This window comes from Levilactobacillus mulengensis (assembly GCF_003946045.1).
In the GTDB taxonomy this organism is placed as follows: Bacteria; Bacillota; Bacilli; order Lactobacillales; family Lactobacillaceae; genus Levilactobacillus; species Levilactobacillus mulengensis.
The window spans coordinates 1-56,599 of record NZ_RHNW01000016.1; the positions used below are offsets into that span (position 1 = coordinate 1).

Annotated in this window: 54 protein-coding genes and 1 other annotated feature; of the genes, 7 read left to right on the top strand and 47 right to left on the bottom strand. The window is 51.0% G+C overall.

Annotated features, from left to right (window positions below; genetic code table 11):
- Positions 1-100: 100 nt before the first annotated feature.
- The 4 genes from priA to gmk all read right to left on the bottom strand — a co-directional run bounded on the left by priA (position 101) and on the right by gmk (position 5,073).
- Positions 101-2,518 (bottom strand): primosomal protein N', encoded by a 2,418-nt coding sequence (priA, locus tag EKM84_RS11735; protein ID WP_125765945.1) that lies wholly within the window; start codon positions 2,516-2,518, stop codon positions 101-103.
- A gap of 19 nt (positions 2,519-2,537) precedes the next feature.
- Complete coding sequence (gene coaBC / locus EKM84_RS11740; protein WP_125765946.1) at positions 2,538-3,749, bottom strand: bifunctional phosphopantothenoylcysteine decarboxylase/phosphopantothenate--cysteine ligase CoaBC; 1,212 nt, start codon at positions 3,747-3,749, stop codon at positions 2,538-2,540.
- 491 nt (positions 3,750-4,240) lie between these two features.
- Positions 4,241-4,456 carry a DNA-directed RNA polymerase subunit omega gene (gene rpoZ / locus EKM84_RS11745; RefSeq protein WP_061776946.1) on the bottom strand — a complete coding sequence of 72 codons (216 nt, stop codon included), beginning with the start codon at positions 4,454-4,456 and terminating at the stop codon, positions 4,241-4,243.
- A 2-nt stretch (positions 4,457-4,458) separates the two neighbouring features.
- A complete protein-coding gene (gene gmk / locus EKM84_RS11750) occupies positions 4,459-5,073 on the bottom strand; it encodes a guanylate kinase (RefSeq protein ID WP_125765947.1) in 615 nt (204 codons plus the stop codon).
- 410 nt (positions 5,074-5,483) lie between these two features.
- Here gmk and EKM84_RS11755 point away from each other — a divergent pair, with 410 nt between their 5' ends.
- Positions 5,484-5,810, top strand: coding sequence for a hypothetical protein (locus tag EKM84_RS11755; protein WP_125765948.1), 327 nt, complete (start codon positions 5,484-5,486; stop codon positions 5,808-5,810).
- Positions 5,811-5,864: 54 nt separating this feature from the next.
- Here the strand turns inward: EKM84_RS11755 and EKM84_RS11760 are convergent, their stop codons facing one another.
- From EKM84_RS11760 to EKM84_RS11875, 24 genes are all read right to left on the bottom strand, one after another.
- Positions 5,865-7,952, bottom strand: coding sequence for an MSCRAMM family protein (locus EKM84_RS11760; protein ID WP_125765949.1), 2,088 nt, complete (start codon positions 7,950-7,952; stop codon positions 5,865-5,867).
- A gap of 202 nt (positions 7,953-8,154) precedes the next feature.
- Entirely contained in the window at positions 8,155-10,398 is a 2,244-nt protein-coding gene (locus EKM84_RS11765) for an MSCRAMM family protein (RefSeq protein ID WP_125765950.1), read from the bottom strand.
- A gap of 197 nt (positions 10,399-10,595) precedes the next feature.
- Positions 10,596-12,308 (bottom strand): DNA repair protein RecN, encoded by a 1,713-nt coding sequence (recN, locus tag EKM84_RS11770; RefSeq protein WP_125765951.1) that lies wholly within the window; start codon positions 12,306-12,308, stop codon positions 10,596-10,598.
- A gap of 74 nt (positions 12,309-12,382) precedes the next feature.
- The gene (locus tag EKM84_RS11775) at positions 12,383-12,838 is read right to left on the bottom strand and encodes an arginine repressor (RefSeq protein WP_125765952.1); all 456 of its coding nucleotides are present in this window, start codon (positions 12,836-12,838) and stop codon (positions 12,383-12,385) included.
- A gap of 95 nt (positions 12,839-12,933) precedes the next feature.
- The gene (locus EKM84_RS11780) at positions 12,934-13,746 is read right to left on the bottom strand and encodes a TlyA family RNA methyltransferase (protein WP_125765953.1); all 813 of its coding nucleotides are present in this window, start codon (positions 13,744-13,746) and stop codon (positions 12,934-12,936) included.
- Positions 13,743-14,648, bottom strand: coding sequence for a polyprenyl synthetase family protein (locus EKM84_RS11785; RefSeq protein ID WP_125765954.1), 906 nt, complete (start codon positions 14,646-14,648; stop codon positions 13,743-13,745). The genes EKM84_RS11780 and EKM84_RS11785 overlap by 4 nt, the downstream gene beginning before the upstream one ends.
- Positions 14,638-14,886 (bottom strand): exodeoxyribonuclease VII small subunit, encoded by a 249-nt coding sequence (locus tag EKM84_RS11790; protein ID WP_125765955.1) that lies wholly within the window; start codon positions 14,884-14,886, stop codon positions 14,638-14,640. Before EKM84_RS11790 ends, EKM84_RS11785 begins: the two co-directional genes overlap by 11 nt.
- Positions 14,879-16,231: an exodeoxyribonuclease VII large subunit gene (gene xseA / locus EKM84_RS11795; protein WP_125765956.1), complete on the bottom strand. Its 1,353-nt coding sequence runs from the start codon at positions 16,229-16,231 to the stop codon at positions 14,879-14,881. Before xseA ends, EKM84_RS11790 begins: the two co-directional genes overlap by 8 nt.
- Positions 16,218-17,084 (bottom strand): bifunctional methylenetetrahydrofolate dehydrogenase/methenyltetrahydrofolate cyclohydrolase FolD, encoded by an 867-nt coding sequence (folD, locus tag EKM84_RS11800; RefSeq protein WP_125765957.1) that lies wholly within the window; start codon positions 17,082-17,084, stop codon positions 16,218-16,220. Before folD ends, xseA begins: the two co-directional genes overlap by 14 nt.
- Positions 17,085-17,389: 305 nt before the next feature.
- A complete protein-coding gene (gene nusB / locus EKM84_RS11805; protein WP_125765958.1) occupies positions 17,390-17,821 on the bottom strand; it encodes a transcription antitermination factor NusB in 432 nt (143 codons plus the stop codon).
- Positions 17,821-18,261 (bottom strand): Asp23/Gls24 family envelope stress response protein, encoded by a 441-nt coding sequence (locus tag EKM84_RS11810; protein WP_125582857.1) that lies wholly within the window; start codon positions 18,259-18,261, stop codon positions 17,821-17,823. Before EKM84_RS11810 ends, nusB begins: the two co-directional genes overlap by 1 nt.
- A gap of 39 nt (positions 18,262-18,300) precedes the next feature.
- Entirely contained in the window at positions 18,301-18,861 is a 561-nt protein-coding gene (gene efp / locus EKM84_RS11815; protein WP_125765959.1) for an elongation factor P, read from the bottom strand.
- A 76-nt stretch (positions 18,862-18,937) separates the two neighbouring features.
- Positions 18,938-20,002, bottom strand: a complete 1,065-nt coding sequence (locus EKM84_RS11820) for a M24 family metallopeptidase (RefSeq protein WP_125765960.1) — start codon at positions 20,000-20,002, stop codon at positions 18,938-18,940.
- A 96-nt stretch (positions 20,003-20,098) separates the two neighbouring features.
- The gene (rpmA, locus tag EKM84_RS11825) at positions 20,099-20,392 is read right to left on the bottom strand and encodes a 50S ribosomal protein L27 (protein ID WP_269801535.1); all 294 of its coding nucleotides are present in this window, start codon (positions 20,390-20,392) and stop codon (positions 20,099-20,101) included.
- Positions 20,393-20,416: 24 nt separating this feature from the next.
- Entirely contained in the window at positions 20,417-20,755 is a 339-nt protein-coding gene (locus EKM84_RS11830; RefSeq protein WP_125582851.1) for a ribosomal-processing cysteine protease Prp, read from the bottom strand.
- A gap of 28 nt (positions 20,756-20,783) precedes the next feature.
- Positions 20,784-21,092 (bottom strand): 50S ribosomal protein L21, encoded by a 309-nt coding sequence (gene rplU / locus EKM84_RS11835; protein ID WP_048736202.1) that lies wholly within the window; start codon positions 21,090-21,092, stop codon positions 20,784-20,786.
- A 20-nt stretch (positions 21,093-21,112) separates the two neighbouring features.
- Positions 21,113-21,193 (bottom strand) — a sequence feature (ribosomal protein L21 leader region).
- Between the two features lie 48 nt (positions 21,194-21,241).
- Positions 21,242-21,808, bottom strand: a complete 567-nt coding sequence (locus EKM84_RS11840) for a TetR/AcrR family transcriptional regulator (protein ID WP_125765961.1) — start codon at positions 21,806-21,808, stop codon at positions 21,242-21,244.
- 711 nt (positions 21,809-22,519) lie between these two features.
- Positions 22,520-23,062 (bottom strand): dUTPase, encoded by a 543-nt coding sequence (locus EKM84_RS11845; protein ID WP_125765962.1) that lies wholly within the window; start codon positions 23,060-23,062, stop codon positions 22,520-22,522.
- 13 nt (positions 23,063-23,075) lie between these two features.
- Entirely contained in the window at positions 23,076-24,017 is a 942-nt protein-coding gene (locus EKM84_RS11850) for a hypothetical protein (protein WP_125765963.1), read from the bottom strand.
- Entirely contained in the window at positions 24,010-24,888 is an 879-nt protein-coding gene (locus EKM84_RS11855) for an exonuclease SbcC (protein ID WP_125765964.1), read from the bottom strand. Before EKM84_RS11855 ends, EKM84_RS11850 begins: the two co-directional genes overlap by 8 nt.
- Before the next feature lie 433 nt (positions 24,889-25,321).
- Entirely contained in the window at positions 25,322-26,662 is a 1,341-nt protein-coding gene (glnA, locus tag EKM84_RS11860) for a type I glutamate--ammonia ligase (RefSeq protein WP_125765965.1), read from the bottom strand.
- A gap of 43 nt (positions 26,663-26,705) precedes the next feature.
- On the bottom strand, positions 26,706-27,092 hold the full coding sequence (locus EKM84_RS11865) for a MerR family transcriptional regulator (RefSeq protein WP_125765966.1): 387 nt from the start codon (positions 27,090-27,092) through the stop codon (positions 26,706-26,708).
- A 122-nt stretch (positions 27,093-27,214) separates the two neighbouring features.
- Entirely contained in the window at positions 27,215-28,132 is a 918-nt protein-coding gene (gene miaA / locus EKM84_RS11870) for a tRNA (adenosine(37)-N6)-dimethylallyltransferase MiaA (RefSeq protein ID WP_125765967.1), read from the bottom strand.
- Complete coding sequence (locus tag EKM84_RS11875) at positions 28,125-28,883, bottom strand: glycerophosphodiester phosphodiesterase (RefSeq protein ID WP_125765968.1); 759 nt, start codon at positions 28,881-28,883, stop codon at positions 28,125-28,127. Before EKM84_RS11875 ends, miaA begins: the two co-directional genes overlap by 8 nt.
- 560 nt (positions 28,884-29,443) lie before the next feature.
- Here EKM84_RS11875 and EKM84_RS11880 point away from each other — a divergent pair.
- Positions 29,444-29,620 carry a DUF3042 family protein gene (locus tag EKM84_RS11880; RefSeq protein ID WP_125765969.1) on the top strand — a complete coding sequence of 59 codons (177 nt, stop codon included), beginning with the start codon at positions 29,444-29,446 and terminating at the stop codon, positions 29,618-29,620.
- Positions 29,621-29,712: 92 nt separating this feature from the next.
- Here the strand turns inward: EKM84_RS11880 and EKM84_RS11885 are convergent, their stop codons facing one another.
- The 7 genes from EKM84_RS11885 to EKM84_RS11915 form a co-directional block, all read right to left on the bottom strand.
- Entirely contained in the window at positions 29,713-30,123 is a 411-nt protein-coding gene (locus EKM84_RS11885) for a rhodanese-like domain-containing protein (protein WP_125765970.1), read from the bottom strand.
- Positions 30,124-30,152: 29 nt separating this feature from the next.
- Complete coding sequence (locus tag EKM84_RS11890) at positions 30,153-31,124, bottom strand: ROK family glucokinase (RefSeq protein ID WP_125765971.1); 972 nt, start codon at positions 31,122-31,124, stop codon at positions 30,153-30,155.
- A gap of 4 nt (positions 31,125-31,128) precedes the next feature.
- Positions 31,129-31,359: a YqgQ family protein gene (locus EKM84_RS11895; protein WP_125765972.1), complete on the bottom strand. Its 231-nt coding sequence runs from the start codon at positions 31,357-31,359 to the stop codon at positions 31,129-31,131.
- A 42-nt stretch (positions 31,360-31,401) separates the two neighbouring features.
- Positions 31,402-32,082: a rhomboid family intramembrane serine protease gene (locus tag EKM84_RS11900; protein WP_125765973.1), complete on the bottom strand. Its 681-nt coding sequence runs from the start codon at positions 32,080-32,082 to the stop codon at positions 31,402-31,404.
- Between the two features lie 15 nt (positions 32,083-32,097).
- The gene (locus EKM84_RS11905) at positions 32,098-32,649 is read right to left on the bottom strand and encodes a 5-formyltetrahydrofolate cyclo-ligase (RefSeq protein WP_125765974.1); all 552 of its coding nucleotides are present in this window, start codon (positions 32,647-32,649) and stop codon (positions 32,098-32,100) included.
- Positions 32,650-32,708: 59 nt separating this feature from the next.
- The gene (gene rpmG / locus EKM84_RS11910; protein ID WP_011667723.1) at positions 32,709-32,858 is read right to left on the bottom strand and encodes a 50S ribosomal protein L33; all 150 of its coding nucleotides are present in this window, start codon (positions 32,856-32,858) and stop codon (positions 32,709-32,711) included.
- Between the two features lie 195 nt (positions 32,859-33,053).
- Positions 33,054-35,120, bottom strand: a complete 2,067-nt coding sequence (locus EKM84_RS11915) for a peptidoglycan D,D-transpeptidase FtsI family protein (protein ID WP_125765975.1) — start codon at positions 35,118-35,120, stop codon at positions 33,054-33,056.
- A 1,319-nt stretch (positions 35,121-36,439) separates the two neighbouring features.
- On the opposite strand from EKM84_RS11915, the gene EKM84_RS11920 reads away from it, so the two are divergent.
- Positions 36,440-39,073 (top strand): YfhO family protein, encoded by a 2,634-nt coding sequence (locus EKM84_RS11920; RefSeq protein WP_125765976.1) that lies wholly within the window; start codon positions 36,440-36,442, stop codon positions 39,071-39,073.
- Positions 39,074-39,611: 538 nt separating this feature from the next.
- On the opposite strand, the gene EKM84_RS11925 is transcribed toward EKM84_RS11920, so the two are convergent.
- The 4 genes from EKM84_RS11925 to mltG all read right to left on the bottom strand — a co-directional run bounded on the left by EKM84_RS11925 (position 39,612) and on the right by mltG (position 42,549).
- Complete coding sequence (locus tag EKM84_RS11925) at positions 39,612-39,920, bottom strand: HesB/YadR/YfhF family protein (RefSeq protein ID WP_125765977.1); 309 nt, start codon at positions 39,918-39,920, stop codon at positions 39,612-39,614.
- A 221-nt stretch (positions 39,921-40,141) separates the two neighbouring features.
- On the bottom strand, positions 40,142-40,618 hold the full coding sequence (gene greA, locus EKM84_RS11930) for a transcription elongation factor GreA (protein ID WP_125765978.1): 477 nt from the start codon (positions 40,616-40,618) through the stop codon (positions 40,142-40,144).
- Positions 40,619-40,727: 109 nt separating this feature from the next.
- Positions 40,728-41,411 carry a uridine kinase gene (gene udk, locus EKM84_RS11935; protein WP_373300822.1) on the bottom strand — a complete coding sequence of 228 codons (684 nt, stop codon included), beginning with the start codon at positions 41,409-41,411 and terminating at the stop codon, positions 40,728-40,730.
- 4 nt (positions 41,412-41,415) lie between these two features.
- On the bottom strand, positions 41,416-42,549 hold the full coding sequence (mltG, locus tag EKM84_RS11940) for an endolytic transglycosylase MltG (protein ID WP_125765979.1): 1,134 nt from the start codon (positions 42,547-42,549) through the stop codon (positions 41,416-41,418).
- A gap of 667 nt (positions 42,550-43,216) precedes the next feature.
- Between mltG and EKM84_RS11945 the strand changes: the two genes are divergently transcribed.
- Entirely contained in the window at positions 43,217-43,585 is a 369-nt protein-coding gene (locus tag EKM84_RS11945; RefSeq protein WP_125765980.1) for a hypothetical protein, read from the top strand.
- Between the two features lie 282 nt (positions 43,586-43,867).
- Here EKM84_RS11945 and pheT read toward each other — a convergent pair whose 3' ends face one another.
- From pheT to EKM84_RS11970, 5 genes are all read right to left on the bottom strand, one after another.
- Complete coding sequence (gene pheT / locus EKM84_RS11950) at positions 43,868-46,276, bottom strand: phenylalanine--tRNA ligase subunit beta (protein ID WP_125765981.1); 2,409 nt, start codon at positions 46,274-46,276, stop codon at positions 43,868-43,870.
- Between the two features lie 9 nt (positions 46,277-46,285).
- Positions 46,286-47,332 carry a phenylalanine--tRNA ligase subunit alpha gene (gene pheS, locus EKM84_RS11955; protein ID WP_125765982.1) on the bottom strand — a complete coding sequence of 349 codons (1,047 nt, stop codon included), beginning with the start codon at positions 47,330-47,332 and terminating at the stop codon, positions 46,286-46,288.
- A gap of 345 nt (positions 47,333-47,677) precedes the next feature.
- A complete protein-coding gene (locus EKM84_RS11960; RefSeq protein ID WP_125765983.1) occupies positions 47,678-48,046 on the bottom strand; it encodes a winged helix-turn-helix transcriptional regulator in 369 nt (122 codons plus the stop codon).
- Positions 48,047-48,079: 33 nt separating this feature from the next.
- Complete coding sequence (locus EKM84_RS11965) at positions 48,080-48,577, bottom strand: HD domain-containing protein (RefSeq protein WP_125765984.1); 498 nt, start codon at positions 48,575-48,577, stop codon at positions 48,080-48,082.
- Positions 48,578-49,683: 1,106 nt separating this feature from the next.
- A complete protein-coding gene (locus EKM84_RS11970) occupies positions 49,684-50,454 on the bottom strand; it encodes a TrmH family RNA methyltransferase (RefSeq protein WP_125765985.1) in 771 nt (256 codons plus the stop codon).
- Positions 50,455-50,632: 178 nt separating this feature from the next.
- Between EKM84_RS11970 and EKM84_RS11975 the strand changes: the two genes are divergently transcribed.
- Together EKM84_RS11975 and yidC are read left to right on the top strand one after the other, a co-directional pair.
- A complete protein-coding gene (locus EKM84_RS11975) occupies positions 50,633-50,905 on the top strand; it encodes an acylphosphatase (RefSeq protein WP_125765986.1) in 273 nt (90 codons plus the stop codon).
- A gap of 102 nt (positions 50,906-51,007) precedes the next feature.
- Entirely contained in the window at positions 51,008-51,925 is a 918-nt protein-coding gene (gene yidC / locus EKM84_RS11980) for a membrane protein insertase YidC (RefSeq protein ID WP_125765987.1), read from the top strand.
- A gap of 222 nt (positions 51,926-52,147) precedes the next feature.
- On the opposite strand, the gene EKM84_RS11985 is transcribed toward yidC, so the two are convergent.
- From EKM84_RS11985 to EKM84_RS11995, 3 genes are all read right to left on the bottom strand, one after another.
- The gene (locus EKM84_RS11985; RefSeq protein WP_125765988.1) at positions 52,148-52,552 is read right to left on the bottom strand and encodes a YxeA family protein; all 405 of its coding nucleotides are present in this window, start codon (positions 52,550-52,552) and stop codon (positions 52,148-52,150) included.
- A 164-nt stretch (positions 52,553-52,716) separates the two neighbouring features.
- Entirely contained in the window at positions 52,717-54,360 is a 1,644-nt protein-coding gene (locus tag EKM84_RS11990; protein WP_125765989.1) for a HAMP domain-containing sensor histidine kinase, read from the bottom strand.
- On the bottom strand, positions 54,357-55,043 hold the full coding sequence (locus EKM84_RS11995; RefSeq protein WP_020090053.1) for a response regulator transcription factor: 687 nt from the start codon (positions 55,041-55,043) through the stop codon (positions 54,357-54,359). The genes EKM84_RS11990 and EKM84_RS11995 overlap by 4 nt, the downstream gene beginning before the upstream one ends.
- Positions 55,044-55,457: 414 nt before the next feature.
- Here EKM84_RS11995 and adhP point away from each other — a divergent pair, with 414 nt between their 5' ends.
- Positions 55,458-56,474: an alcohol dehydrogenase AdhP gene (gene adhP / locus EKM84_RS12000; RefSeq protein ID WP_125765990.1), complete on the top strand. Its 1,017-nt coding sequence runs from the start codon at positions 55,458-55,460 to the stop codon at positions 56,472-56,474.
- Positions 56,475-56,599 lie beyond the last annotated feature (125 nt).

The window sequence follows — 56,599 nt, forward strand, 5'->3', positions numbered from 1 at the left end:
GGCTCAAAGTAAGTCTGGAGACCGCCCTTCGGCTCCAGACGTGCGCCCACAGCGTCACGGCCCATTTTCACCAGCCCGGAGGCGCGGACAACGACTTATCCTACATAAAGTTCATTGGTTCTGAGTCGATGGTGATGGTTAAGCCGTGACGGGCCGGAATCTGGGCCGCCTGCCGAATCTTCTCCAGCAACGGCCGCAACTGCGGCTCCCGCTTATATTTAATCACAACTTGATAATAATACTTCCGCTTGACCCGCGCAATCGCCTTGGGCGTGGGACCCAGAACAATGGCGTCCTTGCTCAAGCCCTTTTGCAGGGTGCCGACGATTTGGTACATGGCTTTGGCGGCCGTGGCCTCGTCCTCGTGACTGGCGGTCAGCTGCACGGCAAAGTAATACGGTGGGTAATTTCCCTGGTGCCGCATATGCATTTCCGTGACGAAGAAGCGTTCATAATCCTGTTGTTGCGCCAATTCAATGGCGTAATGGTCCGGGTTAAATGTCTGAATGAAGACCTCGCCAGGTTTTTCCGCCCGGCCGGCCCGACCACTGACCTGGGTCAGCAGTTGGAAGGTCCGCTCGCTGGCCCGGAAATCCGGTAGACCCAGCGCGGTGTCCGCGTTCAAGACCCCAACCAACGTGACGTTGGGGAAGTCGAGTCCTTTGGCAATCATTTGGGTCCCCAGCAAGATATCTGCCTGGTGATCGCCAAACTGCCGCAGAATTTTTTCGTGAGCGCCCTTACGCCGCGTGGAGTCCACGTCCATCCGTAAGATACGCGCCGTTGGAAATTCCTTTTGCAAGGCCGTTTCCACCTTCTGTGTCCCGGTCCCATAGTAGCGAATCTTGCGGCTATGGCAGTTGGGGCAGATGTGGGGAATGGCTTCCTCGTGCCCACAGTAGTGGCATTTCATGGTGTGGGTATCCATGTGGAGTGTGAGTGAAATATCACAGTTGGGACATTTCAGCACGAACCCGCAGTCCCGGCACATCACAAATGACGAGTACCCCCGCCGATTCAGCATCAAGACCATCTGTTCGTGGCGGTCGAGGCGTTCCTGAATCGCCGTTAACAGTGGCTGGGAGAAGTCCCCGTCCGCGCGCTGCTTCACTTCTTCACGCATGTCAACGATGTGGACCGTTGGCAGCGGATGGTCGTTGACCCGTTTCGCCAGAAGCAGCCGGGTGTACAGCCCCTTGGCAGCGCGGGCACGGGTCTCTAAGGACGGCGTGGCGCTCCCCAGGACCACGGGGCAATGATTGTACTTCCCCCGCCACAACGCCACGTCACGGGCGTGGTACCGGGGATTTTCATCCTGTTTATAACTACTTTCATGTTCCTCGTCCATGATAATAATGCCGAGGTTTCTCACCGGGGCAAAGATGGCGGAACGCGCACCCACAACCACGGTGGCCTCACCCTGGTCGATACGCCGCCATTCATCGTACTGCTCACCCTTGGACAAGCCACTGTGCAAGACCGCCACGCGTTGGCCAAACCGGGCCTTCACCCGGTTGACCATCTGGGGCGTCAGCGCAATTTCGGGGACCATCATCAGGGCCGTGCGGTGTTGCTGGAGGGCAACGGCAATACTTTGTAAATAGACTTCGGTCTTGCCACTCCCGGTCACGCCTTCGACCAAGAAGTTTTCGGTACGCTGCTCATCAACGGCCTTGGTAATCGCGGTCACGGCCACCTGCTGCTCAGCGTTTAACTTTAGCGGCTTCGTGGGGGTTACCGGTTGGTGAAACGGATCACGATAGACTTCCAGCGGTTGTTTCGTCAGCCAGCCCTTGTCGGCGGCGGTCGCCATGACGGCAGTGCTGACCCCCGCGGCGTGACTGACTTGGCTTTGGGCCACTAATTTATCCGGGTCCATGGTTTGTAAATAGGCTAACAGTTCTGCCTGCTTCGGCGCCCGTTTGGCCACCTCCGCTTGAATCTCCTGGAGCTTGGCAACGGGAAGCGCCGGCTTAACACCGGTCGTGGTCTTGGCCGCGGCCTTACTGGTGACCTGATACGTCACCTCGACCTTCCCCGCACGTTGTAGCCGCAGGAGCCCGGCCAGCGTGGTATCGGCTAATTTGCTGGTATCAAAGGCTCGTGGTGCCCCGTCCGGAAAGTATTCGGCCATTTCTTGATCCGTCAGTGGCATGGTCGGTTGAATCTGCCGCTCAGTCTGGGCCTTTAACAGGCTGGGCAACATGGTCTGGATACACGTGATGCGAAAGGCATAGGTCGTGTCGGCTAGCCATGCGGCCAGCTGTTGCAGCTCAGTGGTTAAAATGGGCGCGAGATCCAGAACGGACTGAATCGGCTTCAGTTGCCCGTCAAAGTTCGTTGCATCACTAAGGCCGACCACCACGCCGGAAACGACTCGGTGACCGCGACCAAAGGGGACTGTGACCCGCATCCCGACCTGAACCTGATTTTCCAGGTCGGCGGGAATTGCGTAGGAATAAGGTTCGTTCGTCTGCATCGTTGGCACGTCAACAATAATTTGGCCAATCTGGGCCATGGTCTGTCACCTCGCTTACTTACTTGTTTGCTAATAATTGGGCGACCCGGTCGACTAAAGCCCGGGCAATCACCGTTTTACTGGTCTTGGGCGTCTGATCCGTCACGCCATCTGGCAGAATGAAAGTGACCTGATTGTCATCCCCATTGAACCCAATGTCGCTCCGGGAGACGTCGTTAGCGGCCAACAGGTCTAAGGACTTGCTGGCCAGTTTCTTTTGGCCGTTAGCCAGTAAATTCTGCGTCTCCGCAGCAAAACCGACCGTGACCTGGTGCGGCTGCTTAATGGCCGCAACTTGTTTCAAAATATCGGGTGTCTTTTTAAGTTTTAAAATAAATTCATCATTATCGGCCGTTTTTTTGATTTTCTGATCAGCCGTCACTTCCGGTTGAAAATCGGCAACTGCGGCGGCCATCACTAAGGCATCGGCCTGGGGAAAATGGGCCAACACGGCCTGTGACAAATCGGTCGTACTTTGGATGGGCACGACTGTCACCCCGGCTGGGGCCGCCAGTTTCGTGGGCGCGGTGATCAACGTGACCTCGGCCCCGGCTTCGCGAGCGGCGGTAGCGACCGCATAGCCCATTTTGCCAGATGAGTCGTTGGTCAGGAAACGGACGGGGTCTAACCGTTCGCGGGTCCCACCAGCGGTTACGAGGACACGCCGACCGGCCAGCGTCTGGGGCGTAAACACACCCAGCTGTTCCACCTGGGCAACGATGTCGGCAGGCTCGGGGAAGCGGCCCTGGCCGGAATAGCCCTCCGCTAGTTTGCCAGTGGCCGGCGCCAGAACGTGGACCCCATCGGCAATCAGTTGTTGGCGATTCCGCTGCGTCGCGGGGGCCTGCCACATGTGGGTGTTCATCGCCGGCACAACGACCTTGGGCGCGGCGGTTGCCAGCCAGGTTGCGCTGGCAACGTCGTCAGCCTGGCCGTTGGCAAATTGGGCCATGAGGTTCGCGGATGCGGGCGCAGCAATCGCCAGGTCGGTCCAGTCGGCTAGCTCAACGTGGGCAATCTGCCCGTTGGCCTGCCACCAGGTCTCGTCCGTAAGCACGGGCTCCTTGGTCAGGGCCGCAAAGGTCGCCGCCGTGACAAACTTGGCGGCCCCCGCTGTCAGAACAACGCGAACCACGGCGCCGGCCCGCTGTAGGTCACGGGCTAAGAGTGCGGCCTTGTAGGCGGCGACACTGCCACCGACCGTTAACGTAATGTGTTTGTCTTCTAGCATTGCTTTCCCTCCAATTATATCATCTGGATTAAACCATCGTCAGTGCCACAGGGATGGCAAAATTGAGACTAGTCGCTGGCTATCGTTCCCGGCGGTGGGCTCAAGGTGCCCTGCTGTGGGGCCGGTTCCAGATTGAGAACCGGTCTTCCACCTCGTCTTTGAGCCAAAACCCGGTCTCAAAGGACGTCCCGTGGTCTAAACTGAGAAAATCACTCAGTTAAGGCCACCGACACAGCTGGTCACCTTGGCCCACCTCTGGTCACTGACATCAACTATCCATTTTACCAGACCGCTGTGTTTGACACTGGATTTAACCCTTGATCATTCGGTTTCGTTATGACACCCGGCAATCGGACCTGATGGCGCGTTAGGTTTCACTAAAGTAAACCATTAATCTCGGCTAACCGAGCACGTCTGCGCAAAATTTCTCTTGGCTGATAAAAAAGGCCAGATTACCCAACGGCAACCTGGTCTTTCCTGAACCGCCAAAGTTAGGCGTCCAGATCCTTTTCGTCCGGATCAATCATTAAGGCACCGGCAGCGATTTCTTCCAGTGCGCGACCAATCGTCTTGGGCGACTTGTAATCGGTCAAGAGTGGCTTAGCGCCGGCGTCCAACTCGTGGGCCCGCTTGCTAGCCAGCATAATCAAAGAGTAACGTGAATCAACTTGTGCTAATAAATCATCAACTGAGGGATAGAGTAACATTTTTATTCGTCTCCAATCATTTGTTCGTAATCCGGCATAACCCGGGTTACCCGTAAACGTTCACTGCGGATGATCATTTGAATCCGGTCGACGGCTTGGCTGACTTCGTCGTTTACCACGGCGTAATCATAGTTGCGCATCATCCGAATTTCACCCACGGCCTTCTTGATTCGTTTGTTAATGACGTCCATAGCGTCAGTGCCCCGACCAATCAGGCGGTGCTTTAATTCCATCAAATCAGGTGGCGTTAGGAAGACGAAGACAGCGTCGGGACAATTGGCGCGAACCTGCATGGCCCCGTTGACTTCGATTTCCAAGAAGACGTCCTTACCCTCATCAAGGGTCTCATTAACATATTTTAACGGGGTACCGTAGTAGTTGTCAACATACTTGGCGTACTCCAGCATCTCACCGTTACGGATGTTTTCCTCAAATTCTTCCTTTGAGACGAAGTAATAGTCAACCCCGTTCACTTCGCCTTCCCGCGGTTTCCGGGTGGTCATTGAAATGGAGTACGAAAAATCGGTCGCTCCCGTTTCAAATAGCGCCTTACGAACCGTTCCCTTACCAACTCCGGAAGGACCCGAGAGCACAATGAGCATTCCACGTTTAGCCATCGTTTAAAAATCCCTTCATCATAAAAAATTTAATTATGGGTTGGTTCCCCTAGTCAATGACTCAGTGGGAAACCAACCGCTTATCGCCAGAATTGATTGGCTTGAACTATACAATCTATAGGATACTATATTACCACTATTCAGCAACAAATACTGCATATCCGGGCTATTTCTGAAAAAAAACTGGATCCAGTGGCGGTGAGCCGCATTTAACTGAAAACCAACAGCGTGTGCTATACTAGAAAATCCGTCATCGAGGAGCAAATAAAAATCTTACCGTTAAACCAAGACAACTCGGCACTTCAACCTGGTTAACCACCTTGACGAAAAAAGTTACGAACAAAAAGACTTGCAATTCCAAACAAGTGTTCGTATAATAAAAATACAAACAAACGTTCGAGGTGATCAGCATGCAAAATTCAATCGCAAAACGCGTTACCCTGTCTGATCGGGTAACCACCCTATCACAAACCCTGTTCAGTCCTTTACCCGTCATTAATGGTCAAGCCGTTTACGCCCAAATGCCTGCCTTTCAATTAACCTTATTCCTGCAACAGGCATTGGACCGCCATTACTTAGTCCGCCTCCAATTTAAGGCAGCGCCCGAAACGGCACCCGCCACTGTGATCGGTCAGTTAAAACAGGACTTGGCTGGTCACCTCATTTTAAAACAGAACAAACAGCTTACCACCATTGTGACTCCGGAACTTTTACGTTCGGTCCAACGCGTCAAGTAAGCCAAACGGTCATGATAGTCACTCGCCTATCATGGCCGTTTTTTTTACAATTTTTTAGTTTTTCCGCGTCCGGCGATACTGCCAAACGCTAAGGCTACCGCCAATTAATAGTAAACCACCTAGGGCTGCGAAGATTGACTTGGCTTCGTTGGTCTTAGGTAAGAGGCCATTAGCCTGACTATGGTGTTTAGCAGACGAAGCCTGGTTGCCCGTGATGGTCCCGGCGCCACCGCCATGCGTCGATGACGAGACACGTGGAACGGGCGTAGACCCCACTCTGTCGCCGTGCCGACTGCTTGAGTCTACAGAATTAGAGCTGGACGTTGAAGTCGATGTTGACGTCCGGGTCGATGAGCTCGTTGAAGTGCTGGAGCTGGACGATGATGAACTGGTAGAGCTGGAGCTTGATGAATCGCTGGAGTTCGAGGAGTTACTGGAACTCGAGCCACTACTCCCGGTGTCTGTGCCTGGTGTAGGGATGCTACTCTCATCTGCCTGTGAAACCACTGCATTCGGCCCATCATTAGACGGTGTCGATTGTTTATCATCACTAATCGTGAACGGAATCGGTGTTTGATCCAGCTTATAACCAGCGGGTGGTGTTTGCTCAATGAAATCGTAGCTGCCCTTGGCGATGGGACTGATGGTCAGTTGACCATTGGTATCCGTTGTGTAGGTGAGTTTATTGACTGGATTGGCTAGGTCATCTGCTTTATAGAGCTTATAAACAGCCCCGGCTAACGGCTTTTTTGTTGACTTCGCGGTCTTCGTCAGTGTCACTGTGTATGGAACATCTGACTGCGAGACATCATGCACAAATGTGGTGCCATCATCAATCTTAATCGTAAAGTACGAGTATGCCGTATCCCCTGTATTCAACTGATAGCCATCCGGTGCTTTTGTTTCTTTAAATCGATAATTTCCTACTTGAATACTTGGAATGGAAATTTGACCATTATCATTGGTCGTATAATGTGTTACCTCATCCGTCCACGTTAAACCATCCGCATTTTGCCGTTGTAACGTATAAACCGCTCCGGCTAAAACATTTGACTTATTTGTTTCATCCGTTTTAGTAAAGAGCACCTGGCCTAAGAATGCACTGCCATTCAAGTATCCGATTCCAGCAGCTCCCCAATGGGCATCCTTATGATCATTACCCAATACAGAACCTACATCAGGATTACTACCCGCTCCAGGAACCGTGCTTGCTTCACCCGATTCGCCGTCTTTGGCAGCCAACTCGATATAGTTACTCAAATAACCACCGGATAATCCATCCGCAAGTATTTGCGATGTATCAACATCCGTAACATAAGAGTAATTGACTTTTTTAGTTATATTCTGAAAAACGATTTCAATTTCTGATCCTTTATACGAAATCGTATAGTCTTGACCTTCTTGTAACTTGACCTCAGGCTCTGTATCGGTTGCAGCTATGCTTGCCGAAAATGTTGTAGGATCAAACATTAAATACTTACCAAGATGATCAGTTAGTGTTACTTTACCCATATTTTTATTCTTGGAATTAAAATAGCCATTCCAATTTGCAGTTGTAGGATAGGCAACGTCATCATGCTCAACTGTTTCGCCAACCCCACCACCTTTAGCAATTACAGATGTTCCACCACCATCTCCTGATCCACTTGAAACGGAAGTACCTGTTACACCGATGACTAATTTTCCAGCTGTAAAAGTATTTACACCTTCAAGTGCGTTTGAAAAAAACATTGTTCCATTCTCTTCTCCCGCTTCACGACTAAAGGTACCAATTTTATCCAAAACAGCAGCGGTTGGATCTTTAAACATGGGGAAACTATCTATTGCAGCTGGAATATTTTTGGGTAGTGGGACGCTGACCGTGTCCCCATCATGAATAGTTGTTCCATCGTCGACAGTATAATCATAAACAATATTATAATTATCCCCTGATTTAAACTCATAATTCATTGGATCATCAGTTGTAATTTTCTGTCCCAAAGTTCCGTCATTAAGATCCAGATAAATTGCTGATGGACTTGTCAGGTTATGAAAATGATTTGTAAGATCATCAGCCTTCGCCACTTTCGTTCCATTCCAGCCAAATAACGTTAAGCAAACGACTAACAACCCTAAACCCCAGAGTCCAATCTTTTTCCACATTAGAAACACACCCCATACCTTCGATTACTTGTTTTAAATCAAGTATAACGCAATTTAACGAATAAACTCGTATTAAATATATGAAGCGTGTAAATAAGTTGCCGTAACAAATGACACTCACACAGTTAGTTACCTTTGCGCACAAAAAATCCAGCGGTTACTGCTACGACCGCTGGATTCTAAAATTTACGCTATTTTTCGTTTAATGCGTTCGCCGCCACCGCCAAACACTCGTGCCAACGCCTAACAGGACTAGCCCAACCATCAAGGCCAAGACCCCTTTACCTTCATTGGTCTGTGGCAAAATATGATTTTGGGGTGCCACCGTTGCTGGCGAGCTGGAACTGGTCGTTGGGGTTGAAGAGGAATGGCTCGATGTTGTCACGACGGTTGTTCCCCGACTAATCGATGAGCTGGAGCTGGAGATGCTGGACGAGGTTACCCGGTCGGCACTCCCACCACTACTCATACTATCGGAAGAACTGGAAACAGACGTCGATTCCGAACTGGTACTCGTGTCACTAGATGGCTCCGAACCCGGTTGTGACTGAGACGAACTCGAACTTGGCACCGTGTAAGTATTCGACGAGACACTGCTGGAACTCGAGCTCCCCGTACTTGAATCACTTAATCCGGAACTACTTGTATTAGACGTAGCCGATGTGGCCGATCCTTGGCTGGAGTCCGTCGCACTGGAAACAGTCGTCTCACTGCTCTGGCTAGAACCGCCCGACACGGAAGAACTTGCGCTACTGGTGCTCTCCGTCTCACTCGTCACTGACGAATTCTGACTGGAGGTACTTGAACTGACGCTAGAGGTGTTCGAACTAACACTAGTACTTGAACTTGGACTACTGCTAGACTCCGTGGCAAAGACATCGTCCTGCTTAACATTGACCACGTTATCTTTCTGCTCAGTCCCACTAATGGTAAATAACATTGGCGTGGCATCTGTCAGATAACCGGTCGGTGCCTGTTCTTCGATAAATTCGTAGTTTCCTGGGGCCAGCCCCGTCACCGTCAACGTTCCGTCATCGCCAGTGGTGTATTCGCCAGTGGAGACTGGTGCGCCAGCCTCGTGATCCTGCCAACCACTACCGTAGGCCAATGCATAAATCGCACCGGCTAACTTGTCCTGCGAGCTTTTATCGAATTTGGTTAATTTGACCGCACCCTGACTGTCCACCTGGGTCACCGTCTGATGGGCATCCTTATTGGTCGCGCTGATCACAAATGGGACCGGTGTGGTGTTTAACTGGTAACCACTTGGCGCCTGTGTTTCCACAAATTGATACGTACCGGCGGCTAACCCGTAGTCGTTGATCACCCCATGGGAATCGGTGGTCATTTTCGTTTGCAAGTCTTCGTACATCCCCGTCGTTGGATTCAACTTTTGCAGGGTATATTCGGCGCCACCCAGGACCGTGGTCTGATCAGCGGCCGTTTTAGTCAGTGTGACACTGCCAATATAGTCGCCGCCAATCGTGGCACTCCCGCCCCATTGCACGTTCTTGTGGGAATCGGCCGTCAACTCCGGATTGCCTGGATTCGACCCAGCGCCCGAGCCGGTACCGGCACTGCCCGATTCACCATCGGCCGCAGACAAGTCAACGTTGTTGCTGAGGTAGCCACTCGTTTGCCCGGTAAAGGCCGTCGTGTCCACCTTGGCATAGTAGGACAGCGAGATTTTTCCGGTCACGTTCGCAAAGGTCATGGTCAGCTTCGAGCCGTCACTCACGACGGTCGGGGTGACCTTGTCACCGGTCGTTTCGTCCGTCGCCGACACGGAACCAGCCACGTAAGTTTGGTAGGCCCCCAATGTATCCGTCAGCGTGACGGTCCCCATGTTTTTGGCCGTCGGATTAAACACGATTTGCCAAACGGCTTGTTTGGGAATACCGGCATCATTGTAATCACTATCTTGAACCCAACCGTTCTTCGCCACGACATAATCATCGCCACCACCAATTGCAGCACCGCTAGTCCCGGTGACATTAAAGGTCAGCGTTCCTTGGTGATAGGTGTTGGCATTGGCCAAAGCGTTGTTAAACGTAATCGTTGCCGTATGTCCCTTGTCAGCGGGAAGTAAAAAGTCCCCGACTTTGGTCGCCGTTTGATCCCCGGTCGTCACGTCAAATTTAACGTAACCATGACTGGCGGAATCCGGCAATTTGACCGTCGCCGTATCGCCATCACTAATCGCCGTGTTGTCGGCAACCTTCCACGTATACGACAGCCGGTAATTTTGTCCCGATTTGAGCGGCGCGGTCGGATCAGTCACCGGGGTATACGTGTTATCCCCGGTCTCTTCTTCCACCTTGCTGGGCGCACTCAGTCCCTGAACATTGTTATCAATGCTGCTGGCCTGAGCGCTACTCTGAAATCCTAGTAAAATCAGTAGCGTCACCATCAAGCTTAACCCAATCAATCCAATACGCTTGCCCACATTTCACACCTCATTCAATTTGTTACTTCATTGACTTCAGTATACCGCAAAGTCGGCAATAGATTAAGAGCAGAGTCATATACACCTGAAACTAATGACCAAAAAAGCGCCAGTTCACTAATCAAACTAGTGAACTGACGCTCATTTATTTTTACTCGATTATCTCAGTATTACCAACACCAGGCGCAACTCAAAACCTACGACTTCTTTGACCGTTTCGCCTTCACCTCATCAGCCAAGCCTAGTAACTCGTTGGCATGCTCCATCGCCAGCTTCGTGACCTGAGTCCCGGCAGACATCCGCGCAATTTCGCTGATTCGGTCGTGTTCACTCAACCGCGTCAATTGGGTTTCGGTCCGGTTGCCTTTGATTTCCTTAGCAATAAAGTAATGGTGATCCGCCATAGCTGCCACTTGCGGGAGATGCGTAATACATAAGACCTGAGAGGCCCGGGCAATGCCACTAATTTTCTCGGCAATGGCTTGGGCTACCCGGCCACTGACCCCGGTATCCACTTCATCGAAAATAATCGAGGTAATTCCCTGTGACTCAGAGAAGATTGTCTTCAAGGCCAGCATGATTCGTGAGAGTTCCCCACCGGAAGCAATTTTTGCTAATGGCCGCATGGCTTCGCCGGGATTGGTCCGCAAATAAAACTCCACGTGATCCAGTCCACTGCTGAGAATCGGCTGGGTTTTGGAGCGCGTAAAATGCACGGCAAAGACCGTCTTGTCCATATACAAATCGGCCAGTTCACCATGAATGGCTTTTTCCAGCTTATCGGCAGACTGCTTACGGGCCTTACTAAGTTGTTCTCCCAGCTTCAGCAGCGTCGTCCGTTGGGTCGCAACCTGTGATTCGAGGTCGTCAGCCGTCTCGTCGGTGGCCTGCATTTGCTTGAGTTCTGCCGCAATCTTATCAAAGTATTTCAAGACTTGGGCTTCGGAATCGCCGTACTTCCGCTTCAACTGATTGATGACGTCTAACCGCCGTTCAATCTCATCGAGTCGACCCTCATCCCACTCCAGCAGATCCAGCTGAGAAGAGACATCTCCGACCGCGTCGCTTAAGGCGTAGTAGGCCGTCTCCAGACTACTAGCAATCTGCTTAAAGGCCGAATCAAAATCAGCGATGCCCTGCATGGCTTGCATGGCGCCACTGATTTGATCATTGGCCCCGGGAGCGGTATCTTCACCCGTCAAGGTAATCTGCACCAGCTGTAAGGCGTCGTTGATTTTCTGGAAATTATCCAGTCGTTCCCGTTCAGCAATCAGACTTTCTTCTTCACCGGGTTGAAGCTGGGCCGACTCAATTTCATTGACCTGAAACTTCAGCATGTCTAGGTGCTGGGCCCACTCTTTTTCGTTGGCCCGTTTATTTTCCAAGGTTGCCTGTAACTGCGTATATTGTTGATATACGGCCTGGTAGCGCTGCCGCAATTTTGCAACCGGGCTGCCAGCAAACTCATCGAGCATCCCCAGATGTTTCTCTGGTTGCATGAGTTCCTGGTGTTCGTTTTGTCCGTGAATATCAACGGCCGTTTCGCCAATGCGCTTCAACGTGTTGGTATTCACCAGCATGCCATTGACCCGACAGGTGTTGCGGCCATTTTGATGAATTTCACGCTGGAGAATCACGCTTCCATCATCATGGTCGATACCCAACTCGTCTAAAACTTGATAAGTCGTGCCGCCGGTCGGAAAAATAAAGCTCCCTTGAATAATGGCTTTGTCCGTGCCGGTACGCACAAAATTGGCCGATCCACGACCCCCAGCCAATAGACCGACCGCATCAATAATAATTGATTTCCCGGCCCCGGTTTCCCCGGTCAGCACGGTCATTCCATTTTTAAAGGCGACGTCCAATCGATCGATAATGGCAAAGTTTTTAATTGACAGCTCTTGTAACACGTTGTGACCTCCTAAATAAAAGACCACCGCTGTACATCAGCTCTTGCTGGTCGTCAGTCGTGGTCCGGTCGTTTCTAATCCGCAATCATGCGGTCAATCGTCTTTTCTAATTGTAAGGCACCCTGATGGGAAACACAAACGGTCAAGACGGAACTATCATCGCCCACCGTCCCAAAAATAAAGTCATAACGCATTTGATCCAGTAATGATGCAACTACTGGACCGTTGCCTGGTAGAACCTTCAAAATGGTGAATTGGTCCTGAACCGCAAAAGATATGTAGGCGTTTTGTAACGTCCGCTGTAACTTTTTCTGCGTATCAATTTTCTTTTGGACGGGTAGACTGTAGCGGTAACCGCCAGACTCAGCTGGCAGCTTAACCAGCTGCATCTCCTTGATATCCCGTGAAATGGTCGCTTGCGTCACGTGAATGCCGTCCTCATCTAATAGCCGGACGAAATCCTCCTGCCGTTCAATTTCTCGTGATGTCAGTAATCGTTTGAGTAATTGCTGGCGTTCCTGCTTCTTCATACCTAGCCCCCCTTATGTGATAAAAATGCATAATCTTATCATATACCAGACCTAAGTATTTGGAAAGTAAATTCTCATAAATTTCTCATAATCTATTATTGTAGGCTCTTATAAGCAGCATCAATCGTTTGTTCAACCGATACATTACTTGCACAGACTGCATTTTTATCAACTGACTGTAAGTGAACCAGGAATTCAATATTCCCTTCGCCACCCCGAATCGGTGAAAAATCTAAGCCCAGGACGCTGTAACCCGTGGCAACCGCAAAATCAATGATCATTTGCACCACGCGCGTATGCACGGCCCGGTCACGGACAATCCCATGACTGCCGACATCATCGCGGTCCGCTTCAAATTGTGGCTTAATTAGTGCAACCACGTCACCATCCGTCGCCAGGATGCCCTTCAATGGCGGCAAAATCATCTTCAAGGAGATGAAGGAGACGTCAATGGAGGCAAAGGTGGGCTGACCTTTGGTGAAGTCACTTAACTTACTGTAGCGGAAGTTGGTGTGCTCCATCACAATGACCCGTGGATCTTGCCGGAGCTTCCAAACTAACTGATTACTCCCCACATCCAATGCATAACTTAACTGCGCACCGTTTTGGAGCATGACATCCGTAAACCCACCCGTCGAGGACCCAATATCCAAGACGATACGGTCGGTCACATCGATGTCAAAGCTAGTTAAGGCCTTAGCCAATTTGAAGCCACCTCGCGACACGTATGGCAAGGGGTGCCCCTTCAAATGGAGCTCGGTATCCGCTGGAATCATTGACCCCGGCTTATCCAACCGTTCCTCATTTTTTCCTAGAATTTCACCGGCCATGACGGCTCGCTTGGCGTCATCTAAGGAGGTATACAACCCCTGTTCAACTAATAAGTCGGCAACTCGTTTCTTTTTCATGCGTTCACCCGTTTCGTATCGAAGTAACTAAAGAAGGCCGCCAGTAGCGTTGTATCAACGCCAACTGGCACCTTGGCCAAGGCCGCCTGACCGCTTTGAATCGTCGCAATCAGTGCCTGATTAGCCCCCGCTAGGCCCAGTTTACCTGGATAGGTATTTTTGGCCTCCCCGGCGTCCTTTTGCGTAGCCTTGCCCAATTCTGCGGGCGTGCTGACCACGTCTAAGATATCATCGTAGATTTGAAAGGCCAGCCCAAAGGCGTCAGCAAATTCCAGGTACGGTGCCCACTGCGCTGCTGGCGTCTCACTCAGAATCAGTCCGGCCTGAACGGCATAGTGGAGGAGTGCCCCGGTCTTTTCCCGGTGTAAGACGCGCAACTTAGCCATCGGTAGGTCCACGTGCTCATTCTGCACGTCCTTGGCCTGTCCGGCGACCATCCCGTGTGGTCCCGCCGCAACGGCGAGGGCCTGAGTCAGCGCCACCTGGGTCGCTGCGGGTAAGTCCGTAGCCGTCAGCCACTGAAAGGCCAACGTGAGTAAGCCATCCCCGGCTAACGTTGCCATGCCGGCACCAAATTTCATATGATTGGTGGGTTCGCCCCGCCGCAAGGCATCGTTATCCATCGCTGGCAAATCATCATGAATCAACGAATAGGTGTGGAGTAGTTCCAACGCCATGACGGGTCGCCAGTCACGCTGGTCGTCAAAGGACCGCCCCAACGTCTGGAGGGTCGCCACCGTCAATAGTGGCCGCAAGCGCTTGCCCCCGGCTAAAACGGAGTAACTCATGGCTTCAGCCAAGCGAGCATCCCCACTATCCGCGGCGATTGCCGCCTTTAACGGCGCATTTAAGCGCGGCACCCAGGTCGTTTCAAATTGCTGGAGCTGGTCATCAATCGGCATCACCGGTGCCCCCTTGTGGCGTTTCAAAGGCGACTTCCTGATCAGAATCATTCATCATGGTCGTCAACGTCTTTTCAGCGTCCTGGAGGGTCGATTGCAGACTCTTGCTCAGCGCCACACCCTTTTGAAATTGGTCCAGGGCTTGTTCCAACGGAATGTCTCCCTGTTCCAGTTGGGAAACAATGGTTTCTAACGTCGTTAAATTCTCTTCAAATGTTGGTTGCTTTTCATCACTCATGTTTGTCCTCCGATGTTGGTGTAATCGTCTTAATATCGGCTTCAGCCGTGCCATCACTCAGATGAATCGTCGCTGGGGCGACCTTTAAGTCAGTCACGCTACGAACCACGTGATCATTTTGGGTCACGTAGCTATAGCCCCGCCCCATAATCTTAAGTGGGCTTAAATAATCCAGTCCATTGATCAATTGGGCCACTTGTTTCTGTTGGTTGGTTAAATAACGCTTGGCTTCCGTGTTCAGTCGCGCTGACGTCTGGCTCACCAGAAGCTGGTCACGATGCACCCGTTCTAGCGGTGACTGTCCGAGCAGACCTTGCTGAGCCAACGCAAAGCGCTGTTGCCGTTGGCGGACCTGCGTTTGCATGTTACGCATCAAGGCCTGCTGTGCGCGGTCTAGGCGCTCTACATAGGTCTCGTACAGCCGCTGGGGCTGCCGGAACACGTAGGCCGTCATCAACTTATTCAAGCGTTCCTGTTGGAAGTTGATCCGGTTACTCATGGCATTCAATAAGCGGGTCCGTTGCTGGCTCAGCTTGAGTAATTCGTCACTCAGCACTGGGACGGCCAATTCGGCTGCCGCTGTGGGCGTGGCTGCCCGTACGTCGGCCACCAAATCGGCAATCGTGGTATCCGTTTCATGCCCAACCGAAGAAATAATCGGCAATTCACTGGCCGCAATGGCCCGCGCGACACTTTCCTCGTTAAATGGCCACAGGTCTTCAATCGATCCACCACCCCGACCAATAATCAGGGTATCAAATGAGCCATTGGCGTTGGCCCGTTGAATCTGACGGACGATGTCGGCCGCGGCTGCATCCCCCTGCACAACGGCCGGGAAAAGCACAATCTGCGCAATAGGAAAACGCCGCCGAGTCGTGGTAATAATATCCCGAATCACGGCCCCACTGGGACTGGTCACGACCGCGATTCGCTTAGGGAAGCGCGGCAACGGTCGCTTGGGCGCGGTAAATAAGCCCTCATCGGCCAATTTTTGCTTCAACTGTTCATAGGCCTGATACAGCTGACCAACCCCGTCTGGCTCCATCCGTTCCACGTAGATTTGATAGTTTCCCGTGGGTTCGTACAGAGAAATGCGGCCCGTCACCAGGACCTTCATCCCAGTTTCCGGGGTGAATTTCAGCTTCTCAAAGGCCGATTTGAACATAATGGCGCTAATTTTAGCGTGATCATCCTTTAAGCTAAAGTACTGGTGGGCGTGCGGCCGTAGCCGAAAGTTAGAAATTTCACCCGTCAGATACACCTTGCCTAAGTATGGATCAACGTCAAATTTTCGTTTTAAATACTGGGTCAGCGCCGTGACCGTTAAATAATCAGTTTGTGCCAAGTTCCTCACTCCACTCGCAAAGGTCAACTGTCTGTTGCATTAGTGTGGCAATCGTCATGGGACCCACGCCCCCCGGAACGGGCGTAATGGCACCGGCCCGCTTAACGACACCGTCAAAGTCCACGTCTCCGGTCAATTTACCGTTTTCATCGCGATCCATCCCCACGTCAATAACGATGGCACCCGGCTTCACGTCGGTTTCCTTGATCAAATGGGTCACCCCGGTCGCGACAACCAGCACGTCAGCCGTTCGGGTCAATTCGCTGAGATTCTTGGTGTAGATATGCGCGATGCTGACCGTCATATCGGCGTTCAACAGCATGGAAGCCATGGGCCGACCCACAATCATACTGCGGCCCACGACGACCGCGTGCTTCCCCCGTAAATGAACCGGGAGTGAAGCCAACATGGTCATGATCCCCCGCGGCGTGCAGGAAACGGGATGGTGTCCTGGCAGGTTGGCAAATAAGCGGCCAACGTTTAAGGGATGGAACCCGTCCACGTCCTTCGCCGGATCAATCTGAGCGACCACGGCTTGTTCGTCCAAGCCCTCAGGTAACGGCGATTGCACCAAGATGCCATGAATTTGGGGGTCCGCATTATAGTCATTAACCACTTGTAAAAGTTCTGCTTGTGAAATGGTTGCGGGAAGCTGCCGAACCACGGAATTGATGCCAAGTTGGCCGGCCTTCTTGTGCTTGTTGCGCACGTAAATGGCGCTGGCGGGGTCGTCACCCACAATAATCACTGCAAGGCCTGGAACGACACCGCGTTGCGCGAGCGTTGCCACCCGGTCCTTGGTTTGTGTATTGAGGTCTTTCGCCAGTTGTTTGCCGTCGATAATGGTCGTCATGAAGTTATTCCTCCCGTAAATTTCAAGTTACCTACCATTTTAGCATAGTTGGCCTGAAAACGGGACTGCATCGCGGCGCAAAATGACCCGGCGACGAGCTGTTAAACAGATTGATTGCTGAAGACTTAATTAGTCCGCCCCCTACCAAATTTTCACACGGCATCCCCGTGATTCGACGACCACCCTGTGTGTGCCCGGACGTTGTTGCTTCACGGCGCTCACTTGCGCTTCAACCCAATCCGTCAACCAAATCGGCGCAACAAAAAAGACCGACCGCTAAAAGTTAGCAGTCAGTCGATTTGTGACTAAGATTGTGAATCCAACGGGTCATCATCTAAGGTATGTGCAAGCACACCGTTGATGAACCGCCGAGAACGGTCGTCACTGAAGTTCTTGGCTAATTCCAAGGCTTCGTTGACAGCCACTCGGTTAGGCACTTCTTCCACGTAGTCAATTTCATAAAAGGCGATCCGCATGATTACCAAATCAGTTTTGGCAATCCGCTTGAGCTGCCAGCCAGTGCTCAGGTACTGGTCGATCTTCGCATCCAAGTCAGCTTGGTTTGCTAAGACGCCAGTCACGAGCTTCTGGAAGTAGTCAGGCACGGGAACGGTTTGGTCCGGGTCATCCGTCAAGACACGTTGGTACAACGCATCATGATCGGCATCGGGATTGGCGTTCAAGGCAAAAAGCATTTGAAACGCGCGTTCCCGAATTTGATGTCGTGTAAGTGTCACTATTGGTCACTATCTCCTTCATCGCTCTGGTTAAACAGGTTATCAGGGTCGACCTGTTGCGCCGTCTTTTCGGGAATGACGCCTTCCACGTGAACGTTAACTTCACGCAAGTCGAGGTCCGTCATGAACAACAATTGTTGCTTCACGTTATCTTGAATGGCCAAGGCAACCTTAGGCACCGCTACCCCGTAATCCAAGTAAACGTAAACGTCAACCGCTAATTCGTCGCCATCAAAGACCAGCTTAACGCCCTTACCATGTTGTTCTTTACGACCCAACAGTTCGGTGACGCTATTTGCTAAAGAACCCCGCATCCGTGCGACGCCTTCGGTTTGACTAGCCGCAATGCCGACGATAATTTCGAGGACTTGCGGTGCCACTTCGATCTTACCCAAAGCGGGTTCCTTTGATTCTAAAATGATATTAGTATCTTCCGCCATTCGTTGACCCTCCCTTACTGATTAAACGTGTGTGAAAACTTAGGCACGGGAAATGTACGTACCGTCAGTTGAGTTGATGGAGAGCTTGTCGCCTTCGTTAACGAAGAATGGCACTTGAACGACTAAGCCAGTGTTCATGGTAGCAGGCTTGGAACCACCAGAAGCGGTGTTCCCCTTGATACCTGGTTCCGTAGCAACAACTTCCAAGACAACCGTGTTTGGTACTTCGATACCGAGAACTTCGGAACCGTATTGAACCAAGTCAACGTTCATGTTTTCTTGTAAGTATGGGAGTTGTGCCTTGATCTGTTCATCTGGCACTTCGATTTGTTCGAAGTTGTCAGTGTCCATGAAGACCCGGTTACTACCATCTTCGTACAGGTATTGCATCGAACGCGTTTGGATATCAGCGCGTTCCATCTTAGCACCGGCACGGAAAGTCTTTTCTTGAACGGCACCCGTCCGTAAATTCTTAAGCTTTGAACGAACGAAAGCGCCACCTTTACCAGGCTTAACGTGTTGGAACTCAATGATGCGCCAGATTGCGTGATCGACTTCGATCGTTAAACCGTTTTTAAAATCAGCAGTAGAAATTGCCATAATGTGTCAGCCTCCTAAAATATGTCCTCTTTATAATATCAATTCTTACCCATAAAAAGCAAGATAGGTGAGTCACTTACAGAATAATTAAATTTCTCGGGACGGTTGTCAGGGTCTCGTGACCCGTTGCCGTCACCAATAAATCGTCTTCAATGCGAATGCCACCCTGACCGGCAAAGTAAACGCCGGGTTCCACGGTGATGACCTCGTTTGGGGCCATCACGTCGGGCCAGCCCCGACCAATGTTCGGGCCCTCATGGATATCCAAGCCAATGCCATGGCCCGTGCCGTGAATGAAGGCTGCGCCGTGACCCTGATCGGTCAAATACTGCCGACCAATGATGTCCAACTCATCCCCCGTGACGCCGGGTTTAACCGCTGCCATAATCTTTTCCTGAGCGGTCTGCACAGCGTGATAAGCTGCTGTCAAATCAGTCCCGGGATCTCCCAGGGCCACCGTCCGGGTCACATCAGAGGTGTAGCCATCCACGTAAAAGCCACAATCAATCGTGACCAGTTCACCACTGGCCAGTTGCTTGTCGCTCGCCTGACCATGTGGCCAAGCCGAACGCGCCCCACTGGCAACGATGGTCCCAAAGCTGGGACCGGTTGCGCCGTGGTCTTGCATCCACCGTTCGAGCCACTGGGCCGCTTGCCGTTCCGTCATGCCGGGCTTCAACACCTCCAGCAAAGCGAGGACGCCCTCGCTAGTCAGTGCTGTTGCCCGTTTCAAGGCTGCCAATTCGGCTGGCTCCTTGATTTGGCGGAGCACATCGATGACCCCACTGAGGGGCACGATGTCGGTCATTAAATGCTCATCTAACCATTCAAACTCGGCTAAGGTTAAACTATCCTCAATTCCTAGTACCGTCGCACCAGCGGCCTCTAACGCGTCATCAACGGCTTGCAAGTAGTCGCGAGTGATGGTTTTCGGCACGTTGGGCATAGTCGCTGCTAATTCAGACTGGTAACGCGCATCCGTGATAAACACGGCGTCGTGTTCCGTGACCAGCAGGTACCCGTCACCGGGTTCCACACTGGTCCCAACTAAGTAGCGTTGATTACTGGGTGATGAGACCAAAAAGCTATCGATACTTAACGTGGCAAATTTGGCCTGTAACCGTTCGATTCTAGTTGTCATAACCCTAGCCTCCTTGATGTTTGGCAGAAAAAAGAAGAACTCAAAGCGAATTGGTCTCGCCTCAAGCTCTTCAGTCGTTACGAGGAAAACCTCGTGTTATTTAGCTGCTTCTTCTGCAACTGGGTATACGGATACTTGACGCTTGTCGCGGCCAAGACGTTCGAATTTAACGACGCCAGCAACCTTGGCAAACAAAGTATCGTCACCACCGCGGCCTACGTTCAAGCCTGGGTAGATGTGCGTCCCACGTTGGCGGTAAAGGATAGAACCACCGGTAACAGTAGAACCGTCAGCAGCCTTCGTCCCAAGACGACGACCAGCAGAGTCACGACCGTTAGCAGTAGACCCACCACCTTTATGGTGAGAGAAGAATTGTAAGTTCATGTTCATCAGCATAAGTTTCACCTCCGCAATTTAGTCTTTGGTTTCAGCGAATTGAATGTAATCCGCGTAATTTGTGGCGACATCTCTTAACCCATCCGCAAAACTCTGGAGGAGTGTTTGTCCCTTTAATTCGGCCGTTGCTTCCAGCTTTGGTGGAAGGTGGACTTCCAGATAACCACCCTCCTGATCACGATTCTCAACCTCTATTGGAATCTCAGCGATTCGTTGTAGCGCATTGACCGTCGTAATCGCAAGCACCGAGACCGCAGCGCAAACAATGTCTTGACCATACTCACCTGAGTCAGCGTGGCCAGTGATTTGGAATGAATCGATTCGGTTAGTTCCATGATGGAACGTCGCGTGAATCATCGAGATCGCCTCTCTTTAATCTTTAGGCTTAAGCGTTGATAGCATCAACGACAACCTTGGTATATGGTTGACGGTGACCCTTCTTCGTATGTTGGCCCTTCTTGGCCTTGTACTTGAAAGTAACAACCTTCTTTTCCAGACCCTGCTTTTCAACAGTTCCAGTAACGGTTGCACCTGCAACAGTTGGCGTCCCAATCTTAGGCTTGTCACCACCGACAAAGACAACTTGGTCAAAAGTAACCTTTTCACCAGCTTCAACGTTCAACTTTTCGACGTAAACAGCTTGGCCTGCTTCGACCTTGTACTGCTTGCCGCCAGTTACGATAATTGCGTACATGTGTGTGCACCTCCTTATATATTTAGACTTAGACTCGCCGAAAACAAGTGCTCCGCAAGGCGGAAAACTTACTAACTTGTCCCGAGCGGTTGCAGCTGTGGAAGTCCACAAATACAACATGAAAATTATACTTGATAGGATTTCTTACGTCAAGCTTTTTCTGCACCAATTGGCAAGTCGATTCCGACCGGCGCGAACCAAGCCGCGACTGGCGTGACTTCCGGCTTTAATAATTGGCAAAAAGATTGTGCCAAAAATTCTGACCGGTAACGGCGATTGTCATTTAGCCAGTGGTGCACCAACCCGGTAAAAGCGGTCGCTAAAAAAGCCGTCTGCACATCCAGTGGGGGCTGTTCCCCATCGGGTGCTGGTAGGTGTTGGGCGTAAGCGGTCATTTCCCGCTCAAAGCGCTGAAGTAGTCGGGGTTGAAACTGCGTGAATTGGGGGTGCAACAAGACCAGTAAGATTTGATGATGTTGGTCAACGTACCGTAACGCCGGTCCCAACGCAAAACCCGGGGTCGGTTCACCCTCAGGCGTCAGGGTCGTCTTAGCGGCCGCAAACCATTCATCAATGACCTGCTGCTCAGTCTGTTCGAGAAAGTCCACCTTGTCCTTATAATGCAGGTAAAAGGTCCCGCGGGTGATCTGGGCCGTCTGAGTCAACTTCTGTACGGAAATCTGCTTCAACGAGTTTTGTTGGAGTAGCGTACTCAATGCTTGGCGCAGCCGGTCATTCGTCCGGACAACGCGTGGGTCTGTCTGACTGATAATGTCTCGCTCCCTTCACTTCTAGAAAAAGCTAGTCCGACTACGAACTAGCTTTTCATTTACCATTCTATTCGTAAACATCATTCATTGGGTTAGGCTAATTGGTTCGTTCCCGGCGGCGAGCTCAAAGTGTCCTGCTGTGGGGGCGGTTCCAGCCTGAGAAGCGGGCTTCCACCTCAACTTTGAGCCAAACAACGGTCTCAAAGGTTGCCCCATGCTCTAAGTAGAGAAAATCGCTCTACTAAGACCATCGACACAGCTGGTCACTTTGGCCCGCCTCTGGTCACTGACATTTGCCTAACCGATTCACTAATTATTGTAATTTTCACGTTAAGCGTATCGGACACCAACCATACATAAACAGGCTGGCGTCCGCTGACCAGTACACGTCGCCATCCCCACGCCAACAACTAACCGTTATGGGTGCGGGTCAAACCAGTGTCAGCCGCAGGGCTGGTGAAAATGGGCTCAGCCGTGGGAGTTGCCTTAGCGGGTCCCCCGTTTAGGTAACTGCTATCTTTGAGACTCGCTTCTCAGAGTCTCAAAGTAAGCCTGGAGACCGTCCTTTGGCTCCAGGTGCGCGCCCACAGCGTCACGGCCCATTTTCACCAGCCCGGAAGCGCAGGACAACGACCGTTTCGAACCAAGCCCAAACCGTTAGTAATTGTTGGCTTGGCGGTCGAGATTGACTTGGCGCTTGGCCTCGTACGCGGTCTGAATCTGGTCCTGACTAAACCCGAAGTCCACGAACCCCCACTTCAGGAACAACCGCCAAGCATGGCGGAAGTCCTCTTGCCGGTGGGAAAAGTGGCTGTTGAACACCATCCGTTTCAGGATCAAGTATTGTTGGTCCAAGTCCTTAGCCGGCCGACTGTTTTCGAGGGTCGTCAGATCTTCTTCCGTCAACATGATCAGGTGGGTCCAGGTCTTCTTGGCCGCAACCAGGAAGAAAAAGTCCATGGCGTCCGTGTACTCCGTCAATAGGGTTTCTTCCGGCGTTTGACCAGCATCGGCCTTGCCACGGTGGGTCTTCCAGACCTTAAACCATTCCGACGTGTTGGCTACTTCGGCCAGTTCCACGTCGAGGGCCACGTAGGCGTTTTCAATCTGTGACTTCCGGGTCATTTCAATATCTCTGTCCCGGGTGATCTGCTCATCCAGGGCGATGGATTGTTGCACTAATTTTGCTAACTCTAACACGTTGGGAATCCTCCTAACCAAAGATCAAGGGGTCGGACGAGATTTCCAGGTCCGTCAGGTTTTCCAGGTACCAATCACGCATGAATGGGTACTTCAGGAGAACGTCGAACCAGGAAATCTTCTGGTCGTCATCGTGGACCGTCAAGACCCACTCTGGTTGGCCTTCCAATTGGTTGTTGAAGATATCGACCACCACGCCGTGTTCCAGCGCGATTTCAGCCCCGTTGCCGTTGACGCCGTTGGTTAACATGTAGTCTTCCTTGGCGGCCATCACAAACAGACGGTCCACCACGCCAGCTGGCAAGTCCGTTGACCGCACCGCATAGTTTTGGCGGTTGGCGGCATCTAAAATGTTGAAGTCCACGGAATAGCCGTAGTCTTCCTTCAGATAACGCGCAAAGTCCACGAGAATCTGAACGGATGTCTTCACCGTTTCGGCAGGCACCGTCTCGTGCAGATCGATGATAAAGAGCTGCGTCAGCGCATGACTGTTGAAGCGGAACATTTTCCGTTCCAAATTCAAGTAGAACAAGGATTGGCCGGTTGCCCGTTCGCGGTAGTAAACCCCACCGTTTTCAGACGTTTCCACGCGGAAATTAAACGTTCCACGGTCACCCAGTGGCGTTAACTGTTGGGTCAACTCTTCGCGGTGGTCGCGAGATTGTAAAATGACGTTCTTCCCCTGATCGTGCAGTTCCAGCATCCGGGACATGAATAACAGGTAATAGTCGGCGTTGCTGTACTGGTGTGGGAAGGTCACGTAGTCGGAATCCAACGTAAAGTCGGCCAGCTCCGTGGCGGCAGAAACCAATTCATCGGGATCCGTCGTCTTGATCAGTTGGTCCATCAATTTGGTGAACCGCAGTCCCGTTTCCAAGCCATCTTTAATTGCCTCGTTATAGTTGAGTAACCGGCCACTGGTGGTCAATGTCGATGGGTCATTTTCATTAATCATCAACTGTCACCTCGCCCTCGCTCTTGCCTAACAGGCTGTTCAAGTAGTCCGCGTATAGACTCGCATTGTGGGCTTCAAAATGTTCAAAGTCATCAAAGGCGTCGCGAATACTCTGCTTTTCGTAATTTAAAATCGTATCTTCCTTAGACAAAACCAGAATCTTATCATCGTTTTCCTTGATCGTCTTGTGAGCGTTCAGGGCTTTTTCGTCCTCGTCCGCCAGCTTGGTCAATTGGTCAATGATCCCCTGACGTTCGTCTTTGAGCTTACCGGAATCCCAAGGCATGCTGCTCTTGCCACTGTTTTCCTTCAGCTGTTCACGCAGGTCAGCCTTTTGGTTGTCCCGTGTGGTTTGGGCGTCCACCAATTTCTGAAGTTGTTCACTTTGACCAGAAATGGATTCGATCTGAGCGGTGTTGAGCCGTTGACCGTGGGCTTCCAAGGCGAATGAATCCTTGAGCTTTTGATATTCCTTTTCGTCGAACTCAAACTTCACGTTAATGACGTCTAAGTCGCCAAAGAGACGCCGGTCCCACCAGTTCCCAAAGTAAATGTGGAACAGGCCGGTCGTGTATTCTTCGTAGTAAAAGAATGGGTAGATGTGCCCCAAGTAATCGATCAGGTTGTCACTTAAGTAGTGGCTGATCTGGGGATGAATATTATCGACCAATTCTGCCAGGTGGTTCACTGCCCGGGTCGAGCGGGTCTTCTTCACTTCTTGATAGTAACGCACTTGGTCCAGCAATTCGTAAACCTGACGATCATCGCCGTGTTGAACTGCGGCTTGCAAGGTGCTTAAGTATTCGAGCTTGTTGGCGATTGCCTGTGTTAAGGCATCGGCGGCACTAGCTTGTTGTTCTTGATTTTCCATGGATTATCCCTCATTATTCTGATGTTCCCTAGCGCTTGCCGTGAACATTTGGTTATACGTTCATGTTACCAAAAATTGGCCGAGAAAAAAGCAGTTTGCCTGAAGTTTTATGGGAAAAGCATTAATTTTTTCTCGACCGTTAAAAATTTACCCTGTCACCACGAAAAAAGATTCGAGACAGTCGTCCCGAATCTTTAGGTGATTTAAGTTTTAAAATGAGGTCTCGCTGACGACCACACCAGCTTTAAAAGACAGTGCGTCCAACAGGAGCAAGTTAACCGATTTCTCTCGTACAGTCATCTGACACAGCAGTGGCTAGTGACTGTCACCATTGGACTAACCCCGTGTCAGCCGCAGGGCTGGGGAAACTGGGCCGGCCGTGGCAGTGACCAGGCCCGGTTTTCACCAGCCCGGAGGCGGGAACTTAGCCCGTTTAGTACAGTTCCAGGTACTGATCGCGTTCCCATTCGGAAACTTGCGTCCGGTAAGAGTTGTACTCCAGGTTCTTGGCTTCGATAAAGCTTTGGTACAGGTGATGGCCCATTGCATTGCGCATGACATCATCGGCAGCCAAGTCCTTCAACGCGTTGTGCAGCGTGTCCGGCAGGTTGGTGATGTGGTTTTCTTGCCGTTCTTCGGCATCCATCCGGTAAATGTTCCGGTCGATGGCCTCACGTGGTGCCAATTGGTTACGCAGCCCATCCAGGCCGGCTTCCAAGACGGCAGCGATGGCCAAGTATGGGTTAGCTGCGGGGTCAACACTCCGTAATTCCAAACGGGTGGACAAGCCACGGGAGTTTGGTACCCGAATCAGTGGTGACCGGTTTGAACCGGACCAAGCCACGTAAACTGGCGCTTCGTAGCCAGGGACTAACCGCTTGTAACTGTTAACGATCGGGTTGCAGATGGCGGTAAAGCTCCGGGCATGCTTCAACAGACCGCCCAAGAAGTGGAAGGCGTCTTCGGACAATTCCATCTTGCCGTCCTTGTCGTAGAAGGCGTTCCCTTTGTCATGGAACAGGGACATGTTCAAATGCATCCCGGACCCGTTGATGCCAGCCAGCGGCTTTGGCATGAACGTGGCGTACAGCCCATACTTCCGAGCGATGGTCTTAACCACCAGCTTAAACGTTTGAATATTGTCAGCCGCTGTTAAGGCATCGGCGTACTTAAAGTCAATTTCGTGTTGGCCAGGAGCGACTTCGTGGTGCGCCGCTTCAACGTCAAAGCCCATTTCTTCCAGGGTCAAAACGATTTCACGCCGACAGTTTTCACCCAAGTCCATTGGGGCCATGTCAAAGTAGCTCCCCTTGTCGTTCAACTCGGTCGTTGGCTTACCATTTTCATCCATCTTGAACAGGAAGAATTCGGGTTCTGGTCCAATGTTAAAGTCGGTGAAGCCGGCCTTGCGCATGTCATCGAGCACACGAATCAAGTTGTTCCGTGGGTCGCCTTCAAATGGCTTGCCATCGGTCGTGTAGACTTCACAGATGACCCGGGCAATCTTGCCCCGTTCCGTACTCCATGGGAAGATCATCCACGTGGAAAGGTCGGGGTACAGGTACATGTCACTTTCTTCGATCCGGACGAACCCATCGATTGAAGAACCATCAAACATTAATTTGTTATCGAGCAACTTATCGAGTTGGCTGATGGGCACCTCAACGTTCTTGATTGTCCCAAATAAATCGGTGAACATTAACCGTAAGAACTTAACATTTTCGTCCTTGGCCATCTGACGAATATCATCTTTGGTGAATTCCGGCTTTGCCATTAAAAATCGCTCCTTGCTGTTTTTTGAAATTTCCTACCGTGGTCTAAAGGGGTCGCTGTTGCGGCATCCCCGGTGTTGGATGACCCAGGCCACCCTGGCGAATGAATTCGTCCTGCAAAATGCGCCGCACGTCTTCATCCGTTAGAGGTTGCCGTTGGGCCGCTTCCTTCGCTTGGGCCGCCTGCTGTTGTTGATCATAAATGGCTTTGATGCCCGCCACGTTGACCCCTTCAGCCAGGTAGTCTTTGATTTCCAGCAATCGGTCGACGTCATTTAACGAATACATCCGCCGATTACCCTCATTGCGTTCGGGAAAGACCAACTCTTGGGCCTCATAGTAGCGAATCTGGCGGGCCGTCAAGCTCGTTAACTTCATCACCGTCCCAATTGGCAGGACTGCCAACGATCGACGCAACTCTTTTTCCTTCATCACTACTGGCCCCCTTTAACTATGATGCCATCATACCACGCTGAAAGCGCTAGTCAAGGATTCATGTTAGAAAACATGACATGAAGGCTAAAAATCATTAATTCTTTAATTAATCGTAAGAACTAAGCCTTCAGCCAGTCAGTTACTTGGACCATAATTTGTTCATAAGCTTCTGGATGTTGGACCAGGTCGTACCAGGTTGCCGTGGTTTGGTTCCGAAACCAGGTCAGTTGGCGCTTGGCATAGTGGCGGGAATCTTGTTTGATCAGGTTCACGGCTGCCGGCAAGCGCTTGGGCTGATCTAAAGCCGGCAACAATTCGCGGTAGCCAATGCCCGTCGCGGCCGGTAAAGCTGTGCCACCCTGCGCCGCCAGCCAACGAACCTCATCCAACAAGCCAGCGGTCATCATCAGGTCGACCCGCTGATTAATACGGTCATACAACAGGTTTCGGTCGGTATTTAACGCCAAATACAGTTCATCATACTGGGGTCCCCCATTATCTTGGTGGGAGAAGAGCTGTCCCGTGACCTGAATGACCTCCAGTGCCCGTACCGTGCGCCGGACGTTGGTTGGGGGAATCTTCCCGGCCGCAACTGGATCCAGGCCGTTAAGCCGCTGCCAGAGTGCCTGAGGACCATTGGCCTGGGCCTCTGCCCGCAGACTTTCGCGAATTTTTGGGTCACCCGGGGCATCGGCGCCCAATTTCAGTCCGTCAAACAGGGCCTGCAAATAAAATCCGGTCCCGCCCGCAATGATGGGCAGGTGGCCACGGTCGGTGATCTCCTGAATCAGCCGCTGGGCCGCATCCACAAACTGGGCGACCGTAAATTGTTGGTCCACGTCACGAACGTCAATCAAATGATGCGTCGCCGCGGCCTGTTCTGCCGGAGTCGCCTTGGCTGTCCCAATGTCCAGGTGGCGATACACCTGCATCGAATCGCCAGAAATAATTTCACCGTTCAATTGTTGCGCTAGTCGAATCGCCAGTGAGGTCTTCCCCACCGCGGTCGGGCCCACAACTGCTAAAACCTTAGTCATCTCGTTTGCCTCCCTGCATCTTTTCTCGCAACGCCACCGCTCGCGCCGGGTAATCCGTGATTAGACCAGCAAAATGGTGCCGCAAGCAGTAAGCCATGTCAGCGGGGCTGTTCACGGTCCACGGCCGCAACTGCACGTGGGGCAACCAGAAGCGGTGGGCCTTGACCCAGCGAATGTCTGGATGTAAGCCCCCAACCAGGTGCTGTCGCTGCATGCGTTTTGCCTGACGTCCAGCCGTCTTAAACAATTTCGCGTACTCCGCCTGTGGATACAGACTCCGCAACGTTACGATTGATTGCGCGCGAAAGCTTGAGAAAACCAGTCGAAACGGCACGGGTTGCCGGGTAAAGTAATCCGCCAGCGCCTGTTCAATGCCGTCATAATGAATTTTATTCGTCTTCAGCTCGAGGTTAAACACCCCGGTAAAGTGGTCCTTGAGTAACAGCTGAATAACCTCATCCAGCGTCGGCACCTTAGCCCCGGCAAATTCACTGCCAAAGTGGCTACCAGCGTCCAGTTGCTTGATTTCTGCCAGACTGTGGTCCTGCACCAAACCGGTGCCATTGGTGGTCCGGTCAACCTTTTCGTCATGCATAATAATTAATTGGTGGTCGCTAGAAAATTGCACGTCGGTCTCAATGCCATCCGCCCCAGCATCCAGCGCCGCCTGAAATGCCAGCAGTGTGTTCTCCGGTCGGGTCCCCTTGCTGCCCCGGTGTGCAATGATTTGTGTGGGTTGTCTCTTAAACACGCATTCCCATTCCCTTCACGTTAATTCTATTAGTAAGGGTACCACAGAACCCCAGCGTTTCGTCCTAAATTGTTACGTTTTGACCATTGGAAATGAGACTGATGTGGTTGCCGTTCCCGCCGGCGGATCCAAGGTGCCCTGCTGTGGGGAACGGTTCCAGCCTGTGGGGCGGGCTTCCACCTCGCCTTTGAGCCTGAGAAACGGTCTCAAAGGTCGTCCCGTGTTCTAGGTTGGGTCAGCCCTCCCAACCAAGAACACCGACACAGCTGGGCACTTTGATCCGCCTCTGGTCACTTACTACACTGTCGGTCTCATTTCCAATAATTAACGCCTAAATCGCCCATACCTTTCTCGTCATCCACATCTTTAATGTATCCTAGTAAAGAGACAGGTACACGTGCCAACACAATTTCAGCCGATAGAACGGTAACGCGCGGCTAAGAACTACCCCGAAGCTCCATGCCAATCAGAACACCATGTAAATCACTAGCAATTTGAAGGGAAAAATAGCATAATGGAAGCGGATAACTTAAAATCTTAAACGATGGGAGTCGAATGCTATGAAGCACTTCACAAAAGGGTTCTTATTTGGCGTTGTTGCGACCGCTAGTGCCGTTGCCGGCGCAGTCTTTTCTTTCAAGAAGAAGGTCGTTCAACCAATCGAAGATCAAGAAGCTCGGTTCGAAGAAAACCGGAAGTTGGCTAACCGCAAGAGTCACGCCGCTCATCACAACTAAGTTTTACTAAGACCAGTCACTTGGTCAACTTATCAGGGTAATTAAAAAAGTGTGTCACCGGAAAAATTCCGCGTGACACACTTTTATTTTGCCTAATTGGTTTTCTTGGTCTTACCCTGCCAACGGGCATAACCCGTTTTCAGAATCGAAATGTCTTTGTAGCCTTCCTTGCCCAACATTAAGGCTGCCCGGGTACTCAATGCTTTCCCCTGGTCGTACAGGTAAACGGGCAAGTCAGCCCGGATACCCGTATGGTAAGCCTTAAACGTGGAATAAGGAATATTGCGGGCCCCTAAAATGTGGCCAGCATCAAAGTCTTTCTTTTCGCGCAAGTCGATGACCTGAGCCTTACGCATGCCCGCTTGGAACGTGTCCTCGTCAATGACGGTGGCCACTTGGTTCCGGCGAACGATCGTAATCATTTGCCAAGCCGCCCAAGCGATGATCAAGACTAGCAAAATGATGGTGTAGACCATCATTCCTGAAATTGCTGCAATTACCAAACTAAATCGTCCTTCCTAAACCACTTGTTCTAGTTGCTCTTTTGGAACCGCAAAGCTAATGAAGCGGCACCGATAACCCCGGCGTCGTTCCCCAATTGTGCTAAGCGTAACTTCGTTGAGTCACGAACAGCTGGGAAGGCATTTTCTTGGAAATACCGCGTCGTTGGTTGTAATAAAGTGTTTCCGGCGTTGGAGACCCCACCACCAATGATGATGTTGGCTGGGTTCAAGATGTTGGCTACGTTAGCCAAGGCTAAGCCCAGGTAGAACGTTACCCGGTCAACGACTTGGTTGGCCAAGATGTCACCGTTGTCGGCTAAGTAGAAGACCATCTTAGAGGTAACGCTTTCCTGGTTGTCTTCCATTTCCTTCAAACGAGACGTGCCCATGAAGTCCTTGGCCATGTCAGCAGCCACGTGAACGACCCCGGTTGCGGAAGCGTATTGTTCCAAGCAACCGCGCTTGCCACAGGTACACAGGTAGCCGTTTGGTTGAACCGTGACGTGACCGAGTTCGCCGGCCCCACCGTTGATGCCGTGGAGTAAGTGACCGCCAGCGATGACCCCACCGCCGACACCAGTGCCTAAGGTAACGAAGACGACATCGCTGTCCTTTTCGCCGGCACCCTTCCAGTATTCACCCAGTGAAGCGACGTTGGCGTCGTTGTCCAGAATGAATTGCAGGCCTAAGCCTTCTTGAATCTGGTCACGGACTTGTTGGCGCTTCTTCCAGTTCAGGTTGAAAGCTCCGATAACGGTTCCATTTTCAATATCAACAGAACCTGGCGTCCCCATCCCGATACCTAAGAAGTCGCTCTTACTGAATTCTGAGTTGATGATATGTTGACTGATTGAATCAATGATGTTTGGAACGATGTGGCTACCTTCATCAGAGATGTCGGTTGGAATGCTCCACTTCGTCAGAATTTCTCCTGCAAGTGAGAGAAAAGCCATTTTCGTGGTGGTCCCACCTAAATCGATTCCAATTAAATTTCGTGCCATAACGCTAAATCCCTCCAATGGATTGGTGCTTATCTCTTGCTCGTTGTTCCTCTAAACGGTGTTCATGCGTGAGAACGATCTTCGCTTGGACAAAGGTTGGATCATCCACCACCCGTGCTCTTCGGAGGTGGTCCAATTCCAATGCCATCACTTCGATATCCCAAAGTCGCTTACCGACGTACACATAAATACCAAATTTTTTAAGTAGCTGCTGAACATCATATAACGTTTTCATTGTGCCACAACCTCCATGAAATTGCACGAGACTTTTCGACAATTACTGGGCCATGCCGTGTAAATAAAGCCAGACCAAGCCACCAATTAGCACGATGGTGGCCACGATTCTTTTAATCGGACTAACCTTACCAATTCGTGGCACGCCAACGGTATACGCTATCAAGAAGCCACTGGCTAGGCCGCCTAAGTGACCCGCTAAATCAATGCCTGGCGTAAACAGATCAAAGGCAATGTTCATGACCACGAACGCTAAAAATGTCCGCGCTAACTGCCGGATACCCGGATTCTGCCAGAAGGATTCTCCCAGCATCAGGAAGGCCCCAAACAGCCCAAAGATAGCCGTGCTGGCTCCCGCTGACAGGCTGTTAGAGAAGCAGAAAGATGCCACGTTCCCACCGATGCCGGCAATCAGGTACATCACGAGGAAACGCGTGTGCCCAAAGGCGGCTTCAATCTGCATCCCCACAAAGTACAGGGTAATCATGTTCATCAGGATATGGGTAAACCCAATGTGCAGGAACATGGGGGTAAATAATCGCCACCACTCCCCCTGTTGAATCAAGGCATTGAGCTTCGCCCCGAAGGTAATCAGGACGTTCACACTGGTACTGCCACCGGCCAACGTCATCGCCAAGAAGACCAGCGCATTGATCACAATCAAGCCAATCGTCATGTAAGGCGTCTGGTCTAAGCGCCGTAGCCGGTATTTAAAATTCGTCACCGCAAGGCTTCCTTTCTATTGGACGGGCGCTGCCAAAACAGCGTCCAATAAGACATCGAAGTCCTCAACTGGCCAAGTCGGCTGCTGCGCCTGTTGTGCCGGCAAAGCTAGCGCCACCTTGAACCCGTTTGTTCGGGGTAAATAACGGTCGTAATAACCGCCACCAAAGCCCAGCCGTTCACCGGTCGCGGCAAACCGCAGACCCGGCACGATGATCAGATCAAATTCTTCTGGCTCGATAATGGCACCGTTGACCGGTTCCTGCAAGCCAAACGAACTGGTCGCAAACGTCGTCTGATCATCCACCACGTGAAAGGCCATTTGCCGGTGCGGTAAGGTGACCGGCACCGCGATGGTTTTCCCCGTGGCTCGGGCACGGTCGATAATCGGCTGGGTTGCCAACTCGAAGTCCCCACTGATGGTCGTTGCAATACGCTTAGCGGCCTGCCAAGCTGGTAACGCAAACAGTTGCCGGTACAAGTCCGCCGACGCCGCCTGACGTTGATCAGCGGGCATGGCAATGAGGTCTTGAATCGTCTGTTGCCGTAACAAGGCTTTGGATTGCATTGATTTACCCCCTTGAGAGATTTTTTCAATAAAAAAAGGTGCGGACTCTCGCCCGTACCTTACTTAGTTTCACGATGCAAAGTTACTTTCCGGTCACGTGGGCAGTATTTCTTAAATTCAACCCGGTCCGGGTTATTACGCCGGTTCTTGCTGGATAAGTAATTGCGTTCGTGGCATTCCGTACATTCTAAAGTGATGTGTACACGCATTGTGGGTAACCTCCCAACTTGTTTAGAATTACAGGCTAGAGCCCTTAACTCGTAATATATTACCATTAATCGGCAGCAATTACCAGTGATAATCCTAAATATGTTAAGCAAAAATACTTAACAGCTGTAAAATCGCCGACACCGCGGGATTTCGCCCGGAACACGATTTTTTCATTTTTTGTTACTTACCACTCACTACTTAAGGGTTGAGGTCGATTGGACCGTCTTCCAGTAAGCTGAATAGATTTGCTTAGCTAACTTCATATTGTTATCTTCGGCATTGACCCCCAGGTTAGGCATTGCCAAGGCAACGACTACCTGTGGATTCGTCGATGGCGCATAAGAAGCCAGACTCAACGTAACCGTTTCGCTACCCTTGTAATACGTTTGGGCCGTCCCGGTCTTAGCGGAGATTTCTGGTGAGATCGATGATAACTCGTCCCCAGTCTTGTACGTGTTGCTCCCGTGAACCACGTCGTACAGACCTTCCTTAACTAATTTCTTCTCCGCTGCCGTCATGTCGATCCGGTTCAGGACCTTTGGCGTCACAGAGTTCTTCACAGCTCCCAGTGACCCGTCGGACTTGGTTCCCCGAATGGATCCCACCACGTGTGGCGCAATCCGGGTTCCCCCGTTGGCAATCGTGGACATGTATTGGGCAACCTGTAAGACCGTGTAGGCATCGTAGTTCCCGAAGGACAAGTCCAACGCGTTCCCAATGTGGGCCTTACTGCTGGAACCCCGTAACCCGGTACTTTCGCCTGGGAGGTCGATCCCGGTCGAGACACCCAACCCAAATTGGTTGAAGTAGCCCCGTTCCTTGGCGAAAATGCTGGTACCCATGGTCAAAGCCGCGCCGGAAACATAATTAAACTTAGCTTCCTTCATGGCCAGTTGCATCATATAGGAGTTGGAAGAAACTTCCAGCGCCGTGGAGGCATTGACAGCCATGTCGGCACCCCCATTGGCGTTAAACCAGGAAGCCTTCTTGACCCCACCAACGGTGATTGGCTTATCGGTCAAGGTGTTATTGTACGGCGTGATCACGCCATCCATTAACGCCCCAGAAACCATGGCACCCTTGACGACAGACCCCATAACGATGTCACTGTTCATGGCACCTAAGGCGTTCGTCGTAATCTTACCCGTGGATGGGTTCCGGTCAACCCCGGCCATCCCAATGATGCCCCCGGTATTCGGGTTCATCACGATGGCGTAGGTCCCGGTCGAGACACCTCCGGCACCAGATTCAGCTGAGTGGACCAGCGTCTGCAGTTGCTTCTGGAAACTGGAGTTGATGGTCAATTGGAGGTTATCCCCCTTGGAGCCACCATACTTCTTAACTTCCTTGGTCACGGTATTATTACCAGCGACTTCAACCTGCTTTTCAGCCTTGGTCCCCCGCAGAACGGATTCATACTCCTGTTCTAGGTAGGATTGCCCCACACTGTCATTCCGTGAGTAGCCTTGGGCTAACAGTTCGTTGACCTTGTCGCTAGGCAATCCGGTCTTTTCGGATGAAACCGTTCCAATGATCGACTTGATCGACGACCCGTTTGGATAGTTCCGTGACCAACTTGTCCCGACCTGTACCCCAGGCATTTCGGATAAATGTTCACCGATTTCCGCAATTTCCTTGCTGGAAACGCCGGAATCCTTGATATAGGTGGTCGACAACGCGTAGGCCCCACTCATCTTCGCAAAAATGGCCGCCGCATTTTTCTGCGTTTGGGTCAATTTGAACGAAGAATCATTTTCCAAATAACTCAGGGCCTTGTTGTACATTTGCGTCGTGGACATGCCTTTGGTGCCGGACAACTTCTTCTCAACCGCCTTTAACCGATTGGTATCGGTCAAGTAGTAGTCAATCGACTGCCGTGGCGTCAAAGAACTGGTGGAGACCGTTAAGTACCGGCCTAACTTATTGGCAATGTCGTACATACTGGTGGACAGAACGTTGACCCCTTTGGTGTAGGAAATGGCTTGGTGGGCTTTGTTCCCCACTAATACCTTACCGTTGGAATCGTAAACCATCCCCCGTTGCACGTTGGTGGTTTCAATCGTGGTATCGGTCGAATTGACCTCCGCCTTAAATTGCGACCCATACATTACTTGCAAATACGCCAACTGACCAATCAGCGCCGCAAATAACAGGGCAACAATGATGAAAAGAAAGTTCAACCGAAACGGGATTTCGGACTTCACGGGACCGTCACTCGATCGCTGATTTCGGTTGCTAACGCGATTATAAAAATTCTTCACAACAGCTCTGCTCCTTATTGTACAGCTACTATTCTACCAAACTTCGTGGCCAGTCACTATCCCACTTCAGAAATTTAAACAAACTATGCTATTCTAGAGGCCGGGATGGCTGACGCCCAATTGGTATTCTAGCATACTGTGATTCACCCAAAAGTGACCTGCTCCCCATTTTACCAAAAATAAATAAATTATGGCGGTTTTTCTCCTTTCAAAATATTTTGTGGCTAATTGTCCGTTCCCGGCGGCGGGCTCAAAACGCTCTGCTGTGGAGAACGGCTCCAGACTGAGAAGCGGTCTTCCACCTCGCCTTGAAGCCTGGAAAACCACCAGTCTCCAAGATCGTCTCATGGTCTAGGCTGGGAAAGTACCCCAGCCAAGTCCATCGACACAGCTGAGCATTTTGGCCCGCCTCTGGTCACTCACATTTTCCTTGAATATTCTATTCGTTGGGGACTGGCCATATCTTATTTATGTCTGCCTGTGTCTCTGGGTGTGTGCAGTCTCTCTATAAATCTATTACGTAATCGAATTAGCTTAAATAGAATTTGTAGCAGCTCCTACAGGTAGTCTCATTTTCCTTCTTACTATGGCCAACACGCGCTTAATCTATCACACCCGTGTCCTTAGCCGCATCTACGACACCTGCCACTTAATTCTTCAAGGCTCACTATTTCGATAGGATCAAAGTTTATTTGAATGGCTAACTCCATCTCAATCCTTTTTAATTTCTCGATGGTCCGCTAGGTCCGCTAATACATAAGATTTAGTATTCAACGTCTGTGGACTAAACACGTGGCAGCCACCACGCTGGTGAAAATGGAACACGCGCGTGTTAGTGACCAGAGGTGGGCCAAGCTGCCCGGCTGTGTCGATGGTCTTAGTTGCGTGATTTGTTCGCAACTTAGAGCATGGGACAACCTTTGAGACCGGTTCTCAGGCTCAAAGTTGAGGTGGAAGCCCGCTTTTTGGCTGGAACCGGCCCCACAGCAGGGCGGCTTGAGCCCACCGCCGGGAACGAAACCCACCGCGTTCCAATCCCATTTTCACCATCCCGGAGGCAATGCTCCACGAGTTTAACCCATAGCCAGTATTTTAGTTGAGTTCTGAAATATCTTTAAAAATATGACAATCCGGCCGCACAGCTGGCCCAGTATAGTATGATAAGAACTGGTCAATCTTTGACCACACGTGGTCGCGTCTGGTAACCAACCCAGTCAGACTGACCACCACGCCGGCTTCGCCCTTAGGCTGAATCCGCTGATTCACGCCGCAACACTCACAACTTGCTTTTAAATTATTGAAAGATTGAGGTGGCTTCCTTGCAAGAAAAAAAACGACGTTGGTCGCTTACACAACGTCAATCCACGCTTTTGGGTGCGTTCTTAACGCCCTTTTTATTAATGACGGCCTATTTTATCTACCGTCAGATGGCCCCATTCGGCTCGAGTAGCCTGTTAACGGTCGACCTGGGTCAGCAGTACATTGACTTCTTTGCCTATCTCCGGCGAGCCCTACTGCACGATCCCAGCAGTATTTTCTACTCCTTTGCCAATGGCTTAGGTGGCGAAATGCTGGGGACCTGGTCGTACTACCTGCTCAGTCCGCTGAACTGGTTGTTACTGCTCTGTCCCGGCGCCACGCTCACGACCGGCGTCTTCCTCCTGACCGTGATCAAATATGGGCTGGCCGGCCTGACCTTCGGCTGGTTACTGCTCAAGACGACCAATCAATCCGGTTTTAAGCTGGTGACGTTGGCCACCGCCTACGCTTTGATGGGCTGGTCGATTGCCAACCAACTCAACATCATGTGGTTAGACGCGGCGTACCTGTTACCGCTGATTTTCTACGGTCTGTATCTGTTGATGCACACCGGCAAGTGGCGCACCTACGTTGTCTGGTTAACAATTATGCTGGTCGTGAACTACTACATGGCCTACATGATCTGTCTCTTCTTGATTTTGGCATTTGTTTGGTTTGCCGTCGACCAATTTACCAACTGGCGGCACTTCTGGGGCCAAACCGTTAAGTTTGCGTTGACCTCCGCCGTGAGTGGCCTGTTGGCCGCATTCGTGTTACTGCCAACCTGGTGGTCCCTGTCGCAAAGCAAGGCCCAGTACACGGTCACGACCTTTAAGTGGAAGTTTGAATTTTTCCCACCGAAGATGATTGCCAAATTCTTTATGGGCGCCTTCAACTTTGACCAAATGCCGGACGGCACCGCCAACCTCTTCATCGGTGCGCTGGCGCTACTGGGGAGTCTTTTCTTCTTTGCGGACAAACGCATCAAGCTACGCAGCCGCATCACCGCCGGCATCATCACCCTCTTCTTGGCCCTGTCCCTTTGCGTTCAGCCCCTCGACCTGTTGTGGCACGCGGGCCAGTTTCCCGTTTGGTACCCGTACCGGTTCTCGTTTGTCGTAAGCTTCTGGCTGATCTGGTTAGCTGCACAAACGCTGACGGATGACTTCGAACCCGGCTGGTTAGCCATTGCCGTCGCCACGCTGATCATCGTGGCCGGCACTGCCTACGTGGCCTTGAACCTCAAGTCCTTTAAGTTCTTACAAATGAATCAAGTGCTCCTCGGCCTGTTCTTTGCCGTCTTGGCCCTAAGCCTGACGACGCTGCCCGTCAAGCACCACTGGATCTACCCACTGGCCTTTTTCGTCATCGGGGTGACCGAGGTCTCGGCCAACGCCTTCATGTCGTTAAACAACATTAGCTACGTCTCTCAAGGCGAATACGGCAACTACACCAACGAGCTCCAACGATTGGTCAACCGCGTGCAGAAGAAGGATCAGGGCGTCTACCGTATCGGCAAGACCTTCCTGCGAACCAAGGGCGATGCCTTTCAAACGGGCTACGCCGGCGGGGGCGTCTTCTCGTCCGTCCTGCCCAAAGCCACGCCGACCTTCTACGGCAACATTGGGAGTCCGGATGGCGACGGTTTCGTTGAATACAGTAACGGGACGCTGGTCACCGATTCCCTTTTGAACATGAAATACTACTTCCAGCAAAAGCAATTGTCCGGTGCGTTGAGTGGGACCAGCATGTTACCGGCGTCCACCAACAAGGCCGATTTGGCCGATTACCAAGCCGTGGGTCAGGACCAATGGGCTACGACCTACCGCAACCAGTACGCCCTACCGTTGGGCTATGCCGCTAGTCAACAGATTTTAACGTTGAAGAACAAGACGGCCGACCCGGCACAGTATCAGGCCAATTGGCTGGCCGCGTTGACCGGCAAGGCCACGGACCAGCACCTGTACACGGCCGAGAATTTTGACCAAGTGACGTTCCAAAACATCGCCCAGCAGTCGAAAATTACCGGCGCCGTGTTACAACGCAAAAACCTGTTGAAGCCCGCTAAGATTACGCTGACGTTTACCCCAACCACCAATGACGCGTACTACCTGACCTTTGGCTCCACGGTCAATTCGGATAACGCGACGTTCATTCTGAATGGCAAGACACTGGATCAGTACAAGACCTACCGAAACACCATCATGGTCAGTGCCGCCGACCACGCCAAGGGTAAGAAACAGACGTTAACGATTCAACTGAAAAAGGGCTCGTTGTGGCTGGACAACTTCACGCTGTATCAATTGAATACGGCAAAGTTCCAACGGGCTGTGGCGCAGTTAAAGACGCAACCCTGGCACCTGACGAGACACAGCAGTCGCTACTTCCGTGGAACCATCACGACCAAGACGGCCGGTCAGGTTCTAAACACGTCCGTACCGTACTCCACGGGTTGGCACGCCACCGTCAATGGCAAGCGCGTTAAGACGTATAAGACGGTCGGCATGTTCACTGCGGTCAAGCTGCCTAAGGGCCAGAGTACCGTGACGCTGTCCTACTGGCCACCGTTGTTGAATGCCGGGATCCTGGTTAGCCTGGTGACGTTGCTGGGGCTGACCGGCGGCTGGTGGCTCTCCCACCGCCGTCGCGGTTAAGCCACGGCTGCCTCCGGGCTGGTGAAAATGGGCCGTGACGCTGTGGGCGCACGTCCGAAGCCTGGGAGGCGGTCTTCGGACTTACTTTGAGCCGAAGACCACGTCTCAAAGATAGCAGTTGTCTAAGCGGTAAACCGCTAAGACAACTCCCACGGCTGAACCCATTTTCACCAGCCCTGCGGCGCACACTAGCTTAGCCCCAATGGACCGCTCAATTAATTGGTTTTATAGGGACTAACTACCCACGCAAACACCTCACTTAAACGTCCATGGCTAAGTCCTAATGACTGGGTCATGGACGTTTTCTAACTGGCTTAATTACAGTTGACTTTTATCATCTTCACTACCCTTACGGCTCATAATGGCTTAGCCCCAACGAGTTGCCTGATGACTACTGCCTACGCCAAATACCCCCGACCAAGTCCTAGCGACTTAATCGGGGGTATTTTTCTGTTCACCTACACGGCTCTTACAACTTTTCCAGCCAAACGAAAAAATCCGCCTGACCTTAACCTGGTCAAACGAATTTGTTAGCGACTTACTTATCAAGTTCACCATTGTCGTCGTAGATATATACGGGGCCATCTGTCTTGGCATCGTAATCGATGGTCAAATCATAACCGACGAAGAACCATTGGTCCCCCTCGGTGATGTAATAGGTCACATCGTCCTTCTTTTCTGCAACAATTGGGTGGCGGGGATGATCGTCCGGGGTCATGCCGAGTGAAAAGCCATCGTGAACCGGCGTCTTGCCGTAAACTTTACCAAAGAAACGAACGCCACGACCAGTCATTCCCATGTCTTCACGGAACCATTTGCTTGCTGCATCAGTCACATTAATTTTCATTTTGATAGACTCCTCTTTGACAGACTGTGAATCCGTTTTCATACCATTTATACCACGCCAAGCGGGTCCTTGGCAAGTATCGTTTCACTAACTGCATTATACACAATTAAATTGTGGTCTTCAATCTAACTGCTTAAAAGTAAGCAAAAAGGCGTCCCGACCGTGGTCGAGGCACCCTTTAAATTTCAGAACGATTTGAAAAAGTCACGAAAACTTTTTTCTTATTCGACTGCTAAAATCTGCACAGTCATGTCGCCACCCGGGGTATCGAAAGTCACTTTTTCCCCGTTCCGGTGACCTAACAGGCCCTTAGCGATTGGTGAGTCGTTGGAGATTTTCCCAGACATTGGGTCGGCTTCAGCGGCACCCACGATGGTGTATTCTTCGGGTTCTTCATCGGGCAATTCCTTGAAGGTAACCTTCTTACCCACGGTGATTTCATCCTTGTCACTACCATCGTTGTCGATGATTTGGGCGTATTGCAGCATGCGTTCAACGGTGCTGATCCGCGTTTCTAACATACTTTGTTCGTCCTTGGCTGACTCGTATTCAGAATTTTCTGAAAGGTCCCCGTAAGAACGTGCAATTTTAATCCGGTCAATCACCTTTGGTCGTTGAACCATCTTTAAGTCTTCGAGTTCGGCTTGGAGCTTTTCCTTACCTTCCTCAGTCATTGGATACATTTTATCTTGTGCCACACTGGCCACCCCTTTTAGCAAATTTTAGTCTTGCGGTTCACCCACAAGTTGAAGTTTATTTTGATTGATAGAAAAGGTTAGCCGTTTTTATCAGCTAACCTGTCCTATTCTATATGGTTGTATCTGGATTGTCAAAAACTTGGTCATTGCCACTAGCTTCGAGGATTGCCCGAATCTTCGTGACTAACAGGTCGATAGCGACTTGGTTTTCGCCACCTTCAGGCACAATCAGGTCGGCGTAACGCTTGGTTGGTTCAACGAATTGATGGTAAGTTGGCTTAACCGTTGCCAAGTATTGTTGGATAACGGATTCCAGTGACCGGCCCCGTTCGTTCATATCCCGTTGAATCCGGCGAATGATCCGAATGTCATCGTCCGTGTCAACGAAGACCTTGATGTCCATCAAGTCCCGCAGCCGTTCGTCATCCAGAATTAAAATCCCTTCCAAGATGATCACGTCCCGTGGTTCCTGGTGAATCGTTTCCTTGCTCCGCGTGGACAACGTGTAGTCGTAAACAGGCTTTTCAATGGGTTCGTAGTTCAACAATTGCTTCAATTGGGAAATCAAAAGGTCGGTGTCGAAGGCCAATGGGTGGTCGTAGTTCACGGCAGCCCGTTCTTCCATCGTCATGTCATCTTGATTGTTGTAGTACGAATCCTGTTGCAAAATCATGATTGAATGCCCAATCAATTGATTGAAAATTGCCCGACTTACGGTCGTTTTGCCACTACCGGAACCCCCGGTAACCCCAATGATAATCGGTCGTTTCTTGTTTGCCAACACTGTCGCCATCCTTTTATTTATTATCGCTTGCTAGTGAACTCGTCTTTTCTTGATGCTGTGCATAAGTCTGGGAGAAGTAAACCTTTCCCGTCTTGGTATTCGCGATAAAGTAGTAGTACCCCTTCTTCTGGTCCTTCGGGTGTAAGACTGCTTTGATCGATGACGTGCTAGGGTTTGCAAATGGCCCTGGCCCGTAACCCGTGTGGATGTACAGGTTATACGGTGACTTCACCTTGAGGTCTTTGTAAGTCAGTGTCGACTTCGTGGTCTTCAAGGCATATTGCACGGAAATGTCAGATTGTAAGGCCATCCCCGCCTTGATGCGGTTGAGGAAGACCCCGGCAATCTTATCCCGGTCGGACTGCGTGACGCCTTCACGTTCGACCAAGGAGGCTAACGTCAGGGTTTCTTGCACCGTGCGTTTTTCCTTCTTGATGGTGGCGTAACTGCCTTGCAGGTTCTGATCCGTCTTCGCAACCATTTCGGTTACTAAATGTTTCAAGGTCATCTTCTTGCCGGCTTGATAGGTTGCGGGAGCTAAATACCCCTCTAACCGATACCGTACCTTCTTGGCAGACTTGGCGGAGCTCAGAAGTTGCGGATACTTCGCCGCTAATTCGTTGAAGAACGCTGGGCTCTGCATCAGACTCATGAATTCTTTCTTGGTGAAATCCGTTTGGATCGGAATCTCGGCCGCAATCTGGTCGACCGTTTCGCCTTCACGAACCAGCACCTTACCAGCGGTACTCTGAATGGGTTCCGCCGAACCACCCTTCTGTAACTGCGTCGCAATTTGCTTCAGGGTCATGGACGGTTTCAACTGGTAATACCCAGCCTGGAAATTCGTAAACTTATTCGATTTCACGTAGTAGTTAAAGACCATGCCGCTCTTAACCACTTTTTTGTCCTGCAGGATCTGCCCAATCTTATTGGACGTTGCCCCCATCGGCACGTGAACCTGAACCACATTGTTATTGCTAGTGTCCATGGGTTTCAACGCCGTCTGGAAGTAATGATATCCAAAGAATCCAATGACGACTGCCAAAAGCACTAGCAGACTTGCCACGCCGATCATGATGCGCCGGCCAAACGACCGTTTCTTCCCCGATTCTTGTCGCGACGGGGTAGGATTTGTGCCATTATCCAACTTATTTCCTCCGTTCTATGCCATAGTCTTCTCTATTATACAGAAATTCCAGCCCAGCGGAAACCTGAAAAGCAGATTTTGAAGAAATGTAACAAAGAGTGCGGAGCGAGCCGTTTAGGTCCTGAGCATTAACGTCGACTAAGTAATGACCCTGGGCTTGGGTCATTGCTTAGTCGGGGTTAAGCGCAGGGACCTGGCTCGCGTAGCACGTTTCAGAGGCCGCAAGTACCGGGATAGTTCCGCGAAGAGCCAACCAAACGCCCTAAGTCAGTCTAAATCAATGACGTTGCCCTACTTGCTTAGCCGGGTTAAGCGCAGGGGTCTGGCTCGCGTAGCACGTTTCAGAGGCCGCCAGTATCGGGATAGTTCCGCGAGGAGCCAATCAAACGACCTAAAACAAGATAAGATTTAAGACCTACCCCGGGCCTGGGACATTTTCGCTACGGTGTTAAACGGAACCAGTTGCCTCGCGGAGTACGTTTCAGAAACCGCAAGTTTCCGAATCTAAAAGCGAAGTACCTGTCAAACGACCTAAGTCCGTCTAAACCAATAGCAATACCTCACCCCAGACTAGGAATATTTTCCTAGCCAAATTAAGTCCAGGTGTCCGCTTAGCTTAATAAAATTATCAATGTTGCTGAAGGCCTTTAATTAGGTGTACAATTGATTGTTTAATAAAACGTGCCGGGCGGTGAAACATACATTGATGCGTAAAAAAATGAAACGATTTCTAATAGTTTTATCCACGGTTTTAGCACTTTCGCTTCTTCTTTTCGTGCCATTTACGCCTAAGAATGCTGTACGGTTGAGCATACTGGAAAATTTGCACCCGTTTGCGGCTGTACTTGCCTTTCCAAGCAAAATGGCAAAAAAGGACAGTACAGGATATTCAGGCAAGCATATAGCAGCCTATTATTCAGTTCTTGTACAAGTTAGCTCAGACATGGGTGGCTTCGACACTTACGTTGTCGGCGTACAAGAGAAGAAGAGTGGGAAAATATTCTATAAGGCTGAATTAGCCTATGATCCTGCTTAGTTTAATTGTTCTGTCGTTCAGTATATCTAAATTAGGAATAGCCTTGTGAAGCCGAGTTCGGTTTTGCAAGTTTTTTTTTGCTGACGGCCCAAACTAGTGTCAGCCGCAGGGCTGGGAAAACTGGGCGGTCGTGGAAGTGACCAGAGGCGCCTTGAGCGCGCCGCCGGGAACGGACGCGACCAGGCCCAGTTTTCACCAGCCCGGAGGCGGAGACACACGTTTGACCGCGCAAAAAAACGCGCTCGCTGTCCCGGAGGAAAGCTAGCGCGTTTCATTAAATCATTAACGAATTTCAGCGCCCAAGTCGTCTTGCAGCCGCTTCTCAACCTTTTCAAAGGCCTGAGTCACAACATCATCGACTAAGGTTTCGTGCTTGTCTTGGAACGTCAACGTGTAGGCCAAAGACTTCTTGCCCTTTGGCACCTTGACCCCATCGTAAACGTCAAACAGCTTGACGGACTGTAAGAACGCCCCGCCCCGCTTTTCGATCAATTCAACGATTTGGTCGTTAGTCACGTCGTTGTCGACCAGCATAGCCACGTCACGCGTGATGGCTGGGTAACGTGAAATCACGTCGTATTGGTTTTCCTGCTTAGGCATGTCAATGATGGCCTGCAGGTTCAATTCGAAGACGTAAGTGGCCCCAATCTTGAATTTCTTGGCAATCGTTGGGTGAATCTGCCCCATGAACCCAATCCGATGACCGTGAACTAAAATGTCCGCCGTCCGGCCTGGGTGCATTTCTGGCATGTCCGGGTTGGCCACGTAAGTTACGTCGCCGTTCACAGCCATATCCTTGAGGTAGGCAGCGACGATTCCCTTAACTTGGTAGAAATCAACGGGTTGGGCCGGTGCATCCCAAGCGGTTGGCAACAGCGTCCCGGTGATGGCACCGGCGATGTGTTCCTGTTCACTAGGACGATCCGTCCCGTCCTCACGGTAGAAGACCCGTCCTTGTTCGTACAAGGCCACGTCCTTCACCTTCCGGGCACTGTTATAGGCGATGTCGTCCAACAGCCCCGTGATAACGTTCATCCGCAACACGGCGTGGTCCACGCTCATTGGCCACGCCAACTTGGTGACTTCACTTGGTTGCATCAGGAACATCTTGGCCTTGTCTTCCGTCGTCAACGCGTAGGAAATGGCTTGGTTTAACCCTAAGCCCTCTAAGGAGTGCCGGGTTGCCCGCATCAATTTCTGCGACGTGGTCAGCTCGCCCATGGTCATGCGACCCGTTGGCAACGTGGCTGGCAATTCATCGTAGCCGTAGATCCGCGCGATTTCTTCCAACAAGTCGGCTGGAATATGAATATCGTTGCGCCGAACGGGTACCGTAACCGTCAGCTTTTCACCGTCGGCAGTCACGTCACAACCCAACGTTTCCAAAATATGGGTGACCTTGGCTTGGTCCAGGTCGGTCCCCAACACAGCGTTCACCCGACTCATAGTAATGTCGATCACGGCTGGTGCGGGCACGTTGTCAGCGGCAACGACCGTCCCCGTTTGGACAGTCCCACCGGCCAATTCGTCCATCATCTGGGCAGCGGCGTCTAAGGCATCCTGCAAACCAGTCCGGTTCACACCACGTTCGAACCGTTGGGAAGCATCCGTGTGTAAGTTATGACGTTGTGCCGCCTTCCGGATGTGGTCGTGCTCAAACACAGCGGCTTCGATGGCAACCGTGGTGGTGCCGTCAGCGATGGCCGTGTCCAGGCCACCCATGACACCGGCTAAGGCGATTGGGGCTTTGTCGTCAGCAATCACAATATCGTTGACGTCTAAGTCGTGTTCGCCTTCGTCCAAGGTCGTCAGCTTTTCGCCAGCCTTAGCGTTCCGGACGTAAACGTCTTCACCCGCAAATTTATCGTAGTCGAAGGCATGTAAGGGTTGACCATATTTCAACATGATGTAGTTGGTGATATCCACCACGTTGTTGATTGGCCGGTAGCCGGCGTTCCAGAGGCGAATCTGCAGCCACATGGGACTTGGGGCTAATTTAACCTGTTTGACCAAGCGCATCTTGTATTGGGGAGCCAAGGACTCGTCCACGTGAATGCTTAATTGGTCCGCAATTGGTTCACCAGCTTCTTTAACGGCTGGTTGATCGAACTTCACGGGCAGGTCGTAGATGGCTGACAGGTCATGTAACGTCCCGTACAGACTCAACATGTCCCCCCGGTTAGGCGTCACGTCCAAGTCGATCAGACTGTCGTTCATCCCCAGGTAATCGTAAACGTCGTCGCCAGGCTTGGCATCGGCCGGCAGCACGTAAATGCCATCCGCGTATTCCTTAGGCACAACAGCTTCGGGGAACCCAATTTCTTGTAAGGAGCAGATCATCCCGGCAGAAGAAACGCCGCGCATCTTAGACTTCTTAATTTTGACGTTGTTGGCAATCCGTGAACCAGGCAAGGCCACGATGACCATCTGCCCTTCGGCAATGTTGGGTGCGCCACACACGATTTGTAAGGGGGCGTCTTCACCGACATCCACTTGGCAAATGTGTAAGTGATCGGAGTCCGGGTGCGCTTCAATGCTCAGGACGTGGCCAACAACGATTTTCTTTAAACCATCGCTAGGCTTAACAACGTCGTCCACTTCAACGGACGTCCGTTCAATTTTTTCCGCCAAATCAGCGGGCTTAACGTTTAAATCCAGGTATTCTTTAATCCAGTTGTATGAAATCTTCATGGTTGGCGGTTATCCTTTCTTCGTGAATTGGTTGAGGAAGCGAACATCATTTAGGTAGAAGTTCCGGATGTCATCCACCCCGTACTTCAACATGGCGAACCGGTCAGGGCCGACCCCAAAGGCAAAGCCGCCGTAAACATCGGCGTCAACGCCAGCCATCTTCAAGACGTTCGGATGCACCATACCGGCACCCAAGACTTCGATCCAGCCCGTATTCTTGCAGACCTTGCAACCCTTACCGCCACAGTTAAAGCAAGTAATGTCGGCTTCAACGGAAGGTTCCGTGAATGGGAAGTAGCTTGGCCGTAACCGCACATCAAATTTGTCACCAAATAATTCGTGGGCCAGAACTTGTAACGTCCCCTTTAAGTCAGCCATGGTAATGTGTTTGTCGATCACCAATCCTTCCACCTGATGGAATTGGTGGGAGTGGGTGGGGTCATCGGTATCGCGCCGGTAAACGACCCCGGGGGAGATCATCTTCAATGGCCCCTTGCTGAAGTCATGCGTTTCCAGCGTCCGGGCTTGCATTGGGGAGGTCTGCGTCCGCATCAAGATTTCCTTCGTGATGTAGAAAGTATCTTGCATGTCACGGGCTGGGTGATTCTTTGGCAAGTTCATCATTTCAAAGTTGTACTTGTCTTCTTCGACTTCGGGACCGCTCAGGACTTGGTAACCCATGCCCAAGAAGAGGTCTTCGATTTGGTCGATAATTTGTTGGATCACGTGGGGTTCACCCTTGGCAACCGGCGTCCCTGGTAAGGTCACGTCGATGGCTTCGTTCGCCAATTTGGAATTCAAAACCGCGTTTTCCAGTTCTTCACGCCGCTTGGCTAAAGCCGCCGTCAAGTCATCGCGGATTTCATTGGCAAATGCCCCAACCTTAGGCCGTTCTTCGGCATCTAAGTCGCGCATTCCCCGTAAAACCTCGGTGATGGGGCCCTTTTTACCCAGTAACGATACCCGGACCTGGTTCACGTCTTTCAGATCGCCAGACTTTTTAATTTCCGTGAGACCGCGTTCGTGCAGTTCGTTTAATTTATCCTTTAACGACATACGTCATCCTCCATTTTCTTTGGTCAAAGCGCCACAATTCTTGGGCAAACAAAAAAGCCCCGCCCCCATAACTAGGGACGAAGCTTCGCGGTACCACCCTGATTCAGCTAAAAGTTTAGACTCTTAGCCACACTCAGAAGTGATAACGGTCATTCGCCGGAAAATCATTCATCGTGCTACCACGAATCCCGATTACAACTCAAGAACTGAATTCACCCAGTAATTTGAAGTTTGCTTCCAATCTAGGCAAACTCTTCCTGACAAATTGCACCGGCTACTGCTTTTCTATCATCGTTTTTAATTATTACGCTATCTTAGCCTAGCGGATTTTGTCGCAACTGTCAACTATTTCTGGTCGGCTTCCGTTGGACAATACCACTTGTCAGACCACGCGTGGACCGCGGCCATAATGTCTTTGAACTCTTCGCCCTTGTCCGTCAATTCATATTCGATCAACGCGTTGTCGGGGAATGTGCGACGAACAATGACGCCGTTATATTCCAATTCCTTCAAACGTTCAACCAGAACCCGATCACTACAACGGGGAATATTGCGGGCTAAGTCACGGAAGCGTTGCGGTCCCTCTTGCAGGAGGACATCAATAATTAATCCGTTCCACTTCTTGCCTAAAAAAGAAAAGGTCTGTTCAAATCGCGGGCAAAGCTCAAAGTCTACCGTTGGTTCGTCTTGGGCCTTTGATGACATCATTTGCATCCTTATCCTGCCTCCCATCCATGTTTCCTGAAGCTAGGCGTTAGGCGTTACTTTGTTCATTAAGGCTTCCACTCGCTTACGGGCTGGTCCACAGAATTCGTAAACCGCTTCGTAATCATCTACTAGGGAAACAATCGCACTTTCCCGGTATTTTGGCATAGCGAGCGTTGCGCCCCACATATGCTTCAAGATAATATCCTTTTCCATGGGGCTCAGGTCCGTTAATTTTTCAGCGTTCCGCAAAGCAACTCGTGGATGGATAAACGCGTGCGACCCTAAATTGAACTTCGTCGTGCGCCAATCATAATAAAATAAATCATGCAACAAACCACCCCGTGCGGTGGCCCGGGTGTTTAAGCCAAGTTTCTTTGCAATCAGGTAACTGTTATACGACACTGAAATACAGTGGGACAAGCGGTCAGAGTGATGGTGTTGCGTGTAATTCGCCAGGCGTTGAACCGGCTCCTTTGCCAACAGATCAGAAACTAAAGCCAGGTACTCGGGGTCATCACGCCAAGTCAGTTTGGTCATAGAATGCTTCCTTTTCATTTAAAATTATGATTTTCAGTCTTCTTAACCCTATATCTTACTTACTTTTCACCAAATTGCAACCATCTTGCTTGGATTTCGCCCGGGTTAAGCCTTTCTTTACCTTTATCCCTTTGTGTCAGGCCTGTAAAATTGGGTGTCGCATGGGCGTTCCCGGCGGCAGATTCAAGACGCCCAGCTGTGGGGAACGGTTCCAGCCGAAGAGCGGGTTTCCGCCTCGCCTTTGAGCCTGAGGTACGGTCTCAAAGGGCGTCCCGTGCTCTAAACTGAGAGATGCACTCAGTTAAGACCACCGACACAGCTGCCTACCTTGGCCCACCTCTGGTCACTCACACTGACCACACCATTTTTACAGTTCTGACGATGGTGTTGGTTTTTGCCAATTAATTTAGCCGCGTTTTCCCGCAATACTTAACCGCCTCAAAACAATGCTTTGCCATACCATTCAATACACATTAATCAGATGCAAGAATAGTGTACAGAAAAAACAGCCACAACATGGCCGAGGAAACTGGACCAGTCGTAAAAACGTCAAGATTCGGAAACGTGATCTGGCACGTCAATCCGTTGTACAAGGCCGGTTGTAGAAGTGACCAGAAGCAAGCCAAGGTGACCAGCTGCGTCGGTAACCTTGGCTGGAGTTCTGTTCCAGCCTAGTTCTATGAGGCAACCTTTGCGACCGCCTTGTGGTTCAAAGTTGAGGTGGAACCCCACTCACAGCAAGGCGAACAGACACCTGATAATGTATATAGAGAGGCCCGCCACCATGCCCGCCAACAATCAGGGATTGAACGCGTGTCAGCCGCAGGGCTGGTGAAAACTGGACCAGCAAGATCAGTGTCAGTGACCAGAGGCGGATCAAAGTGACCGGCTGTGTCGGTGGCCTTGGCTGGGGTCCTTTCTCAGCCTAGCCCACGGGACAACCTTTGAGACCGCTCCTCAGGCTCAAAGTTGAGGTGGAAGCCCGCCTCCCAGGCTGGAACCGACCCCATAGCCGGGCACTTTGAATCCGCCGTCGGAAACGAACCATAACGCGTACCAGGCCCAGTTTTCACCAGCCCGAAGGCACTGAAAAACAGTTCAACCCCTTATTGGACCAGGCGGAACATGACGACGCCGGCCGCCACCGCCACGTTCAACGATTCTGCCTGCCCCTTAATTGGAATGTACAGGTTCCGCGTCGTCATCTGCTGAAGGTCGGGCGCCATGCCGTTCCCTTCATTACCCATGACAATGGCCCCGGCAGTCAGCTGTGGCACGTCCCGGTAGCTCTTGGCATCCCGGTCCAGGTTCGTTCCGTAAACGGGCAGGTGACGCCCGGTAAAGGTGCTGATCCAGTCGTGCAGGTCAGCTTCGACCAATTGAATGTGGAATTGGCTCCCCTGCATGGACCGGAGTACCTTAGGTAAGAACCGACTGGCGGTCCCTTTCCCAAAGACCACACCGGTCAGGCCCGCGGCATCCGCAGTGCGGACCATCGTGCCAATGTTACCGGGATCCTGAACGTAATCCAGAAATAGCCAAACGCCCTCAGCCGTGCTGGGATCGCCCACCGTGTCTTTAGGAAGGGGCACCGTCGCGAAGATGCCTTGCGGCGTGCCCGTGTCCCCAATCGTTTGGGCGATACTGTCGGTCAGTTCGTAGGTGGCCACGTCGGCTGGCAATTCTGCCGCGTGCTCGGCCAATTGGTCGGCCGTCCCCATGATGGCGGTCAGTTCGTGTTTAGCCTTGATGGCCTCCTGAACCAAATGCCAACTTTCTAATAGGTAAGATTGCGTGGCTTTACGACCTTTTTTGGTGTTTAAGGCCCGCCACTGCTTGACCTTTTTGTTCTGTCCCGACGTAATTTTTTCAGTCAACTTGATTACTCCCATTCTTTGATCACACGTTTATCGCTAATCCACCTGGCCACTCACCATTTGTGATGAGCCAGCGGACCCACGTCCGGTATGCGTTCTTTTTCCTAATTTTACCATACCACTGGGCAGGTCCGACCACGCGCGGTATGATTAACCTAAAAAATAAAGGAGGCTTTCGATGATTACCCAAGAACTCTTAGTTAGCGGTCGCGTCCAGGGCGTGGGCTTTCGCTACTCGGCCAGCCAGCTTGCCCAACAACTCGGCGTAACTGGGACCGTGCAGAACCTCCCCAACGGCCAAGTGGCCATCATGGCGAGTGCGGAGGCCGACGTGTTAGCGAACTTCGCTCAGCAATTGCGCACCAATCTCTCCCCCTGGATTCAGGTCAGTCAGCTCAAGATTACCGACCGTGCGCCCCAACATTTTACGGCGTTTCGGATTATTATTTGAAAATGCCCGCTAAATCAAGTAAGATGTTTGATGTTAACGGCATTTTGCCGCTGGGGGCGTCCGCGCTCTACATGTTTATTTAAAAGGGGTTCAAAACATAAAATGAAAATCTCCAAGAAAGTCTCTGTCACCACCGCTCTAGTTGCGATGGCACTAGTGCTTAGTGGGTGTGTGCAGACGAAAAACGGGAAGCCATACGGCCTCGTTTACGATTACCTAGCCATTCCTGGGCAACACGTCATGAATTGGTTAGCCAACTTCTTCGGCGGTAGCTACGGTTGGGCGATTATTATTCTGACCGTGATTGTGCGAATGGTTCTGTTACCAGTCATGGTGAAGCAAATGCGCGGCGCCACGGTTCAACAGGAAAAGATCTCGATGATTCGGCCACAAATGACCGCCTTGCAAAAGCAACAAAAGGCTGCCAAAACGCCAGAAGAACAACAGGCTGCCAGTCAAGCCATGATGGCCCTCTACCGGAACAACGGGATCAGTATGACCGGTGGAATCGGGTGTTTGCCACTGTTGATTCAAATGCCCGTCTTCGCTGCCCTGTACGCGGCCATTCGGTATTCACCAGAATTACAGAGTGCTGTCTTCTTGAACATTCCCTTGGGGAAGGCTAGCTGGATCTTAGCCTTACTGTCCTTCCTCTCCTACCTGCTGCAAGGGTACCTGTCCTTGCTGGGGATGCCGGAAGAACAGAAGAAGCAGATGCGCTTCACCCTGCTGCTGTCACCCGTCATGATTTTATTCTTCACGATGAGTTCCCCAGCCGGATTAGGCCTGTACTTCTTCGTCGGTGGGTTGTTCGCCTGCCTGCAAACGCTGATCATCAACTTCTATCGCCCACGGATTCGTAAAGAGATCCAAGCGAAAATGAAGGATCGGCCAGCACCCGTTGTTGAACCGGTCGTCGCCAAGCCTGTGACCCCGGCTGCTAAACAAGCAACGGCTAAAAAGGCCAGCCAAAAGAATCGGAATCGTAACGCTGGTAAGCAACAACATCATCAAAAATAACGGCTAATGTGTAAAGGCGTCGACTGATTTTCTCAGCCGGCGCCTTTTTCTGTATCCTTATTTAGTTGTTAGTGGCAAAAAGCTTAGCTATCCCTTTTGCATCCACTTTTGGGCCTCATTTCTAACTTTTCCGTCGACCAGACTTCTGAACCAAGAAATGGGACAAGAAGTGATTTCAACCCCATTTGCTAGTAACAAAAAGCGTTATTTAAGCATCCCCATTTAGCTCATCATCAATTTCTGACGAATGCCACTAGGCACCGTCGCCCGGTCAACCTTGCTCCAGGATTCCACGTTTTGCCCCTTGGTACTGATTTTTAAAAATTTATTAGGCTTCAACTTCCATTGCGAATCAAAAGCCACCGTCCGTGACTCGCCCTGGGCATTGTAGGTCAACAGATGGTAAGTGTATTCGTCCTCACCACCCCCACCGATAAAGTGTCGAATAGGCTTGGCATTGGTTGAGGCGTACACGTCTTCAATCTTGACTAACGGATTCACATTATCCGCCGCCATGGCCAGTTCGGAATGCTTATTCTTGGTCAAGTTGGGCAACAGGAAGGCCCCTACACCTAAGATCACGACAATACTGGCAACGAACACAAAAAACTTACTGATAAATTTCATTTTAAAATCCCCCTATATCGGTTAATTACTCAAGTAACTAACTAGTTACCATAGCATACCCGAACCAGCAAATCCTGTCAATCACAATTTGAAATTTTCAACTGATTGTATACAGCAAAAAGGGGCATCTTCAGCATTTCAACTGAAGGTGTCCCTTTAAAAACTTATTTTTCATCTGATGAATCCGGTGTGTCTGGCTTATCGGCCTGACTATCGTCAACCAATAGCGCTGACTTGATCCCCGGAATCTCATCGTTGGCTGCCTGAACCCGTTCCTTCTTGTCGGTCAGGATTTGCGCATCCTCATCCGATAAGATTGGCAGGGAGACCCGGAAGACCGAGCCCTGACCCAGCGCACTCTCGATGGTAATCTTCCCGTGGTACGCCTCAATCAGGCGCTTGGCAATGGCTAAGCCGAGCCCATTGCCCCCCTTGGTCCGCGAACGGGCCTTGTCGACACGGTAGAAGCGGTTAAAGACCCGGTCACGGTTCTCCTGGGAGATTCCCTCACCAAAGTCTTGAACGGCTACCTCGAGGTTCCTAGTGTCACTCTCGTAGCTCATATGAACTTCCTTGCGCTTCTGCGAGTACTTCACGGCATTGTCCATCAGAATGATCAGGATCTGTTCCAAATGATTCCGATAGATTTGCGCTTGCACTGGCCGATGCACATCGTTATCCAAAATAAACACGTAATCCGGATGAATCATTTTAAAGTTGTCGAAGACTTGTTCCACAACTTCACTGACGTCCGAAACCTCATTGGGGTAATTGACCTCAATCTGTTCGGCTCGTTGCAGGTCCAACATTTCTTGGACCAGACTCTTCATCCGTTTTGTTTCCTGCAGGGACGCCTTGATGGACTCGTTCAAGACCTCCGGATCATCCTTGCCCCACCGGTCCAGCATCTCCATGTGCCCCTGAATAATGGCCACGGGCGTCCGCAATTCATGGGAAACATCTTCCACGAATTGCTGTTGCTGATCCATGTAGCGCTGGGTGGTGTCGAGCATGTCGTTAAACAAATTGCCCAAGTCACTCAGTTCATCTTGGTGGTGTAGCTCTGGGACCCGCCGATCGGTCTGGGGATCCTCACGCATGGCATGAATGGTCTCCCGGATTTCCTCGACCGGCCGCAACAGGAAGGTCGCTAGGCTGTAGCTCAGAACGGCAGCGGCTAAGACCGCCATCATCCCCAGCACCACTTCGACCTGCAACAGCTTGACCTGGGTGGCGCGATAGTCCCGTAGATTATCGGTGACCTGCACGTACCCCAGAATCTTGTTGCCCTGCTTTGCGCGGATTGGTGCCGAGCCAACCAAATTCTTATGACCGCTGATGACTCGCGTCGCAATCCGTTCCTTATTGCTCTTCGCAAATTTGATTGGACTGTTCCGCGTGGCAAACAGTGGCTGGCCCTGATAATCATAGACCGTCACCGTTTGGCTATCGCGGGCAAGACTCGTGATCACCGCATTGTTATAGGCACCAGCCGGCTTCTTGGCCTCAGACATCACGGTCCGTGGCCGCAACAACTGGTTGACCTGGTTACCCGTCAACGGCTGCTTCTGGTTATTCAACTTCTCAACCACAACGTTCAACGTATCTGACACGTGGGTCTTTTCCTGGCGCATCAGAACCGTCATAAAACTATTAAAGATCAGGAGAACAATCACCGCAAAGATGACCAGTACCCCAAAAGCCGTGGTTAACGCCCACTCCCACTTCAGGGAGAAACGAAAACCCGGCTTCTTCGGTTGGGCATCGGCTTGATCGGTAGTCGTCTCCGTTAGTTCTGGCGATTTCACGAACGCATCACGTACCCTGTCCCCCGGACCGTCTGGATGTAGCTCTTCTGGCCGGCGACATCAATTTTATTCCGCAGGTAACGCACGTAAACGTCCACCACGTTGGTTTCAACTTCGGACTCGTAACCCCAAACCTTGGTTAACAGGACATCCCGGGCCAAAACGACGTTGATATTTTCCATTAAGGCTAACAGCAATTCGTATTCCCGCTTGGTCAGGTTGATCACCTCATCGCCACGACGCACGATACGGTTTTCCTTTTCAATCGTCAGGTCCTTGAACTTAACGGTCGTTTGCTTGGTGTTCTTCTGCTCGCCTTCCAGGTGAATCCGCCGTAACAGCGCCCGCACCCGTGCGAGTAATTCTTCAATGGCAAATGGCTTCACGATGTAGTCGTCGGCCCCATGGTCTAACCCGGAAACCCGGTCGATCACGGAATCACGCGCCGTCATCATGATGATTGGCGTGCTCTTCACTTCGCGTACCCGGCGGGCAACTTCGATCCCGTTCAATTCAGGCAGCATGAGGTCCAGCAAAATGACATCGAAGTCCTGTGACAGTGCGGCTTCTAATCCGGTCCGACCATTGAATTGCACGTTGGTTTCGTAACCTTCATGCTTTAATTCCAATTCAACAAAGCGGGCAAGATTTTTTTCATCTTCAATAATTAAAATTCGACTCATTGCGCTCTAACTCCTCTGGCTATTTCACGGCAGCCGCTGTAATCAAACCCATACTACCAGCGGCCGTCCGATAATCATTTCAACATTTAATTTTATCATATTTTCTCATAATTGTATGCAAAAGCACGCGGCTTCTCACATTTAGTTATTTCTTTACTTTCTAAACCGGGAAAAAGTCCTTCACTTGCAAACAACAACCGGTTGCATTCGATAGTTAAGTTTGCTTTTGAAAACGGTTAAGTAGTTTGCTTCACATTGTTGATTACTGTATTCTTCTATTGTAGGCTTGATTTAACGCTAATTAATTAGTAACTTGGTTAAATCTTAATAATTTTTGTGCAAATTTTCACTTGCAACTCACCACTTTTGCAGTATACTAGCTCTTGTAGATAAAAAGAAAGAGGAGTTGTTTTCATGAAAGCAGCAGTTATTCGCGATTCAGTAGACGGTTACGTTGATATCAAAGATGTTACGCTTCGTCCCATCACCCATGGGGAAGCCTTAGTTAAGATGGAATATTGTGGTCTTTGCCACACCGACTTACACGTGGCTGCCGGTGACTTCGGCAAGCAACCTGGCCGGATCATTGGGCACGAAGGTGTTGGGAAAGTTATCCAAGTTGCTGACGACGTTGAAAACTTGAAGATTGGCGACCGTGTTTCCGTTGCCTGGTTCTTCAAGGGTTGTGGCCACTGTGAATATTGCTTGACTGGTCGCGAAACACTTTGCCGTAATGTTAAGAACTCCGGGTTCACCGTTGATGGTGCCATGGCTGAAGAATGTATCGTTGATGCCAACTACGCCGTTAAGGTTCCAGATGGCTTGGACCCCGTTGAAGCAACCTCATTGACTTGTGCCGGTGTCACCATGTACAAGGCTTTGAAGGTCGGCGAAACGAAACCTGGCCAATGGGTTGAAGTTGTTGGTGCCGGTGGTTTAGGTAACCTGGCTATCCAATACGCCCACAACGTCTTCGGTGCCCACGTGGTCGCCGTTGATGGTAACCCTGACAAGTTGGCTGCTGCTAAGGCTAACGGTGCCGAAGTGCTGATCAACCGGCATGACGGTGATGTTGCTGAACAAATCCAAGCTAAGGTCGGCGGTGTGGATAACGCCCAAGTTACGGCCGTTAACAAGGACGCCTTCACCCAGTCCGTTAACGCTTTGAAGCCAGATGGCAAGTTGGTTGCCGTTGCCTTACCACAAGGTGACATGGAATTAAACATCGCCAAGACGGTGTTAGACGGTATCTCTGTTCGTGGTTCCCTAGTTGGGACTCGTCAAGACTTAGCCGAAACGTTCCAATTCGGTGCAGAAGGCAAGGTTCACCCAATCGTGAAGACCCGTCGTCTGGACGAAGTTAACGATATCATCGACGAAATGAAGAACAACCAAATCGTTGGCCGGATGGTCGTTGATTTTACTAAATAAGGGTTCCAAACTTTAATACTTCCGAAAGCCGCTCCCGTGAAGAGCGGCTTTTATATGAAATAAAAGAATATTTGAGCGCACTAAACCATAACGCTCGAATCAGCGAAAAAATTCTAGTATACTAG

Excerpts from the sequence above, each read along its gene's own strand:
- priA (WP_125765945.1), bottom strand. The coding sequence starts at position 2,518 with ATGGCCCAGATTGGCCAAATTATTGTTGACGTGCCAACGATGCAGACG.
- coaBC (WP_125765946.1), bottom strand. The coding sequence starts at position 3,749 with ATGCTAGAAGACAAACACATTACGTTAACGGTCGGTGGCAGTGTCGCC.
- rpoZ (WP_061776946.1), bottom strand. The coding sequence starts at position 4,456 with ATGTTACTCTATCCCTCAGTTGATGATTTATTAGCACAAGTTGATTCA.
- gmk (WP_125765947.1), bottom strand. The coding sequence starts at position 5,073 with ATGGCTAAACGTGGAATGCTCATTGTGCTCTCGGGTCCTTCCGGAGTT.
- EKM84_RS11755 (WP_125765948.1), top strand. The coding sequence starts at position 5,484 with ATGCAAAATTCAATCGCAAAACGCGTTACCCTGTCTGATCGGGTAACC.
- EKM84_RS11760 (WP_125765949.1), bottom strand. The coding sequence starts at position 7,952 with ATGTGGAAAAAGATTGGACTCTGGGGTTTAGGGTTGTTAGTCGTTTGC.
- EKM84_RS11775 (WP_125765952.1), bottom strand. The coding sequence starts at position 12,838 with ATGAAGAAGCAGGAACGCCAGCAATTACTCAAACGATTACTGACATCA.
- EKM84_RS11780 (WP_125765953.1), bottom strand. The coding sequence starts at position 13,746 with ATGAAAAAGAAACGAGTTGCCGACTTATTAGTTGAACAGGGGTTGTAT.
- EKM84_RS11785 (WP_125765954.1), bottom strand. The coding sequence starts at position 14,648 with ATGCCGATTGATGACCAGCTCCAGCAATTTGAAACGACCTGGGTGCCG.
- EKM84_RS11790 (WP_125765955.1), bottom strand. The coding sequence starts at position 14,886 with ATGAGTGATGAAAAGCAACCAACATTTGAAGAGAATTTAACGACGTTA.
- folD (WP_125765957.1), bottom strand. The coding sequence starts at position 17,084 with ATGACGACCATTATCGACGGCAAACAACTGGCGAAAGACCTCAATACA.
- EKM84_RS11810 (WP_125582857.1), bottom strand. The coding sequence starts at position 18,261 with ATGGCGGAAGATACTAATATCATTTTAGAATCAAAGGAACCCGCTTTG.
- efp (WP_125765959.1), bottom strand. The coding sequence starts at position 18,861 with ATGGCAATTTCTACTGCTGATTTTAAAAACGGTTTAACGATCGAAGTC.
- EKM84_RS11820 (WP_125765960.1), bottom strand. The coding sequence starts at position 20,002 with ATGACAACTAGAATCGAACGGTTACAGGCCAAATTTGCCACGTTAAGT.
- rpmA (WP_269801535.1), bottom strand. The coding sequence starts at position 20,392 with ATGAACATGAACTTACAATTCTTCTCTCACCATAAAGGTGGTGGGTCT.
- EKM84_RS11830 (WP_125582851.1), bottom strand. The coding sequence starts at position 20,755 with ATGATTCACGCGACGTTCCATCATGGAACTAACCGAATCGATTCATTC.
- rplU (WP_048736202.1), bottom strand. The coding sequence starts at position 21,092 with ATGTACGCAATTATCGTAACTGGCGGCAAGCAGTACAAGGTCGAAGCA.
- EKM84_RS11850 (WP_125765963.1), bottom strand. The coding sequence starts at position 24,017 with ATGATTAATGAAAATGACCCATCGACATTGACCACCAGTGGCCGGTTA.
- EKM84_RS11855 (WP_125765964.1), bottom strand. The coding sequence starts at position 24,888 with ATGGAAAATCAAGAACAACAAGCTAGTGCCGCCGATGCCTTAACACAG.
- glnA (WP_125765965.1), bottom strand. The coding sequence starts at position 26,662 with ATGGCAAAGCCGGAATTCACCAAAGATGATATTCGTCAGATGGCCAAG.
- EKM84_RS11865 (WP_125765966.1), bottom strand. The coding sequence starts at position 27,092 with ATGAAGGAAAAAGAGTTGCGTCGATCGTTGGCAGTCCTGCCAATTGGG.
- miaA (WP_125765967.1), bottom strand. The coding sequence starts at position 28,132 with ATGACTAAGGTTTTAGCAGTTGTGGGCCCGACCGCGGTGGGGAAGACC.
- EKM84_RS11880 (WP_125765969.1), top strand. The coding sequence starts at position 29,444 with ATGAAGCACTTCACAAAAGGGTTCTTATTTGGCGTTGTTGCGACCGCT.
- EKM84_RS11890 (WP_125765971.1), bottom strand. The coding sequence starts at position 31,124 with ATGGCACGAAATTTAATTGGAATCGATTTAGGTGGGACCACCACGAAA.
- EKM84_RS11895 (WP_125765972.1), bottom strand. The coding sequence starts at position 31,359 with ATGAAAACGTTATATGATGTTCAGCAGCTACTTAAAAAATTTGGTATT.
- EKM84_RS11905 (WP_125765974.1), bottom strand. The coding sequence starts at position 32,649 with ATGCAATCCAAAGCCTTGTTACGGCAACAGACGATTCAAGACCTCATT.
- rpmG (WP_011667723.1), bottom strand. The coding sequence starts at position 32,858 with ATGCGTGTACACATCACTTTAGAATGTACGGAATGCCACGAACGCAAT.
- EKM84_RS11925 (WP_125765977.1), bottom strand. The coding sequence starts at position 39,920 with ATGAAAATTAATGTGACTGATGCAGCAAGCAAATGGTTCCGTGAAGAC.
- udk (WP_373300822.1), bottom strand. The coding sequence starts at position 41,411 with ATGGCGACAGTGTTGGCAAACAAGAAACGACCGATTATCATTGGGGTT.
- pheT (WP_125765981.1), bottom strand. The coding sequence starts at position 46,276 with ATGAAGATTTCATACAACTGGATTAAAGAATACCTGGATTTAAACGTT.
- pheS (WP_125765982.1), bottom strand. The coding sequence starts at position 47,332 with ATGTCGTTAAAGGATAAATTAAACGAACTGCACGAACGCGGTCTCACG.
- EKM84_RS11960 (WP_125765983.1), bottom strand. The coding sequence starts at position 48,046 with ATGCAAATGATGTCATCAAAGGCCCAAGACGAACCAACGGTAGACTTT.
- EKM84_RS11965 (WP_125765984.1), bottom strand. The coding sequence starts at position 48,577 with ATGACCAAACTGACTTGGCGTGATGACCCCGAGTACCTGGCTTTAGTT.
- EKM84_RS11975 (WP_125765986.1), top strand. The coding sequence starts at position 50,633 with ATGATTACCCAAGAACTCTTAGTTAGCGGTCGCGTCCAGGGCGTGGGC.
- yidC (WP_125765987.1), top strand. The coding sequence starts at position 51,008 with ATGAAAATCTCCAAGAAAGTCTCTGTCACCACCGCTCTAGTTGCGATG.
- EKM84_RS11985 (WP_125765988.1), bottom strand. The coding sequence starts at position 52,552 with ATGAAATTTATCAGTAAGTTTTTTGTGTTCGTTGCCAGTATTGTCGTG.
- EKM84_RS11995 (WP_020090053.1), bottom strand. The coding sequence starts at position 55,043 with ATGAGTCGAATTTTAATTATTGAAGATGAAAAAAATCTTGCCCGCTTT.
- adhP (WP_125765990.1), top strand. The coding sequence starts at position 55,458 with ATGAAAGCAGCAGTTATTCGCGATTCAGTAGACGGTTACGTTGATATC.